Annotated in this window: 53 protein-coding genes (1 of these 53 cut by a window edge); 32 read left to right on the forward strand and 21 right to left on the reverse strand. The window is 64.6% G+C overall.

Features of this window, described 5'->3' with window-relative positions:
* Positions 1-99 (reverse strand): 3-keto-5-aminohexanoate cleavage protein (locus AB4Z43_RS21900; protein WP_441939014.1); only part of this gene is annotated, 99 nt, incomplete at its 3' end.
* 329 nt (positions 100-428) lie between these two features.
* Here AB4Z43_RS21900 and AB4Z43_RS21905 point away from each other — a divergent pair.
* Both AB4Z43_RS21905 and AB4Z43_RS21910 read left to right on the forward strand, forming a co-directional pair.
* Positions 429-1,496: a pyridoxal phosphate-dependent aminotransferase gene (locus tag AB4Z43_RS21905; RefSeq protein ID WP_019856654.1), complete on the forward strand. Its 1,068-nt coding sequence runs from the start codon at positions 429-431 to the stop codon at positions 1,494-1,496.
* A gap of 47 nt (positions 1,497-1,543) precedes the next feature.
* Entirely contained in the window at positions 1,544-2,449 is a 906-nt protein-coding gene (locus AB4Z43_RS21910) for an allantoinase PuuE (protein WP_019856653.1), read from the forward strand.
* Between the two features lie 90 nt (positions 2,450-2,539).
* Here the strand turns inward: AB4Z43_RS21910 and AB4Z43_RS21915 are convergent, their stop codons facing one another.
* The 4 genes from AB4Z43_RS21915 to AB4Z43_RS21930 all read right to left on the reverse strand — a co-directional run bounded on the left by AB4Z43_RS21915 (position 2,540) and on the right by AB4Z43_RS21930 (position 8,840).
* Positions 2,540-3,442 (reverse strand): SMP-30/gluconolactonase/LRE family protein, encoded by a 903-nt coding sequence (locus tag AB4Z43_RS21915; protein WP_019856652.1) that lies wholly within the window; start codon positions 3,440-3,442, stop codon positions 2,540-2,542.
* Positions 3,443-3,557: 115 nt separating this feature from the next.
* Positions 3,558-5,978, reverse strand: a complete 2,421-nt coding sequence (locus tag AB4Z43_RS21920; RefSeq protein ID WP_038645039.1) for a GcvT family protein — start codon at positions 5,976-5,978, stop codon at positions 3,558-3,560.
* A gap of 124 nt (positions 5,979-6,102) precedes the next feature.
* Positions 6,103-7,758, reverse strand: coding sequence for an ABC transporter substrate-binding protein (locus tag AB4Z43_RS21925; protein ID WP_019856650.1), 1,656 nt, complete (start codon positions 7,756-7,758; stop codon positions 6,103-6,105).
* Positions 7,759-7,952: 194 nt separating this feature from the next.
* A complete protein-coding gene (locus AB4Z43_RS21930; protein WP_019856649.1) occupies positions 7,953-8,840 on the reverse strand; it encodes a LysR substrate-binding domain-containing protein in 888 nt (295 codons plus the stop codon).
* A 169-nt stretch (positions 8,841-9,009) separates the two neighbouring features.
* Between AB4Z43_RS21930 and AB4Z43_RS21935 the strand changes: the two genes are divergently transcribed.
* The 9 genes from AB4Z43_RS21935 (at position 9,010) to AB4Z43_RS21975 (ending at position 20,349) form a co-directional block, all read left to right on the forward strand.
* Positions 9,010-10,422 (forward strand): MmgE/PrpD family protein, encoded by a 1,413-nt coding sequence (locus AB4Z43_RS21935; protein ID WP_236952126.1) that lies wholly within the window; start codon positions 9,010-9,012, stop codon positions 10,420-10,422.
* Between the two features lie 5 nt (positions 10,423-10,427).
* Complete coding sequence (locus AB4Z43_RS21940; protein ID WP_441938934.1) at positions 10,428-11,669, forward strand: FAD-dependent oxidoreductase; 1,242 nt, start codon at positions 10,428-10,430, stop codon at positions 11,667-11,669.
* 19 nt (positions 11,670-11,688) lie between these two features.
* The gene (locus AB4Z43_RS21945) at positions 11,689-11,955 is read left to right on the forward strand and encodes a sarcosine oxidase subunit delta (protein WP_019856646.1); all 267 of its coding nucleotides are present in this window, start codon (positions 11,689-11,691) and stop codon (positions 11,953-11,955) included.
* Positions 11,952-14,810 carry a 2Fe-2S iron-sulfur cluster-binding protein gene (locus tag AB4Z43_RS21950; protein WP_441938935.1) on the forward strand — a complete coding sequence of 953 codons (2,859 nt, stop codon included), beginning with the start codon at positions 11,952-11,954 and terminating at the stop codon, positions 14,808-14,810. The genes AB4Z43_RS21945 and AB4Z43_RS21950 overlap by 4 nt, the downstream gene beginning before the upstream one ends.
* 75 nt (positions 14,811-14,885) lie before the next feature.
* On the forward strand, positions 14,886-15,401 hold the full coding sequence (locus AB4Z43_RS21955) for a hypothetical protein (RefSeq protein WP_167626452.1): 516 nt from the start codon (positions 14,886-14,888) through the stop codon (positions 15,399-15,401).
* Positions 15,398-16,306 (forward strand): dihydrodipicolinate synthase family protein, encoded by a 909-nt coding sequence (locus AB4Z43_RS21960; RefSeq protein WP_069091527.1) that lies wholly within the window; start codon positions 15,398-15,400, stop codon positions 16,304-16,306. The genes AB4Z43_RS21955 and AB4Z43_RS21960 overlap by 4 nt, the downstream gene beginning before the upstream one ends.
* A 10-nt stretch (positions 16,307-16,316) precedes the next feature.
* Positions 16,317-17,285, forward strand: a complete 969-nt coding sequence (locus tag AB4Z43_RS21965; protein WP_020628788.1) for a D-2-hydroxyacid dehydrogenase — start codon at positions 16,317-16,319, stop codon at positions 17,283-17,285.
* A gap of 22 nt (positions 17,286-17,307) precedes the next feature.
* The gene (locus AB4Z43_RS21970; protein WP_441938936.1) at positions 17,308-18,849 is read left to right on the forward strand and encodes a trimethylamine methyltransferase family protein; all 1,542 of its coding nucleotides are present in this window, start codon (positions 17,308-17,310) and stop codon (positions 18,847-18,849) included.
* A 12-nt stretch (positions 18,850-18,861) separates the two neighbouring features.
* The gene (locus tag AB4Z43_RS21975; RefSeq protein WP_441938937.1) at positions 18,862-20,349 is read left to right on the forward strand and encodes an N-acyl-D-amino-acid deacylase family protein; all 1,488 of its coding nucleotides are present in this window, start codon (positions 18,862-18,864) and stop codon (positions 20,347-20,349) included.
* On the opposite strand, the gene AB4Z43_RS21980 is transcribed toward AB4Z43_RS21975, so the two are convergent.
* From AB4Z43_RS21980 to AB4Z43_RS22010, 7 genes are read right to left on the reverse strand one after another with little or no spacing between them, the layout of a single operon-like run.
* Positions 20,334-20,999, reverse strand: a complete 666-nt coding sequence (locus tag AB4Z43_RS21980; RefSeq protein ID WP_038645023.1) for a cysteine hydrolase family protein — start codon at positions 20,997-20,999, stop codon at positions 20,334-20,336. The genes AB4Z43_RS21975 and AB4Z43_RS21980 overlap by 16 nt on opposite strands.
* A complete protein-coding gene (locus AB4Z43_RS21985) occupies positions 20,996-22,279 on the reverse strand; it encodes a hydantoinase/carbamoylase family amidase (protein ID WP_069091524.1) in 1,284 nt (427 codons plus the stop codon). Before AB4Z43_RS21985 ends, AB4Z43_RS21980 begins: the two co-directional genes overlap by 4 nt.
* A complete protein-coding gene (locus tag AB4Z43_RS21990; protein ID WP_441938938.1) occupies positions 22,276-23,442 on the reverse strand; it encodes an NAD(P)/FAD-dependent oxidoreductase in 1,167 nt (388 codons plus the stop codon). Before AB4Z43_RS21990 ends, AB4Z43_RS21985 begins: the two co-directional genes overlap by 4 nt.
* 13 nt (positions 23,443-23,455) lie before the next feature.
* Complete coding sequence (locus AB4Z43_RS21995; protein WP_441938939.1) at positions 23,456-24,766, reverse strand: Coenzyme F420 hydrogenase/dehydrogenase, beta subunit C-terminal domain; 1,311 nt, start codon at positions 24,764-24,766, stop codon at positions 23,456-23,458.
* A gap of 11 nt (positions 24,767-24,777) precedes the next feature.
* The gene (locus AB4Z43_RS22000) at positions 24,778-25,692 is read right to left on the reverse strand and encodes a nitrilase-related carbon-nitrogen hydrolase (RefSeq protein WP_441938940.1); all 915 of its coding nucleotides are present in this window, start codon (positions 25,690-25,692) and stop codon (positions 24,778-24,780) included.
* Positions 25,677-27,107, reverse strand: coding sequence for a dihydropyrimidinase (gene hydA, locus AB4Z43_RS22005; RefSeq protein ID WP_441938941.1), 1,431 nt, complete (start codon positions 27,105-27,107; stop codon positions 25,677-25,679). Before hydA ends, AB4Z43_RS22000 begins: the two co-directional genes overlap by 16 nt.
* 24 nt (positions 27,108-27,131) lie before the next feature.
* Positions 27,132-27,482 carry a RidA family protein gene (locus AB4Z43_RS22010; protein WP_019856633.1) on the reverse strand — a complete coding sequence of 117 codons (351 nt, stop codon included), beginning with the start codon at positions 27,480-27,482 and terminating at the stop codon, positions 27,132-27,134.
* Between the two features lie 304 nt (positions 27,483-27,786).
* Here AB4Z43_RS22010 and AB4Z43_RS22015 point away from each other — a divergent pair, with 304 nt between their 5' ends.
* Genes AB4Z43_RS22015 through AB4Z43_RS22040 form a run of 6 tightly spaced genes read left to right on the forward strand, consistent with a single transcriptional unit; the run spans position 27,787 to position 33,940 of the window.
* Positions 27,787-29,040, forward strand: a complete 1,254-nt coding sequence (locus AB4Z43_RS22015; protein ID WP_038645014.1) for an MFS transporter — start codon at positions 27,787-27,789, stop codon at positions 29,038-29,040.
* 10 nt (positions 29,041-29,050) lie between these two features.
* A complete protein-coding gene (locus AB4Z43_RS22020; protein ID WP_038645012.1) occupies positions 29,051-29,800 on the forward strand; it encodes an SDR family NAD(P)-dependent oxidoreductase in 750 nt (249 codons plus the stop codon).
* 30 nt (positions 29,801-29,830) lie between these two features.
* Positions 29,831-30,856, forward strand: a complete 1,026-nt coding sequence (locus AB4Z43_RS22025; RefSeq protein ID WP_441938942.1) for an NAD-dependent epimerase/dehydratase family protein — start codon at positions 29,831-29,833, stop codon at positions 30,854-30,856.
* A 12-nt stretch (positions 30,857-30,868) separates the two neighbouring features.
* Entirely contained in the window at positions 30,869-31,804 is a 936-nt protein-coding gene (locus AB4Z43_RS22030) for a polysaccharide deacetylase family protein (protein ID WP_441938943.1), read from the forward strand.
* Entirely contained in the window at positions 31,779-33,161 is a 1,383-nt protein-coding gene (locus AB4Z43_RS22035; protein WP_441938944.1) for a dihydroorotase, read from the forward strand. The genes AB4Z43_RS22030 and AB4Z43_RS22035 overlap by 26 nt, the downstream gene beginning before the upstream one ends.
* Positions 33,162-33,166: 5 nt before the next feature.
* On the forward strand, positions 33,167-33,940 hold the full coding sequence (locus AB4Z43_RS22040) for an SDR family NAD(P)-dependent oxidoreductase (protein WP_441938945.1): 774 nt from the start codon (positions 33,167-33,169) through the stop codon (positions 33,938-33,940).
* A 276-nt stretch (positions 33,941-34,216) separates the two neighbouring features.
* Here the strand turns inward: AB4Z43_RS22040 and AB4Z43_RS22045 are convergent, their stop codons facing one another.
* Entirely contained in the window at positions 34,217-35,245 is a 1,029-nt protein-coding gene (locus AB4Z43_RS22045) for an aldo/keto reductase (protein ID WP_441938946.1), read from the reverse strand.
* A gap of 183 nt (positions 35,246-35,428) precedes the next feature.
* On the opposite strand from AB4Z43_RS22045, the gene AB4Z43_RS22050 reads away from it, so the two are divergent.
* The 4 genes from AB4Z43_RS22050 (at position 35,429) to kdgD (ending at position 39,579) form a co-directional block, all read left to right on the forward strand.
* Positions 35,429-36,520 carry a sugar ABC transporter substrate-binding protein gene (locus tag AB4Z43_RS22050; RefSeq protein WP_069091517.1) on the forward strand — a complete coding sequence of 364 codons (1,092 nt, stop codon included), beginning with the start codon at positions 35,429-35,431 and terminating at the stop codon, positions 36,518-36,520.
* A gap of 160 nt (positions 36,521-36,680) precedes the next feature.
* Positions 36,681-37,748: an ABC transporter permease gene (locus AB4Z43_RS22055; RefSeq protein ID WP_441938947.1), complete on the forward strand. Its 1,068-nt coding sequence runs from the start codon at positions 36,681-36,683 to the stop codon at positions 37,746-37,748.
* A complete protein-coding gene (locus tag AB4Z43_RS22060) occupies positions 37,745-38,572 on the forward strand; it encodes an ATP-binding cassette domain-containing protein (protein ID WP_019856623.1) in 828 nt (275 codons plus the stop codon). Before AB4Z43_RS22055 ends, AB4Z43_RS22060 begins: the two co-directional genes overlap by 4 nt.
* Before the next feature lie 74 nt (positions 38,573-38,646).
* On the forward strand, positions 38,647-39,579 hold the full coding sequence (gene kdgD / locus AB4Z43_RS22065; protein ID WP_441938948.1) for a 5-dehydro-4-deoxyglucarate dehydratase: 933 nt from the start codon (positions 38,647-38,649) through the stop codon (positions 39,577-39,579).
* A 48-nt stretch (positions 39,580-39,627) separates the two neighbouring features.
* Here kdgD and AB4Z43_RS22070 read toward each other — a convergent pair whose 3' ends face one another.
* The gene (locus tag AB4Z43_RS22070; RefSeq protein WP_019856621.1) at positions 39,628-40,359 is read right to left on the reverse strand and encodes a FadR/GntR family transcriptional regulator; all 732 of its coding nucleotides are present in this window, start codon (positions 40,357-40,359) and stop codon (positions 39,628-39,630) included.
* Between the two features lie 155 nt (positions 40,360-40,514).
* Here AB4Z43_RS22070 and AB4Z43_RS22075 point away from each other — a divergent pair, with 155 nt between their 5' ends.
* Positions 40,515-41,339, forward strand: coding sequence for an NAD-dependent epimerase/dehydratase family protein (locus AB4Z43_RS22075; protein WP_441938949.1), 825 nt, complete (start codon positions 40,515-40,517; stop codon positions 41,337-41,339).
* Here AB4Z43_RS22075 and AB4Z43_RS22080 read toward each other — a convergent pair.
* On the reverse strand, positions 41,336-42,940 hold the full coding sequence (locus AB4Z43_RS22080) for a GMC family oxidoreductase (RefSeq protein ID WP_441938950.1): 1,605 nt from the start codon (positions 42,938-42,940) through the stop codon (positions 41,336-41,338). The two genes, AB4Z43_RS22075 and AB4Z43_RS22080, sit on opposite strands and share 4 nt — an antisense overlap.
* Before the next feature lie 215 nt (positions 42,941-43,155).
* Between AB4Z43_RS22080 and AB4Z43_RS22085 the strand changes: the two genes are divergently transcribed.
* The 4 genes from AB4Z43_RS22085 to AB4Z43_RS22100 all read left to right on the forward strand — a co-directional run bounded on the left by AB4Z43_RS22085 (position 43,156) and on the right by AB4Z43_RS22100 (position 47,815).
* A complete protein-coding gene (locus AB4Z43_RS22085) occupies positions 43,156-44,232 on the forward strand; it encodes a sugar ABC transporter substrate-binding protein (RefSeq protein ID WP_019856618.1) in 1,077 nt (358 codons plus the stop codon).
* A 121-nt stretch (positions 44,233-44,353) separates the two neighbouring features.
* Positions 44,354-45,337, forward strand: coding sequence for an ABC transporter permease (locus tag AB4Z43_RS22090; protein WP_441938951.1), 984 nt, complete (start codon positions 44,354-44,356; stop codon positions 45,335-45,337).
* 5 nt (positions 45,338-45,342) lie between these two features.
* Positions 45,343-46,845, forward strand: coding sequence for a sugar ABC transporter ATP-binding protein (locus AB4Z43_RS22095; protein WP_019856616.1), 1,503 nt, complete (start codon positions 45,343-45,345; stop codon positions 46,843-46,845).
* A gap of 4 nt (positions 46,846-46,849) precedes the next feature.
* Complete coding sequence (locus AB4Z43_RS22100; RefSeq protein ID WP_441938952.1) at positions 46,850-47,815, forward strand: ABC transporter permease; 966 nt, start codon at positions 46,850-46,852, stop codon at positions 47,813-47,815.
* 83 nt (positions 47,816-47,898) lie between these two features.
* Here the strand turns inward: AB4Z43_RS22100 and gloA are convergent, their stop codons facing one another.
* Complete coding sequence (gene gloA / locus AB4Z43_RS22105; RefSeq protein ID WP_019856614.1) at positions 47,899-48,309, reverse strand: lactoylglutathione lyase; 411 nt, start codon at positions 48,307-48,309, stop codon at positions 47,899-47,901.
* A gap of 161 nt (positions 48,310-48,470) precedes the next feature.
* Between gloA and AB4Z43_RS22110 the strand changes: the two genes are divergently transcribed.
* From AB4Z43_RS22110 to AB4Z43_RS22130, 5 genes are all read left to right on the forward strand, one after another.
* Positions 48,471-49,913 carry an FAD-binding oxidoreductase gene (locus AB4Z43_RS22110; protein ID WP_441938953.1) on the forward strand — a complete coding sequence of 481 codons (1,443 nt, stop codon included), beginning with the start codon at positions 48,471-48,473 and terminating at the stop codon, positions 49,911-49,913.
* Between the two features lie 3 nt (positions 49,914-49,916).
* Positions 49,917-50,720, forward strand: coding sequence for a FadR/GntR family transcriptional regulator (locus tag AB4Z43_RS22115; protein WP_441938954.1), 804 nt, complete (start codon positions 49,917-49,919; stop codon positions 50,718-50,720).
* Between the two features lie 74 nt (positions 50,721-50,794).
* On the forward strand, positions 50,795-50,974 hold the full coding sequence (locus AB4Z43_RS22120; RefSeq protein ID WP_441938955.1) for a hypothetical protein: 180 nt from the start codon (positions 50,795-50,797) through the stop codon (positions 50,972-50,974).
* A 54-nt stretch (positions 50,975-51,028) separates the two neighbouring features.
* Positions 51,029-51,208: a hypothetical protein gene (locus AB4Z43_RS22125; protein WP_019856610.1), complete on the forward strand. Its 180-nt coding sequence runs from the start codon at positions 51,029-51,031 to the stop codon at positions 51,206-51,208.
* A gap of 11 nt (positions 51,209-51,219) precedes the next feature.
* Positions 51,220-51,429, forward strand: a complete 210-nt coding sequence (locus AB4Z43_RS22130) for a hypothetical protein (RefSeq protein WP_020628784.1) — start codon at positions 51,220-51,222, stop codon at positions 51,427-51,429.
* Positions 51,430-51,464: 35 nt separating this feature from the next.
* Here the strand turns inward: AB4Z43_RS22130 and AB4Z43_RS22135 are convergent, their stop codons facing one another.
* Positions 51,465-52,370, reverse strand: coding sequence for an NAD(P)-dependent oxidoreductase (locus AB4Z43_RS22135; protein WP_441938956.1), 906 nt, complete (start codon positions 52,368-52,370; stop codon positions 51,465-51,467).
* Positions 52,371-52,492: 122 nt separating this feature from the next.
* Here AB4Z43_RS22135 and AB4Z43_RS22140 point away from each other — a divergent pair, with 122 nt between their 5' ends.
* Entirely contained in the window at positions 52,493-53,233 is a 741-nt protein-coding gene (locus tag AB4Z43_RS22140) for a FadR/GntR family transcriptional regulator (RefSeq protein ID WP_019856607.1), read from the forward strand.
* A gap of 8 nt (positions 53,234-53,241) precedes the next feature.
* Here the strand turns inward: AB4Z43_RS22140 and AB4Z43_RS22145 are convergent, their stop codons facing one another.
* The 4 genes in view from AB4Z43_RS22145 to AB4Z43_RS22160 are tightly spaced (each overlapping or abutting the next) and all read right to left on the reverse strand, a layout consistent with a single transcriptional unit that may run on beyond the window.
* Positions 53,242-53,973, reverse strand: a complete 732-nt coding sequence (locus AB4Z43_RS22145; protein ID WP_083246656.1) for an ABC transporter ATP-binding protein — start codon at positions 53,971-53,973, stop codon at positions 53,242-53,244.
* Entirely contained in the window at positions 53,970-54,692 is a 723-nt protein-coding gene (locus tag AB4Z43_RS22150) for an ABC transporter ATP-binding protein (RefSeq protein ID WP_019856605.1), read from the reverse strand. The genes AB4Z43_RS22145 and AB4Z43_RS22150 overlap by 4 nt, the downstream gene beginning before the upstream one ends.
* The gene (locus tag AB4Z43_RS22155) at positions 54,689-55,693 is read right to left on the reverse strand and encodes a branched-chain amino acid ABC transporter permease (protein WP_064983458.1); all 1,005 of its coding nucleotides are present in this window, start codon (positions 55,691-55,693) and stop codon (positions 54,689-54,691) included. The genes AB4Z43_RS22150 and AB4Z43_RS22155 overlap by 4 nt, the downstream gene beginning before the upstream one ends.
* Positions 55,690-56,278: the 3' portion of a branched-chain amino acid ABC transporter permease gene (locus tag AB4Z43_RS22160; protein ID WP_019856603.1), read on the reverse strand. Its footprint extends 284 nt past the window's final position; the window shows 589 of its 873 coding nt (coding positions 285-873); the start codon falls outside the window, past its right edge; it ends in the stop codon at positions 55,690-55,692. The genes AB4Z43_RS22155 and AB4Z43_RS22160 overlap by 4 nt, the downstream gene beginning before the upstream one ends.

The following is a 56,278-nucleotide window of genomic DNA, read 5'->3' on the forward strand; positions in this document are numbered from 1 at the left end:
GCGGGCAATGTCGTCCGGCGTGAAAGGCAGCGCATCCGACATGGTCGGCGTGTGGATGCCGCCGGTGACGGCACAGGTGATGATGACTTTCTTCGACAGGTCGGCCACGGGCTGGTCCTTTCCTTGCACGGGAAGCGACGATTGTTCTAATGGTCCTGAAAGGCTACGCGCCGGCGTGTGGGCACCAGCGAGAGGCCGGTATTCGACGCGGTGTTTCATCACCTTTGTTCCCGCTTTGGAGAGACACTTCGAGCGAGGAGGTCGCCAGCAGGCCTGGTGACAGCTTGTCTAACAAGGGCCAGAATTTCGAAGCCATTGCACGGATAGTTTTTGCTTGTGCATGCGCAGGCGGATTGTAGCTTGCCCTTGTGTTGTTCGGCAGGGGTAGCTCGCGAGGTGACCGCCAGCATGTTTCCCAAGGACAAATCATGCATCTGAAAGCAGCGGCCCACATCGAGGCCATGTCTGCGTTCGCACTGGCGAATTTCGGCGGCTACGATCGGACGACCCTTGCACAGAACGAAAGCGCCTTTCCGCCCAGCCCCAGAGCGATTGCTGCCGGCAGAGACGCGATGACCCGCAGCCATCTCTATCCTGATCCGGACTGGACGGAATTACGCAAGGCGATTGCGCAGACCTATGGTGCCGAGCCGGATTTGACCTTGTGCGGTGCCGGTTCGATGGATTTGATAAGCTGCACCATCGCAGCCTTTTCGGGACCGGGCAGCCAGGTTCTGGGCACCTCTTACGCTTATAATTTCGTGGCCTCCGCCGTTGCGCGCGTCGATGCGATCTATCTTAAGGCCCCTGAACGGGATTTCGCCGTTTCGGTTGACAACATTCTCACGACCCTCACGCCGGCAACGCGGATCGTCTTCGTCTGCAATCCCGGAAATCCGACCGGCACTGTAATCCCGAACGCCGAACTGCTGCGCTTGCGCGCCGGCTTGCCAAGGGATGTGCTGCTGGTTGTCGACCAAGCCTATGGCGAGTTCGACGATCAGGATCCAACACCTGTCTTTGCGCTTGTCGCGCGTGGCGATACCGTCGTGTTGCGCACGCTTTCCAAGGCCTATGGCCTGGCTGGCGCGCGCGTCGGATGGGGATTGTTTCCGCCTGCGGTCGCGGCGCAAGTGCGCAAAATGCAGAATTCGAACCAGGTCACGACGTCAAGCCTCGCCATGGCCGTGGCGGCCATGGCGGATCAGGCCTATATGCGCGAAACGGTGGCCCGGACGGCCGGAATTCGCGATCAGTTTGCGCACGATCTGCGGTCCGCCGGCTACCATGTTCCCGAAAGCCGAACGAACTTCGTGCTGATTGGCTTCTCCAGCGCAGCCGCCGCGGAGGCAGCAGAGAAGGCATTGCGCGGCGCCGGGATCATCGTCCGCAGCTTGGGCGGTTACGGCCTCAGGGACTGTTTGCGCGCGACGGTCGGTCCGCAAGAGATGATGGACCGGGCCCTGCACATACTCATCGACATGCGCGGTGAATAGATCCAGCGACTGCATGTCTTGCGACTGCATCCTGAGGAGATTTGAGAATGCCGTATTTGCCCGTCCGTGATTTCATCGGCTATGGCGACAAGCCTCCGGCCGCTGAGTGGCCGGGCGGCGCCAAGCTGGCACTCAACATCGTCGTCAACTATGAGGAAGGCGCCGAATACAGCATCGGCGAAGGCGACGGTGTCTCCGAGGCGATCCTGTCGGACCTTGCCGTGTCTCCGGCGGTGCCGGGCCTGCGCAACCGCAACATGGAATCGCTATACGAATACGGCTCACGCGTCGGCGTCTGGCGATTGGCCTCGCTGTTTCGGGAAAAGAACATCATTCCGACCTTCTACGTTGTCGGACGAGCGCTGCAACTCAATCCGGCGGCCGGCAAGGCAATCGCGACCCTTGGCAGCGACATCGTCTGCCATGGCTGGCGCTGGATCGATTACGCGCCGCTGAGCGAAGCCGAGGAGCGCAATCACATCGCGCTGACGGTGGACACCGTCCAGCGCCTGACCGGCATTCGCCCGCTCGGCTGGTACACCGGCCGGCCCAGTCTCAACACGCGGCGGCTGGTGGTGGAGCACGGCGGTTTCCTGTTCGACTGCGACGACTACAATGACGACCTGCCCTATTTTGTCGACGTCGATGCCAAGCGGCATCTGGTCGTGCCGCACAGCTTCGACAACAATGACAGCCGGTTCTCGCGCGGCTCCGGCCTGGAGACAGGCAGCCAGTTCTTCGAATATGTCAGCGATGGGGTGGACTGGCTGCTGGCCGAAGCCGGGCGCACGCCACGCATGATGACCGTCTCGCTGCACTGCAGGCTGGCGGCCCGGCCCGGCCGGATGATCGGGCTCGCCCGCTTCCTCGACAAAGTCAGGGCCAATCCCGACATCTGGATCTGCCGCCGCTCCGACCTTGCCCAACATTGGCTGGATCGATTCGGTGGCTGACACGATGTCCGGCTGCATTGTTTTGACGCAATTCCGGACGGAAAACCGCTTCACAATTTTCCTGGAATTGCTCTGGCCGCCGGCAACACGCTACTTGTTCGGAACCTCGTAGACCTTGCCGTGCCAGGGCGCTGCATCGATCTGGTCGAGCGCCATCACGTAGAGCACCTTCTCATCCGGTCCGAAGGCGAAGTTCGGCATGGATGGTGACGGCACCGAAAGCATGCGAAGCAGCTTCGCGTCCTTGTCGACAACGATGATCTTGCCTGGCGCGTCGAGCGAGCGCGGGCTCTGACCGATATACATCTCGCCGGCCTTGTCCATCTTGATACCGTCAGGCCAGATATGTGGCTGGTTCGGGAACAGATCGTCGAGGCGCAGGAAGACACGGCGGTGCAACAGGCTGTGGTCGGGCTGGACGTCGAACTCGATGATCCTGTTGTCCTCGGTCTCGACCAGGTACAGGTTTTTCCCGTCGCTCGACATGACCAGACCATTGGCATTGTGCAGGTCGCCGGCGACCTTCCTCACGCTGCCGTCCTTGCCGATGTAGTAGGCCGAGGCGTCGATCAGCGGTCCGCCCTTGCCGGACCCAGTGAAGTAGATGCCGCCATCCTTGTCGGGCGCAAAGTCATTCGGTCCGCTGAACGGATTGCCGTCCGTGTCCTTGTCGTAGGCCGGCAGCGTCTTGCCGTCGGCGGAGATGCGGCCGATCGAGTTGCTGTCGTAGCAGGTGACAAGAAACTCGCCGGTGGTCGTCGGCAGTACCGCCGAAGGGCCACAACCGTCCATCTTCCAGAATATTTCGTTCTTCTTGCCGTCCCACACGGTCACAGTGCCGCGGCCATATTCGACGTAGAAGAGCTTGTCCTGATACCAGATCGGACCTTCGGCGAACCATGCGTCTTCATTGATGACCTTGACGTCTCCCGCATGCGCGGAGGATGTGAGGGCCAGGGCAAACATGGTGCCCAGCAGATGCCGTTTGATCATGCGATTCCCCTTTGTTGGCAGGCGGTCGAAATCTTCCTCGTTCAGCTTCGCCGGCGTTTCCGGCCGGCTAACGGTTTCCGCTGTTGGTTCACCGGGCGAACGGATAGCCGAGGCTCTACGAGCGCAGCCGCTTGCCTTCGGGGTCGAATGGCGGATGCGGCAGCAGGATCGCCTCATGCGGCCTTCCCAGTATAGCGACCGAGACCTTGTCGCCGGCCCTGGCGGAGCCTGCCTTGACATAGCCGAGCGCCAGCGACTGCTCGACGAAATAACCGTAGGCGCCTGAAGAAACCTGGCCAATCGGCGTGCCGTCGGCGAGGAAGATCGGCTCGCCTCCGGTCGCGTCGGCATCTCGGGCGTCGATCGACAGCATGATCAGTTCGTCGCGCGCCGGCTTTTCGGCAATGGCGGCATAGGCATCGCGATTGAGGAACGCGCCCTTGTCCATTTTGACAAGGCGATCGAACTTGACCTCCTGCGGCCAATATTCGGGCGAGTATTCGCGGCTCCAGCTGCCATAACCTTTTTCGACGCGCAGCGACATCAGCGCGCGCGATCCGACCGGTCCGGCCCCGACTTCGTTGCCGGCCTTGAGCAGCGCGTCGTAAAGCTCGACCTGGTCGGCGGCCTTGCAATGCAGTTCCCAGCCAAGGTCGCCGGTGAAGGACACCCTGAGCGCCACCACATCGATGCCGGCGACGGTGATCCGGCGCGACTCCATGAAGGGGAATGCCTCGTTCGACAGATCCTCATTGGTCAAGCGCTGCAGCAGGTCACGCGAACTCGGTCCCGCCACGTTGAAGCCGCAAAGGTCCTCGGTGCGCGAGCGGAAGGTCGTGCCCTGCGGCAACGGGACGGCCTTGAAGAACCTTTGATGGAAGCGCTCGGCCATGCCGGAACCGATGACCATGAATTCGTCTTCCGCGAGCCTGGTCACGGTGAAGTCGCCGGCAATGCCGCCGCGCTTGCCGATCAGCGGTGTGAGGCAGGAACGGCCTAACCTTGTCGGCATGCGGTTGGCGAACAGCGCATTGAGCCAGGACTCGGAGCCGGGACCCTTGACCTCGTATTTGGCGAAGTTGGAGATGTCGATGATGCCAGCGCGTTCGCGCAGCATGCGCGCCTCGCGACCCACCGGTCCCCACCAGTTCTGCCGGGTGAAGCCAATCGTCTCCTCGCGCGGCTCGCCCTCGGCGGCGAACCACAGCGGGTGCTCCCAGCCGAAATTGAGGCCGAAAACAGCGTTCATCGTTTTTTGCCTGTCGTAGGCGGGCCGGGTTCGCACGGGCCGTCCGGCGGTGCGTTCCTCGTTGGGGAAATGGATCTTGAAGCGATGGCTATACTGATCCTCGACGCGGGCCTTGGTGAAGGACTTCCCGGCCCACTGACCGAAGCGCGCCATGTCCCAGGCGAACATGTCGAGCGAAGGCTCACCCTCGATCATCCACTCGGCTGCCAGCTTGCCCATGCCGCCCGACTGCGAGAAGCCGGGAATGATGCCGTTGCAGCAGAAATAATTGTTGAGTTCGGGCACCGGTCCGAACAGGACAGCGCTGTCCGGCGACCAAATCATGGGTCCGTTGATCACCTTTTTAACGCCGGCAGTGCCGACCGCCGGGACGCGCGCGATCGCGCGCAGCATGTTCTCTTCGATACGGTCGAGATCGTCGGGAAACAGTTCGTGGCCGAAATCCAGTGGCGTTCCGTCCTCGGCCCAGAACTTCATCTTGCGCTCGTAGGCGCCGATGAGCAGTCCCAGCCCTTCCTGGCGCAGATAGTACTCGCCGTCGCGATCGGCGACCGAAGGCAAGCGGCGGCCCATGGCGGCGATTTCCGGGATGGTCTCGGTGACGAAATACTGGTGCTCTGTCGGGATCAGCGGCAGCTGCAGGCCAGCCATCGCGGCGACCTCCCTGCCCCACAGGCCGGCGGCATTGACCACCCATTGCGTGTGGATGTCGCCCTTCGGCGTGCGTACAATCCAGCTGCCGTCGGGTTGCGCCTCGGTGGCGGTGACCGGCGTGAAGCGATGGATCTCGGCGCCGCGCTGGCGCGCGCCGGCGGCGTATGCAGCGGTGACGCCGGACGGATCGACATTGCCGCCTTCCGGCTCGTACATGATGCAGCGTATGCCGTCGAAATCCACCAGCGGGTGCAGGCGCTCCGCCTCGTCACGCGCGACTTCGTAGAAATTCATCTTGTAGCGCCGCGCCTTGGCTTCCTGCAGCCTTAGCTGGTGCTCGCGCGCTTCGGTCTGGGCGAGATAGAGCGAGCCCGGCTGGAAGATGCCGCAGCCCTGGCCGGTCTCGGCTTCCAGTTCCTTGTAGAGCGCCATGGTGTAGTGCTGGAGGCGGCTGATGTTGGTGGAATCATGCAGGCCGTGAATGTTGGCCGCCGCGTGCCAGGTCGAGCCGGAGGTCAGTTCGCTGCGCTCCAGAAGGACGACATCCGTCCAGCCGAACTTGGCAAGGTGATAGAGGATCGAGCAGCCGATCAGACCACCGCCGATGACGACGGCTTGTGCATGAGTACGCATGTTTCTTCCCTTTGTTCGGCGACTTTATCTTGGCGTTTGATTTAGCTGATGGGTCAATCGCAGTCGCCCGGCGAGGTCAGGGGCGCAAGATGCGCCCCTGAGATATTTGCTGTGACGGCCCGGCCTAGGCCTTGTCGAGCCAGACCTTATCCAGCTGCAGTTCGAATGTCTGATGCATGCCGAGATTTTTCACATAGGTCGCATGGTGCCGGTAGAGCGAACGCCAGAACGCCTGGATGAGGATGCCGGAATCCTGCAGAATTAACTCGACGTCCTTCATCAGTTCCTTGCGCTTGTCGACGTCCGCCACGGCGAGCGCCGCATTGAGCTTCTTGTCGAATTCCGGATTGGCGTAGCCCGACTCGTTCCAGGCCTCACCGCTGCGATAGGCGATCGCCAGCACCTGAACGCCGAGCGGCCGCATGCCCCAGTCGGTGGTCGACCACGGGTATTTCGTCCAGTCGTTCCAGAAGGAGGCTCCCGGAATGACGGTGCGCTTGACCTTGAAACCGGCCTCGCGCATCTGCGCGGCGACGACGTCGGCAGGGTCTTTGACATAGTCCGAATCGTAGGAGATGAGCTCGAATTCATGATCCATCTGACCGGCCTCGGTCATCAGCGCCTTGGCCTTGGCAATGTCGCGCGGCACTTTGGGCAATTCATAATATTCCGGATGGATCGGGCAGACATGGTGGTTTTCCGCGACCTGTCCGAGGCCGCTGTAGCCGAGCTTCAGCACGGTTTCGTTGTCGACCGCGAGCTGGATGGCGTTGCGCACGCGTTTGTCGTCATAGGGCTTGTTGGTCACGTTGGTGCGCAGCACGATGGTGCCGGCGGTGACGACCGCCTCCTTGACCAGGCCCATGCTGTCGTAGAGATCGACGGTGCCGCCGACGGTCTGGTAGTTGCAGTCGATCTCGCCGGCCTCGAAGGCGCTAGCGATGGCGGGGTTGGAGGCGTCCGATCCGTAGTCGGTCCAATCGACGCCGTCGAGATAAGGTTCGCCGCCGAACCAGGTGAAGTCCTTGCGCCGCCGCACCGAGGCCGACTCGCCGACCTTGTACGAGATCAGCTCATAGGGACCGGTGCCGGGCGTCTTGAGCATGTCCGCGCCGTTCTTGTCGAAGTCGCGATGGACGATGACAGCCGGATAGTCGGAAAAGCCTGGAATGATGGTGACGTCGGACTGATGGCATTTCAGTTTCACCGTGTGGTCGTCGACCTTGGTGATGGCGCCCGCGGCGGCTTTCTTGGTGGCGGGATCGATCAGGGAGCCCATGCGGCCGGCCATCGAATTGCCTTCGGCCGCCTTGTCGCACCAGCGCTCGATGTTGTGGACTATGTCGTCGGCGTTGAAGTCGTCGCCGTTCGACCACTTCACGCCCTTGCGCAGATGCAGCGTGTATTCCGTGGCGTCGTCGCTCACCTCCCAGCTCTCGACCAGATGGCCCTCGAAGGTGAAGTCGGTGGTGTAGCGGATCATGTAGTCGTTGCACTGGCGCATGACGTTGGCGATCTCTGACCAGTCCCAGGAGCGCGGATCCTTCATGTCCTTGATGATCATCTGCATCTTGAGGATGCCGCCCTTCTTGCCGGGCACGATCGCCGCGGCCTTGGCCGGGGCGATGCCGGCCATCGAATAGGCGAATGCCGTGGAAGCGCCCATCGCGCTTGCCATGGCCAGGAATTCGCGGCGATCCATCCTGCCGCTTTTGACTTCGGCTGCGTAGCTTTCGATGACCGCCGGGACGCGATCACCGTTGCTCTTGAACATTGTCATCGTTGTTCTCCGGTTCAGGGCTTTCCGCCCGTTACATTCCCCTTGCGACAGCCATGTTAGGGGCGATGCAAAAATCCCGGAAGGGCTCAAGCCCCGAAGAACCGCCAAAACCCGGTTCTAAAGGCCTAAAAAAACGATGCCATTGGCGTGTCAATTTTTTGAGCGCGGGCTTGCCGGCCGCTCGCGGATGGCTTTCAGGCGCCGTCTTCGCGGGCTCGCGAGAGGATCCATTCGCGCACGATGCGCGCGATGTTGCCTTTCGAGAGCTGGCTCTCGGTGAGGTAGTAATTCCAGGGGCTCGGCGGCCGAACCGGAAAGGGTTCGACGAGCAGCCCGCGACGCAGATAGGCGTGGGCAAGCGACCGCTGGGTGGCCACCAGTCCGGCTCCCATGGCGGCGAGTTCGAGCGCGATGTTGGAGGCGTTCGTCGACAGGCCCTTGTCGTGGTCGTCCATGTCGAGGCCAAGCGCCGTGGTGACCACCTGCCAGTATTCCTGGCGGCCGTGCACGAAAATCCAGTCCACCTTGAGAATGTCGCGCGGCGTCTTCAGCGCGTCTTCGCCATCCAGCAGCGCCGGGGCGCACAGCAGCAACAACTCGTCGTTCCAAAGCGGTATGCCCGCGGGCGGGCGGTCGTCGAAACGCCGCGTTGAAATGGTGATGTCGGCGATCTGTTCGCTCATATCCTCCCAGATCGTACCGTGCAGCACGATCTCGATCTCGGGATGCTTCTTGCGAAACGCGGCCATGCAACCCGCCAGCCAGTTCTCCGCCAGGCTCATCGGGCAGGAGACGACCACGGTGCGGTTGCGCGAAGAGGTCACGATCGCCTCCGTCGCCTGATCGATCTGATCGAGGGCCTGGCGCAAGGTCGGCAGGAACGCCTCGCCCATTTCGGTGAGCTTGAGGCTGCGCGGATAGCGGATGAACAATTGCCGTCCGATGTAATGTTCGAGCGCGCGGACATGCGTGCTGACAGCGGCTTGCGTGTATCCGAGTTCGTTGGCGGCGGCGGTGAAGGAGAGATGCCGGGCCGAACTCTCAAAGGACCTGATATAGTTCAACGGGGGTGGCGGCTTCATCGCTAACTCCTGCAAGACGCAAGGGGATAGCTATCCCACAGACGGGCCGGCGTTCAATCGCGCCTGGTCGCAAGACGTGAATTTTTTTGGCCAATGCCGCCGAACTAATTGCGTGAAAGCACGATGAACCCAAATTAATGATGTCGTGACGCAGAGGGGAGTAATGCCAGTGGCTGTGCCGTCGCATCGGCGTGAAGGGCCTGACGCGTGTACCAGCGTTGCCGTTCGCCTGGCCGACTTCGTGTTGCGGCGGCCGGCAGATGTGTTCCCTGTCCTGGAACGGGCGCGATATCTTCTGCTCGACACGCTCGGAATCGCCATTGCGGCTGGTCCTATGGAAGCCGGGCGGATCGCCCGCGACACCGCCACCCTTCTCTACGGCTCGGCCGATCCGCTGCATTCGGCGCGCATGCTTTTCGACGGCCGCCGCGCCAGCATCGCCGGAGCCGCTTATGCGGCCGCAACGCAGATCGACAATCTCGACGGCCACGACGGCTACAGCCCGACCAAGGGGCATATCGGCGTCGCCGTCGTGCCGGCGCTGGCAGCGCTTGCCGAGGCGCTCCCCGACCTCAGCGGCCCGGAAGCGCTGGCCTCCCTGGTCGTCGGCTACGAAGTCGCCGGCCGGGCAGGTATCTCGCTGCATGCAACCGTGTCCGACTACCACACGTCGGGCGCCTGGAACGCGCTGGGCGTGGTTGCGATGGCGGCCAGGTTGCGGCGGCTCGGCGACGATCAGCTGCGCCAGGCGCTTGGCATCGCCGAATATCACGGCCCACGTAGCCAGATGATGCGCGAGATCGCGAACCCGACGATGCTGCATGACGGCTCGGGTGTCGGCACTTTGATCGGCCTGTCCGCGGCCGTGCTCGCCGAACGCGGCTTTACCGGCGCCCCGGCGATCACGATCGAGGAGCCCGAAGTCGCGACGCATTGGCAGGATCTCGGCGCCTTTTGGCAGGTGCTGCACCAGTATGTGAAGCCGTACCCGATCTGCCGTTGGGCGCATGCCGCAATCGACGCGACGCGCGGGCTCTGCCATGCGCATCATCTCGGGCCCTCCGACATCAGCCACGTCGAGGTGAACAGCTTCCACTACGCCGCAACACTGTTCGACGGCATGCCGGACACGACCTCCAAGGCGCAGTACAGCCTGCGCTTCGCCGTCGCGACCTTTATTGTCCATGGCCGCATCGGACTGGAACATATTTCAGGCAGCGGGCTTGAGGATGCCGCCGTCGCCGACATGCTGGATCGTATCAGCGTATCGGAATCTGCGCGCCACAGCGCCCGCTTTCCGGCAGGCCGCTGGGCCGATGTGACGATCACGACCCGCGATGCGCGCGTGCTCGCTTCCGGCGACGTTCACGCGCGCGGTGGACCAGAGGCGCCTCTGACAGAGGCTGAAATCGAGGCCAAGTACATGGACTACGCGACGCCGGTGCTGGGACAGGGCCGCGCCAGCGCGATCCGGGACGCAGTCCTGTCTCTTGCGGATCATGAAAGCCGTTTTTCCGATCTTTCGGTATTGATCTACGATCCGCCATTGATCAGTACGCTTCTCCAGCGGCCAGCGTGGTAGGCTAGATGCCGCTCAGACTTTTGAAATACGGTCTCAGCAGGACCTATCCGGTCAGCGGCGACATCCCCGCGACGCCGGACCTCAAGCCATCCTACGATGTCGTCATCGTCGGCGGCGGCGGCCACGGATTGTCGTGCGCGCATCACCTGTCGAAATATCACGGCATAAGCAGCGTCGCCGTAATCGAGAAGGGTTACCTCGCGGGCGGCAACACCGCGCGCAACACGACCACCATCCGCTCGAACTACATCACGCCCGAGGGCATCGCCTTCTACAAAGAAGCCGTCGAACTTTTCGAGAATCTCTCGCAGGAACTCGACTTCAACGTCATGTTCTCGCAGCGCGGCCAGCTAACCCTTGCGCACACGGAAGCAACTCTTCGCAGCTTCCACGCACGCGCCGAGATGGGCAAGCATCTGGGCACACGGACCGAAGTGATCGACCAGAAGGCGGTTGAGGAACTCGTGCCGTCTCTCAACATGGACTATGGCGGCGCGCTCGAGATCCTTGGCGGACTCTGGCATGCCGACGGCGGCACCGCGCGGCACGACGCGGTGGCATGGGGCTATGCCGCCCAAGCGTCGCGACGCGGTGTCGAGATCCACCAGCGTACCGAAGTGGAAGGCTTCGAGGTTGTCGGCGATCAAGTCCGGGCCGTCAGGACCAACCGCGGCCGCATCGCCTGCGGTCAGGTGCTGATCGCGACCGGGGGGATGAATTACGACGTGGCGATGATGGCCGGCGTGGAGCTTCCGATCCGCTGCTATCCACTGCAGGCGATGGTGACGCAGCCGCTGAAGCCTTGGCTGCACACGCTGGTTTCCTCCGTATCCCTGCACACCTATCTGGTGCAGTCCTCGCGCGGCGAGGTCGTCATCGGGGGCGGCTCCGATCCCTACCAGCTCTATTCCACGCGATCGACGCTCGACATGAAGGAGCACCTCTCCGAAGGCGCCGTCCACCTCTTTCCGTTCCTGCAAGGTGTGGGGCTGCTCCGGCAATGGGCAGGGGTCACCGACATGACGCCTGACTACAGCCCGATCATGGGTGCCAGCCCACTCGAAAATCTATGGCTCGATTGCGGCTGGGGCACATGGGGCTTCAAGGCAACGCCGGTCGCCGGCAAGCGGATGGCGCAGGCCATCGCCACGGGCCGTGTGCCAGACATCCTGAAGCCATTCGCGCTTGAGCGCTTCGAGACATTCCGGCTGCTCAACGAAATGGGCGCTACGGCGGCCAGTCACTGACCATGAAACGCCACTGACCATGAAGATCCTGACCTGCCCGATGAACGGCCCGCGCAACATAGACGAGTTCCAATCTTTCGGACCCGTCCGCGCGGAGCCGGATCCGGATATGACCGCCGATGCCGACTGGTCGCGACACCTGTTCCGCGCCGAGAACCGCAGGGGTATGGTGGTTGAGTGGTGGCGGCATGTGCCGAGCAATTATTTTTTCCTGGCCGAGCGCGACCTCGTCACCAACGAGATCATCCGCACTTTCGACGCTTCCGAACGTCGGGCCCAATCATGAATCGGCTAGCTGAGCCCTGGGGGAGCAGAATCGACCGCAGCCGTCCGATCCCCTTTACTTTCGAGGGCAAGCATTTTGAAGGCTATGCCGGCGATAGCATCGCCAGCGCGCTCGCGGCCTCCGGACAATGGGTGCTGTCGCGTTCCTTCAAATACCACCGGCCGCGCGGCATCCTCTCAATGACCGGCGCGGACGCCAATACGCTGGTGCAACTGCCGTCCGAGCCGAACGTCGCCGCCGACCGCACGCCGATCAGCACGGGGCTGCGGGTCAGCGCCCAAAACGTCAACGGCTCGCTCGAACGCGACCGCGACGCGATCATTGACAGGTTGGGGCGCTTTCTGCCTGTTGGTTTCTACTACCGCACCTTCATGGGACCACGCCGTGACAGCTGGCTCAAATTCTGGGAGCCGATGATCCGCCGCAAGGCCGGGCTGGGCGTGGTCGACACCACGGCCCCGCACCGGCATTTCGACAAGACGCATCTGCATTGCGACATCCTCGTGGTCGGCGCGGGTCCGGCCGGACTGAACGCCGCGATCATCGCCGCCGAGGGTGGCGCGGATGTCGTGCTCTGCGACGAGAACCCGGAGATCGGCGGATCGCTGACCTATGGTCGGTATGATCCGGCCATGCTTGTTGACCTGTCCTCCAGACTTCGGGTGCTGCCAAATCTGCGTCTACTGATCGGGACGGTCTGCAACGGATGGTATGAGGACAACTGGCTGCCGCTGATTCAAGGTGACCGGCTCCATCGCACACGGGCGCGCGCGGTTATCCTGGCCACAGGCTCCATCGAGCAGCCCGCCATCTTTCGTAACAACGACCTGCCGGGAATTATGCTGGGCAGTGCCGCGCAGCGGCTGATCCGGCACTATGGCGTGCGCCCGGGACAAAAGGCTGTGGTGCTGGCCACCAGCGACGAAGGCTACTGCGTCGCGCTCGATCTGGTCGAGGCCGGCGTCTCGGTCATGCTAGTCGCTGATCCGAGATCCAGCAGCGAGACAGGTCCCTTCGAAGCCGAGTTGCACGGCAAGGGCGTGACGATCCAGAAGGCCGCGACGATCGACGCCGCCGAGGGGACGGCGGGAAATCGCCATCTTTCCCGGGTTCGTGTCGGTGGAAGCTGGATCGAATGCGATCTGCTCGCCGTCTCGGCCGGCCAGGTGCCTGCCTGGCAACTGCCTTGCCAGGCCGGAGCAAGGGTCGGCTATGACGCCGATAGCGGATCGATGACACTCACTCTCCCGAAAGCGCCGATCCACCTTGCCGGTGCCGTTTCCAGAGGCAGCGATCTGCAGGGCGCGATTGCCAGCGGTCGTCAGGCGGCGGCCGCCGCGCTTTCGCGGCTCGGCCAAGCGGTCGTAGAAGACAGAATCCCCAACAAGCCGACCATCACCAGCCGGCTCCATGTGGAGCCGATCGTCGCCAATCCAAAGGGGCGCGATTTCGTCGATTTCGACGAGGACTTGCAGGTCAAGGATCTGCTGAACGCGGTCAAGGAGGGCTATCGCGAGATCGAGCTCGTCAAGCGCTTCACCACCGTCGGCATGGGTCCGAGCCAGGGGCGCCATTCCGCGCTGGGAACTGCGAGGATCGTTGCCGAAGCGACCAACCGCACGGTCGCCGAAGTCGGCATCACCACTGCCCGCCCGCCGGTCGGACCGGAGACGCTGGGTGTGCTCGCCGGCCACCACGAGCCGCTCGAACGGCGCACTGCGCTGCATGCAAGACACCTCGCGCTCAACGCCGTGATGAAGCCGGTCGGCGCCTGGTGGCGGCCGTATTTCTATGGTGAGGCAAGCGAGGCGGAAAAGGCGATCCGCGGTGAGATCACGGCGGTGCGCGAAGGCGTGGGCCTGCTCGACGTCTCGACGCTCGGGAAGCTCGAACTGCGTGGGCCGGATGCCGGCGCCTTCCTCGACCGCCTCTACACCATGGCGCATGCCAACCAGCCAGTCGGGCGCGTCCGCTATTGCCTGATGCTCAACGAGATGGGCTCGGTGGTCGATGACGGCGTCGCCTACCGCATGGCGGAAGACCGGTTCTATGTGACGGCCACCACGGGTGCGGTCGCGCGTGTTTACGCCGACATGCTGTTCTGGAATGCGCAATGGCGTTTGCGGGTCGATGTCCTTAACCTCACCGGCGCGTTCTCCGGCTTGAATGTCACCGGACCCAAGGCCAGGTCCGTGCTTGAGGCGCTGGACAGCGATATCGATTTTGGACGCGAAGCATTCCCCTATCTGAGCGGCCGCGAAGGCGTTGTCGCCGGTGTGCCGGTGCGTGTCATGCGGATCGGCTTCACCGGCGAGCTGAGCTACGAACTGCACTGTCCGTCGAGCCTCGCACCCGCCCTTTGGGACGCGGTGATCACTGCCGGCAAACCGTACGGTTTGAAGCCTTACGGTCTCGAAGCCTCGCGCATCCTTCGCCTGGAGAAGGGGCACATCCTGATCGGCCAGGACACCGATGCCATCACCACGCCGGACGAGCTCGGCTTTGGCTGGGCAGTCTCGAAGAAGAAACCGTTCTTCGTCGGCAAGCGGTCGATCGAAATGCGCGCAAGGCTGGGCCAGGCGCGCAAGCTCGTCAGCCTGCGATTTCCGGCCGATGCCAGGGATACTCCCGGCGAAAGCTGCCTCGTGCTTCGCGGCAATGCTCCCGTCGGACAGATCACCTCGGTCGGCTTCTCCCCGACGCTCGGCTGTACCATAGCGCTCGCCTACGTCCATGTTACCGACGCCACGGAAGGGAGCCGAGTGACCGTAAAGTGCCGGAACGGGCAATTGGTCGAAGCACCGGTGGTCGGTCATGCTTTCTTCGATCCCGCGAATGCACGGCAGGAGATGTAAATGCCAGCATCCCCTGTGTTTCCGTTCATGCCGGGTGGCGCCGCGGACGGCGCGAGTCTGCCTTCGGGAGCGGTGATGCTGACCGATCTTACGGGCAGTCTCCGCTTCGGCCTTAAGGGCGGCGGCAGCGCCGGCTGGCTCGCGTCGCGAGGCGTGCCCTTGCCTGCTGTCAATCGCATCGAGAGCTGGCGCGGTGCACGTGTGCTGCGCCTTGGCAACGACGATATCCTGTTGCTGGCCGAAGACGCCGACAACGCGCTCGCCGAGCTTGCAGGCAACTGGCATGGCGCAATCGAGCCAAAGGGCCATTCGTCCTGGCGCGAGGAAGGCTGGGCATGGCTACGCCTCTCGGGCCCGCGGGCGCCGAGCGCCATGGAGCGGCTATGCGCGCTTGATCTCAGAGCGGACAGATTCGGCACAGAGGACATTGCGCAGACGCGCGTTGGCCACATCGAGGCCGTCACGTTCCGTTCCCAGGCGGGCTTCGACGTATTGTTCGACATCACCGCGTCGGCGTACTTCGCCAGGATGGTAACGGCGGCAGCCAGGCACTGCACAGATTTGCTGATCGACACGGAAGGACGCACATGACCCGCCCGCAAGGAACCATCGCACCGATCCTGACGCCGTTCGAAGACGGTGGCCGCATCGCGCGCGACCTCTGGATAGGCCACGCCAAATGGGTGCTGGGCCAGGGGGCACATTTCCTGTCTCCCTTCGGCACCACCGGTGAGGCGCTGTCGCTCTCGCTCGATGAACGCACCCAGGCGCTGGAGTGGCTGATCGAAGCCGGCATTCCGCCAAGCCGGCTGATGCCCGGCACCGGCGTTACAGCGCTGCCCGAAACCGTCGAACTGTCGGCGCACGCGGTCGGGCTCGGCTGCGCCGGGGTGATGGTGCTGCCTTCGTTCTTTTACACCGCCGTCGGCGACGATGGCCAGAAACGCTACTACAGCGAACTGATCGAGCGGATCGCGAATCCTGCGATGAAGATGATCCTCTACCATATCCCGCAGAACTCCGGCGTGGCGGTGAGCCCTGGCTTGACGGCGCTTTTGAGCGAAACCTTTCCTGACACCGTTGTCGCCTACAAGGACAGCGCCGGCGACTGGAACAACACGGCGGCGGTGATTGCAGCGGCGCCCAAGGTTGCGGTGTTCCCCAGCTCTGAAGCGCAATTGACCAAGGGCCTGGCCCACGGCGCGGCAGGCTGCATCTCGGCCACCGTCAACCTCAACGCCGCGGCCATCCGCTCCCTCTATGATCGTACGCTGGCAGGCGAGGACGTCGCCGAGGCGGATGCCGCGATCAAGGCGTTCCGCAAGATCATCCAGGATGCCGGGCTGATCCCGGCGATGAAGGCCGTCCTGGCGGTGCGCTCGGGCGACAGGCGATGGCTGAACCTGCGCGCTCCACATGAGAACGCGACGCTCGAGAGCGGCGAGAAACTGCTCGCAGCGCTCGGTCCTTCGGCCGATCACATTGGCCGGAGCTGAGACCGGCATCATGTCCCCTCGCCCAACCGTCATTTTGCACACCGACAAGCCGGCCGGCGCGTTGGCCGTGCTCGTGGAGACGCACCCGGACCTGCCGGTGCATCCCTGCGAGAGCTACGCGGCGCTTCCCGAGTTGATCGAGCGCGTGGCGGCGGAAGTGGTCTATTCCATCCGCTTCGATGGGACGCCACGCTATCCACGCCAGGCCCTCGTCGAAAGCCCGACCGTAAAATGGGTGTCCATCGGCGGCTCCGGCACGGATCATCTGGGTCGCTGGGATCCGACGCGCGTTACGGTGACCAATTCCGCGGGCGTCGCCGCCGGCATGCTTGCGGAATATGTGTTGGGCGCCATGCTCTCCTTTTCGCTCGACTTGCGCGGCTTCGAACGCCGCCAGCAGGCTCGCCAGTGGGGAGGCGGCCGTGTCGAGCCGATCGAGGGCAAGACCGTACTCATCATTGGCCTCGGCAAGACCGGTGAGGCCGTCGCAAAGCGGGCACAGGCAATGGGCATGCACACGCTCGGCATTCGGGCACGCCCCAAGCCGATGCCTTGCGTCGAAGAGGTGCATGGTCCGGACGCGCTCCTGCCGCTGATTGGCCGCGCCGATTTCATCGTCTGCTGCGTGCCGTTGCTGTCCAGCACGCGCGGCCTGGTCGGTGAGGCGGCGTTCGCCGCGATGAAGCCGTCAGCCGTGCTCATCGACATTTCGCGCGGCGGCGTCGTCGAGGAGGCAGCACTTCTGGCCGCGCTCGACGCCAAACGGATCAAGGGCGCGGCGCTGGATGTCTTTGCGACCGAGCCACTGCCCCCAGAGCATCCGCTTTGGGGTTACGACAACGTCGCCATCACGCCGCATCGCGCGGCGGTCTATGACGGCTGGGACATCAAGTCGGTTCGCATGTTCGCCGACAATCTGAAGCGCTATCGCAACGGCGAGCCGCTGGAGAACGTGGTCAGTCCGGAACGCGGCTATTGACGGCCGGGAAGGAATAAATCCGATGTCACAGGACAGGCGCGGCGGCGGCCGCAGATCGAAGCTGGGACGCAGCGGCGGCGGTATCGCGCAACTGCCCTGGCAGCATGTGGAGAACCCCTACCCGCCGATGCAGTTGCTCGACGAAGAGCGGATGGAGCGGCTTCACGACACCTCGATGCGTATACTGTCTGAACTCGGCATCCGCGTCATGAGCGAGCGGGTGATGGACCTGTTCGCTTCCGCCGGCGCCATCGTCGACCGCGAGGAAAAGACCATCCGCATCGACGAGAGCCTGGTGAACGAGGCGCTGCGGGCGGTGCCGTCCTCCTTCACGCTGACCAGCCGCAATCCTGAGAAGCAGGTGCATCTCGGCGGCAATTCGCTGGTCTTCGGCCTGGTGGCGGGTCCGCCGAATGTGCACGACCGCATCCACGGCCGCCGTCAGGGCAATCTTGCCGACTACCAGAACTTCATCAAGCTGGCGCACCACTTCAATGCCATCCACATCATCGGCAACCAGGTGGTGGCGCCGATGGAGCTGCCGGCCAATTCCCGCCATCTCGACACCTACCATGCCAATCTGACGCTGAGCGATCTCTCCTTCCACTGCACGGCGATCGGTCGCGCGAGGGCGATGGACGGGATCAACATGATGGCGATCGCGCGCGGCATCTCCGTCGAGGAGATGCGCGCCTCGCCCGGCGTGACCACGATCATCTCGATCAACTCACCGCGCCTGTTCGACGATGCGATGGCGGAAGGGTTGATCGCAATGGCCGAACATGGCCAGCCGGTGACCGTCACGCCTTTCACCCTGATGGGGGCAATGACGCCGGTGACGCTTGCCGCAGCGCTTTGCCAGCAGAATGCCGAGGCGCTGTTCGGCGTGGTGCTGACCCAGCTCGTCAATCCCGGCACGCCGGTGATGTACGGCGCCTTCACCTCCAATGTCGACATGAAGTCGGGAGCGCCGGCCTTCGGCACACCGGAGAATGCCAAGGCCAACATCATCGCCGGCCAATTGGCGCGGCGTTATCATCTGCCCTACCGCACCTCCAATGCCAACGCCTCCAACGTGGTCGACCTGCAGGCCGCCTATGAGACGGAAATGGCGACCTGGGGCGCGGTGATCGGCGGCGCCAATCTGATTTATCACGCCGCCGGCTGGCTGGAGGGCGGGCTCACCGCCTCCTATGAAAAGCTCGTGCTCGACGTCGAGATCCTGCAGAACATGATGGAGTTCCTGCGGCCGCTGCCGTTCCAGGAGGACGATCTCGGTTTCGAGGCCATCAAATCGGTGCCGGCCGGCGGCCATTTCTTCGGCGCCGAGCACACAATGTCGCGCTACACCACCGCCTTCTACCAGCCCATGCTCTCCAACTGGCAGAACCATGGCGCCTGGGAGGAAGCCGGCGGCAAGGATGCGCTGGAGCGGGCTACGGAGCTCTGGCAGCAGGCGCTGCACGACTACGAAGAACCGGCGATGGACCCCGCGATCCGCGAGGAGCTCGACGCCTATGTCGCGCGCCGCCGCGAGGAGATCGCCGCCAATCCTGAAGGTTAGGACCTCTGCCCGATGCCCTGTGATCTCGTCATCCGCAACGCGACGCTGATCGCCGGCGACGGCTCGAAACCTTTCAAGGCCGACATCGCCGTCACCGGCGACAGGATCGCCGCCATCGGTCGGCTGGACGACGCGACTGGCATCGAGGAAATCCATGCCAGGGGCAAGGTGGTGGCGCCCGGCTTCATCGACGTGCACACCCATGACGATGGCGCGCTGCTGGCTCCGCGCGGGATGGAACCGAAGATCAGCCAGGGCGTGACGACGGTGATCGCCGGCAATTGCGGCGTCAGCCTGGCGCCGCTGCTTTTCGACAAAACGCCGCCACCGCCCTTCACGCTGGTCGGCGGCCGCGAGAATTTCCGTTTCGACCGTTTTGCCGACTATGTCGCTGAGTTGAAAAAGTGTGGCATCGCCACCAACGCGGCCTTGTTGGTCGGCCACACCACGTTGCGCCAGCGCTGCATGCCGGTGACCGACCGTCCGGCCAACGAAGCCGAGACGGCGGCGATGCAGGAGGCGGTCGCCGAGGCGATGGCCGAAGGTGCGTTCGGGCTCAGCACCGGCCTCGACTATCCGCCGGCGGTCAACTCCTCGACCGAAGAGGTCAAGGCGCTCGCTGCCACGGCGGCAAGCCTCGGCGGCCCTTATGTCACCCACACGCGCAACTATTTCGAGACGATGGACGAGGCCATCGAGGAAGCCATCGACATCGCCGACCATGCCGGTGGCAAGCTCTTCATCTCGCACCATCAATGCACCGGCCGCGCCAATTTCGGCAAAAGCACCCCTTCCCTGAAACGGATCGACCAGGCGCGCCAGGCGATGGCCATCGGCATGGATGTCTACCCCTACGCCGCGAGTTCGACCGTGCTTCGGCTCGAGCGCTGCGACACCGGCCTGAAGATCCTCATCACCTGGTCCGATCCGCATCCCGAGATGGCCCGGCGTGAGATCGCCGACATCGCGCTCGAATGGAATTGCAGCGAACGCGAGGCGGGCCAGCGCCTGCTGCCGGCAGGTGCCGTCTATTTCCAACTCGACGAGACGGATGTGCGCAACATCATCGCGCATCCGCGCACCATGATCGGGTCGGATGGCCTGCCGCACGACATCCATCCGCATCCGCGCCTATGGGGCACGTTTCCGCGTGTGCTCGGTCACTATGCCAGGGATGTCGGCCTGTTCAGCCTGGAGGAGGCTGTGTTCCGCATGACCGGCCTGCCCGCACGGGAATTCGGCATCGCGCAGCGCGGGCTTCTGGCGGAAGGCAATTTCGCCGACCTCGTCATCTTCGATCCGGAAACGATCATCGACACCGCTACCTTCGAGGAGCCGCGCCGGCCCGCTACTGGCATCGAGAATGTCTTCGTCAATGGCATATCCGTCTGGCGCGGCGGCAGGGCGACCGGAGCATTGCCGGGCGCGGTTCTCAAGCCCTCGGCTTCAAAAGTTGTCGGAGGCGCATGCGGTTGCGGCGTCGATCACAGCGCCTCGTAAATCCGGTCGACCGTCTCTAACGTGTAGACGAATTCCACCGGCCGCGTGCAGCGCCAGCCGTCGAAGGGCTGGCCGGCGAGCGCCTTCTGTGCCTCGGGCAGGCGCAATATGCCGCCGCCATAGAGCCGGTTGGCCATGTCGAGCATGCCGGTGCGGTGCATGGCCTCGCTCATGCTGCCGCAGGCATCCTTGACCAGCCAGACCCTGAACCCCTGATAGACCGCGTCGAACACGCTCTCGGTCACGCAGCTGTCGGTCAGGACGCCGGTCACGATCAGGTTCTCGACCTTGAGGTCGGCAAGCCGTCTTGAAAGATCGGTGCGGCGAAAGGCGCTTGGCCAGTGCTTATGGATGACGATGTCGCCGGGCTGCGCGGCCACCTCGGCGCAGATCGCAGCACCTTCGCTGCCGGCCACGGCGGAGCGGAATTCCTCGGTCAGGATTTCTTCCTGCCGCGCATAGCCGTCGCGTTCCTCCGGCTTCACCCAGGCCTGGGCATGGATGACCGGCACGCCCGCCGCACGAGCGGCTTCGATCAGCGTGGCGGTGTTGGCGAGCACCGCGTCATAGCCGATCACCGGCCAGGCGGCACCGGGGCGGTATTCGTTCTGCAGGTCGATGACGAGCAGGGCGGTCGCGGCAAGGTTCATGGCTGTCCCAGGGGATTGTCGAAGTCGGTGACGAAACGAAGAATCAGGCGGATCGCCTGATCGAGATCGGCGATCTCCATCGCTTCATGCGGGTTGTGGCTGCCGTTCTCATTGCGCACGAAGATCATGGCGGTCGCAATGTCGGCGCCGGCAAAGGTGGCCGCGTCATGCCCCGCCCCGCTCGGCACATGCGGCGACCGGATCTGCAGCTCTGTGGCAGCGCGGTCCAACCTCGTAATCAGCGCCCGCGACATGGTCGCTGGCTCCCAGGTGAAGCGTGGCCCGGCCTCGAAGCTGACACCACGCTTCGTGCTGACTTCGGCGAAGATCACGTGCAGCCTCGCCGCGATCCGTTCCAGGACAGCGGCCTCGGCGCTGCGCACATCGAGCGTGAAGCGAAGCTCGCCCAGGACGCGGCTGCCGCCATGCTGGCTCGGATCGGATTCCACCCGGCCGAAGGTGATGGTGGCTTCGTGGCCTTCGCGCTCGAGCGCGTCCCATTCCGCTTCAAGGCCGGCGACCAGATCGGCAAAGCCAAGCACACTGTCATGCCGGGCAAAGCGCGGCTCGGCGCCGGAATGGCCATAGGCGCCGAAGCATTTTGCCTCGACATAGCGGAAGCCGCCGGCAATGCCGGTGACGATACCGACCGGCGCGCCGGACGCGACAAGGCGCGGTCCCTGCTCGATATGCACTTCGATGAAAGCCGCGATCCGGCCGGCATCGATGCCAGGCACGCCGCGCCGCACGGCATCGGGGTCGAAACCCTCTTCCAACATGTGCTCGGCCAGCGTGCGTCCGCTGTCCGACCGCTTTGCGTCTAGCGCGGCCGGCTGCAGCAGGCCAAGTGCGGCCTGGCTGCCGGGATAGGACAGGGGAAACCAGACAGCCTCTTCGGCGCGGGTCGCCAGCACGATCAGGTCGCGCGGCAACTGGATGCCTCGCCCAACCAGTTCGGCCATCACCGCCAGCCCCGCCACGACACCAGCGGCGCCGTCGAAATTGCCGCCATGCGGCACACTGTCGAGATGCGAGCCGATGACAATCGCCGGCAAATCCGGATTGCGGCCCTTCAGCGTCAGATAGAGATTACCGGCGGGATCGACACGCGCCGTGGCACCGAGCTTTTCCGCTTCGTCGCGCACGAGACCATGCGCAAAACGCTCGCCGGCTCCGTAGGCGACGCGCGTGATCCCTGGCGCGTCAGTGGTGGCCTGCGCCAGCCTCTCCAGCAGATGCCCGGCCAACGTGCCGCCGGCTGTGAGGGCGGCGTTGCTCATGAAGCAACCTGCCTGGTTTGAGACTCGCCGCCGCGCAGCCGGTGTGGCGTGAGGTCGTCCAACGACACACCCTGCCTTGCGACGTCGTCTGGAAAGCCCTTGCCCGCGATCAGGCTGGCGCAGACGCGCGACAGCGCCGGCGAGGTCTTGATGCCGTAACCGCCCTGCCCGACCAGCCAGACGAAATCCGGGACCTCGTCATCCGGTCCGACCACCGGCGACCCATCGGCGACGAAGGTCCGCAAGCCCGCCCATGAGCGCGATACGCGCTGCACTTCGATCGTGGTGGCCCGTTCAAGACGCTCGGCGCCGATCGCGACGTCGATGTCCTCCGCATAGGCATCCATCGGTGGAGAAAGCGTCGCATCGGCAGGCGAGACGAACAACTGCCCGGCATCAGGCTTGAAATAGAATTCGGCGCCGACATCGTTGACCAGCGGCCACTCTGATATGTCGACACCCGCGGGTGCTGGAATGTTGAAGGCGGTGCGGCGCTTCGGTTGCAATCCGACCGGACGCACGCCCGCCATCAAAGCGATCTCGTCGCCCCAGGCACCGGCGGCATTGACGAGCGTTGGCGCAAGGAATGTTCCCGCCGGGGTTTCGACCCGCCACTGGCCGCCTCGGCGGTCGATGGCGTTAACGCCGGCATTGGTGACGATGCGCGCGCCACGCGCGCGGGCGCCGCGCAGATAGCCTTGATGCAGGCCGTTGACATCGATGTCCATCGAATGCGGTTCGATATAGGCGCCGGCGAGATAATCCGCGCGCAGCACCGGCACGCGCGCAATCGCCTCGGCCGGTGTCATGACGACGATCGAGGGCACCAGCGCCTGCGCGGCCTCTAGATCCTGCGCCAAGAGGTCGAGCTGATCGGCGCGCGCCACGGTGATCATGCCGCGCTTGCCGAGCAGCGGATAATCGCTGAAGCCGGCCGGCGGCTCGCTCAGGAAAGCCCGGCTTGCCAGCACGATGCGGCGGATGATGCCGTTGCCGTAGTTCTCGGTAAAGCTCGCCGCCGAGCGGCCGGTGGTGTGGTAGCCGCAATGGCTTTCCCGCTCGAGCACGACCACCTTGGAAGTGCGGGAAATCTCGAAGGCGGCGCCTGCGCCGGCAATGCCGCCGCCAATGATGATGACTTCGGTTTCCTCGGCGGCACTCATATCAGCCCATCCTTCAACACGATTGCACGGTCCTGCTTTTGCGCGGCGCGGCAGGAGGCTCACCCAGGCGACCGCGGTGAGCGCGGTCGCGGGCGCCGCGGCCCTCGGCCAGGTTCTCCGCCAGCGAATTCTGCAGGGCGCAATCTCCAAGTGCGAGGTCGGTGACAAACGGCACCGGCTTGCCGGCGATCGCCATGCCTTTCAGCCGCGCCCAGACAGCGCGCCGCTTGCGCACCTGGTGCGACTGCAATTCGCTGATCTCGGCAATGCCGGTCTCGCGCTTGATCTCCAGCGCGCCGGTTTCGACGGCCGCGTCGAACAGTTCAAGGCCGCGCCTGGTGCGCACGATGATGCCGTTGAGCGCCTCGTCCTCGGCCGCCGGCCCACCATTCAGCCAGGCATCCGAAACGGCAATGTCCGCCACCTGGCCGATCGCGTCGGGACAGATCTTGCAGCGCGGCTGGATCATCCATTTGTCCTCGTCTTCCCACAGCTGCCGATAGCTAAGCTCGAAGGCGCGGCCGTCCCAGGTTTCGATCCGGTTGAGGCCGGGATTGCCGTGGCCGCGATAGCGGAACAGCGCGAGCTCGTCCTCGGCGAGGCCGAAACGCTGCAGCACCTGTTCCGATTTCGAAAGGTCCGATGCGCCGCCGCAGACGAAGGCCAAGGCATAGCGCATGTACTCGTCGACGCGCGGATCGAGCCGCGCCAGGTTGCGCACGGCGGTGATGTCGCAAGGCTTGGCAATCAGCGCGAAGGGTTCGCCGCGATCAAGGATATCGCCGAAATCCACCAGGGTCGCAGCCGGGCCATAGCGCGAGCCCGCGCCCTCGAGCATCGAAGCGGCATCGAAACTCAGCCGCGTTTCGCTGCGCATCGGCTGGGAATGTGACGCCGCGACATGCAGCACGAATTTGACACGCCCGGAGCTCAGCAGGAACTGGCCGAGCGCCGTCAGCACCCCGCCGCCGGAACCGATAAACCGCACGCTCGGATCTCCGGCGCGGCCGAGCACAAGCCTCTCGACCGGTCCCCAGACCGTTTCCATCAACGCGGTTTCGCCTGATCGGGCTGGCGGCGGACCTGCGATGCGCGTTCCCGGACAGACGGCATTGATCCGCATCAGCGTCGGCCTGTCCAGCGCCTGTCTCGCCACCGGCCGCTCGCGGCCCTCCGGCGTCATCACCATTTCGATGGCATCGGGCGTGGCTATCGAACGGCAGAGGCCGCAGCCGATACAGAGTCCATTCTCGACGATCTCGCCGAGTGACAGCGGATGGGCCGCGCGCGGCATCGTGTCCTGATTGGCTTCGAGGAGGCCCATCTCGCTCGATCTCAGACCGGTTCCGAAATGCGCCGGTACTGGTCGGGGCGGCGATAGAGCGCGAAGTTGAAATTCACCTTCCGGCAGGTCTCGATCAGATCGAGATCGGCGCGATGGACGATTATCTCGTCGTCGAGCGACATCGCCTGCGCGGCGATCTCTCCGGTCGGCGCGATGATGCAGGATCCGCCGATCAGTGCCTGGCCGTCTTCGAGGCCAGCCTTGGCGGCCGCCGCCACCCACAGCGTGTTCTGGTAGGCGCCGGCCTGCATCGGCAGATGGTTGTGGAACATTCTCAGATGCGCCAGTCCCGGCGCTTCGTCGAGAAGCAGCGGCGTGTTGTAGCCGAGCAGCACGACCTCGGCGCCATTCAGGCACAGCATGCGGTAAGTCTCCGGCCAACGGCGGTCGTTGCAGATCGCCATGCCGACACGGACGCCGCGATAGTCGAAGACGGGAAAGCCGAGATTGCCGGGTTCGAAGTAGCGGCGTTCGAGATGCGTGGTGGTGCCTTGCTCCGGCTCGCTCGACCCCGGCACATGCATCTTGCGGTAGCGCCCGATGAAGCGCCCGTCCGGGCCGACAAGGTCCATCGTGTTGAAATGGCGCGTGTGGCCGTCTTCCCTGGCGATCTCGCAATAGCCGAGCGCGAAGCCGACCTTGAGGCGCGCGGCGGCATCGTAGAGGCGCTGCGTTTCGGGGCCTGGCATCGACTGTTCGAAGAAGGCGTCGATCTCCGCCTGGTCGTCAATGCGCCAGCGCGGAAAAAAGGTGGTCAGCGCCATCTCGGGAAATACAGCAATCTCCGCACCTGCGACTGCGGCCTGTTCCAGCAGATGGACAAGGCGATCGACTGTTTCGGCACGCGAGGCGCTGCGCTGTATGGGTCCGGTCTGGGCAACCGCAATAGTCAGGCATCGAGCCATGGCGTCGTCTCCTCGACTGGTTTTCGCGAAAGAGCCGGATCGGCGGCGGTGCGCGCTACGAATTGTCCGAACCCCGGCCGCACCTGGAGCTTGCCGTCCACGACCACCGGCACGCCGCGCACCAGCACGGTGGTCGGCTTGCCGGTCACGCTCCTGCCCTCGTAGGGCGTGAAGTCGACGCGCGAATGCAGCGTCTGATGCCCGAGCGTCCAGGTCGCGGTCGGATCCCACAGCGCCAGATCGGCATCGAGGCCGACCGCTATCCGCCCCTTGGCATGGGCCAGACCATAGATCGCGGCGGCATTGCGGGAGGTGAGATCGAGATAGCGGTCCAGCGTCAGCCGGCCGGTGAGCAGCCCTTCCGAGAAGAGCAACGGCAGACGAGTCTCGATGCCGGGAATGCCGCTCAGCGTGGTGGTGAAGGCGGGCGTCTGCGACCGCGCGATCTTGTCGGCGAAGAAATAGGGCGAATGGTCGGAGGACCAGAGATCGATGCCGCCATCGATCAGCGCCTGCCACAGATGCCGATGGCTGCGCGGCGAACGCGGCGGCGGCGAAAAGACAAAACGCGCCGCATCGATGGCCGGGCGGTCGAGGTCGGCTGCGCCGATGAACAGATATTGCGGGCAGGTCTCGGCGATAGCGCCGACGCCGCGCGTCCTCGCTCGCGCCACCTCCTCGGCCGACTGCCAGGACGAGACGTGGACGATGGTCATGCGCGCGCCTGTCATCTCGGCGAAGGCCAGCGCACGATGCGTGGCCTCGCGCTCCATCGTCTCGCTGTGGGCAACGGCATGGTAGCGGATATCGGTGCGGCCGAGATCGATCAGCCGCTGGCGTGTGCGCCTTATCGCGGCATCGTTCTCGGCATGGACCATGACGATCCAGCCAAGCCTGTGGGCAGTATCGAGCACCCTGAAGAACAGGTCGTCGTCGACGGCAAAACCCTGATAGGTCATGAACAGCTTGACCGAGGCGATGCCGCGACCGGCAAGTTGCGAAAGCTGTTGTTCTACATCCGGGCCGGTGCCCATGGTCACCACAGCGTGCAGCCCGTAGTCGATCACCGCGCGGCCTGTGGCGCGATCGAGCGCTCGATCAATGGCGCCGACAGTGCTCATCTCCGGACCCGGCATTCCGAACGGGACGATGCATGTCGTGCCGCCGAAAGCCGCCGAGATGGTGCCGGACTCGAAATCGTCCGCATTGCCGGCCCCGCCCCAGACCGGCTGGTCGAGATGGCAATGGGCATCGATGCCGCCGGGCATGACCCAACGACCGCCGGCGCCGATCACGGATTTACCGGCCAGGCTGGTGCCAATAGCGGCGATGCGGCCGTCGTCGACGGCGATCTCGCATTCGGCCCACCCGTCGTCGAGCGCAACGCGTCCGCCTTTGATCACCAGCTCATGCATTCGGTTTTCCCACCCCAAACGGCGTCAGCCGACCGCCGCCGTGACCATGATCTCGACGCGATACTGGTCGCCGGCAAGCCGCGCCTCCACCGTCGCGCGCACCGGCATGGCGCTGCGATCGATCCAGGCATCCCATGCCGCATTCATCATCTCGAAGTCGGCGATGTCGCGCAGCCAGATCTGGGCGCTGAGAAGTTTCGACTTGTCGCTGCCGGCCTTGGCCAGAAGGGTATCGATCTTGCCGAGGATCTGCCTGGTCTGCGCGGTGGTGTCGCCGGAAAGGTCGTCCGCCGTCAGGCCGGCGACATAGACGGTACCGTTATAGCGCAGCACCCGGCAGAAGCGTTGGCCATTCTCAAGGCGTTCAATCGTCATCTCCTGGTCTCCTCTCGATCTTCGGCAGGCGACCTATCGTAGGGAGCGTGCAAAAGGACTGTAAAGGCTGTCGCACGGCACAACCCTGTTTTCCGCAACTGGGATGGCCAAAAAAAATGACGCCATAGCCGTGTCAATCTTCGCTTGTGGCATGCATGGCGAGGTGTAGCTTCCCTCAGGGAGAGCAGCCGCCGGCCAGCGTGACTGCCAAGGGGAGCCGTCGCAATGCGTAAAAGTCCGGCGTCGGTCAGTGATCCTGCTTGCGATCTCCGGCGCCCGTCCTAGCCGGCCGACGGCTGCATTCATGGGATCGATCGCTCAATCCGCGATGCGCTTGTGGCGGAATGCCGAGCGCTCCCGTGCCACGCTGCCGATCATGGCAAGCGTCTGCCTCGCCTGTATCGGCAGCGCCATGCTGACGACCGCTGTCTCGTTCCACCTCGGCAAACCCGGCGTCGACCCCGACATCGTGCAGATCGTGCTGACCGCCTATCCGGTCGGCTTCCTGATCGGATGCCTGATGACGCGTCCATTGGTCGCCCGCTACGGCCATGAGCGGACCTTCCTGCTGATCCTGACGACAGCGCTGCTGTCGGCCCTGGGCTTCGTCTTCACCGACTTCATGCCGGGCTGGTTCTGCTTCCGGCTGCTCGGCGGCATGTCGATGGCGTCGATGTTTGTCGTCTGCGAGAGCTGGATCAATCTCTATGCCGAACAGCACAATCGCGGCGCGATGTTTTCGATCTACATGCTGACGACGGCGATTGCCGTGCTGCTCGGCCAGATCCTGGTCGCGCTGGTCGGTCCACAATCTCCGCATCTGTTTCTGGTCGCGACCGCGACGGTCCTTCTGGCCTTCACGCCCAACTTCGCGGGGCTGCGCTGGCCGACGCTGCCTCCTGTGCCGGCCGAGCCGGCGCCCGCGCCCGGGGCGAAGACGGACAGGCGGCTCGGACCGCTGGCGCTTTTCAGGCTGGCGCCGGTGACCGTCGTCGCCATTTTCCAGGCTGGCATCACCAACATGAACATCTTCGTGCTGACGCCTCTTTACGGCACGCAGATCGGACTGTCGGCGGCGGCCACGGTTTGGCTGGTGACCACGATAAGCATCGCCGGCATGCTGGCGCAGACCCCGGTCGGCTGGCTGTCGGACCGGTTCGACCGCCGCCTGATGCTGCTGGCGCAAGGGCTGGTGTCGGTGACGGCCTGCGCCGCGATCGCATGGGTCGGCACCCTGTCGGTGCCGCTGCTGTTCGTGCTGTTCTTCCTCTATGGCGCCACGGCGCTGACGATCTATCCGGTGGCGATGGCCTTCGGCGCGTCTCAGCTTCATAGCCGGCACATGGTCGCCGCCTCCGGCACGCTGCTTCTGCTCTACTCGATCGGCAATGTGGCAACGCCGGGTGTCGCCGCGGGGTTGATGGCGCATCTTGGGCCTCCCGCCATGTTCCTGCTGCTCGGCGGCGGCGCTGCCCTGGTCACGCTCGCGGCCTGCTACAATCTTCTGCGCCGGCCGGTCACGGCACCGGTCATGCAAAGCGCCGAGGAACGGGTTTGAGGTCGCCGCGATGAACCGACTGCAAGGCAGCGTTGTCCTGATAGCGGGCGCCGCAAGCGGCATTGGCGCCGCCATTGCCCGACGCTGTGTTTCGGAAGGCGCCAGCGTGGTCTGCGCCGACTATGATCTTCTGCCGGCGACACAGCTTGCCGGTATACTTGGTCCTTCGGCTGCCGCCTGCCAATGTGACGTGACCGACATCGGTTCCGCCCGGGACGCCGTCGAATTCGCGAGACAAAAATTCGGCCGGCTCGACGGGTTGGTGCACAACGCTGCCGCGCCGTCGACGAACGCCACCGTCGTCGATCTCGACGAACAGTCCTGGCGCCGCGAACTCGACGCCAGCCTGACCGGCGCGTTCCTGATAAGCAAGTACGCGGTGCCGTTGATCGCCGCGGGTGGCGGCGGGTCGGTGGTGTTCATCGGATCGCAGTTCGGACGGGTCGCGACGACCAGGGCCGTCGCCTATTGCGCCGCCAAGGCGGGGCTGATCCATCTTGCCAAGGCGATGGCGGTCGACCATGCGCCGGATAAGGTGCGCGTCAACAGCCTGTCGCCGGGCGCGGTGGCGACGACGCGCCTGTTGCGCAGATTTCCGGACTTCGAGGCGGCCAATGCAGGTCTCGGACCCGCGCATCTGCTCGGCCGCATCGCGGAGCCGGATGAGATCGCCGCGGCGGCTGCCTTCCTTTTGTCATCGGATGCATCCTTCGTCACCGGATCCGACATGCTCGTGGACGGCGGCTATGCGACGCGCTGACCCTCATCGTTCAACCACCAAGGAGTTCGCATGACGCTACTCGTCACTGGAGGCACCGGCTTTGTCATGAGCGTGGTCGCGCGCGCCTGGCTCGACCGCGATCCGCAAGCCCGGGCCGTGATCCTCGACCGGTCCGGCCTCGACACGGCGGCCGAAAAGCATTTCGCCCCGGTACGCGACCGGCTCACGGTGATCGCTGCCGATGTGCTCGACCCGAAGGCCTGGTCCGCGACACTCGACAAGCATGGCATCACGGCAATCGTGCATGGCGCGACGATCACGCCGATCTCGCGCGGCAGCGCCTCCGAGGCAAAACGCCAGCCAGAGGCGGAAGACCCTGCCCGCATCGTCGACGTCAATCTGATGGGCACCGTGCGAGTGCTGGACTGGGCGCGCACGAGGCCGGAGGTAAAGCGCTTCGTCTATGTCAGTTCCGGCTCCGTCTACCGTCACAATGGACCCGACTGGGGCGGCGAGCCGCTGCCGGAAGACGGCTATGTCGCGCCGCTGACGCTCTACGGCATCTCGAAATTCGCCTCCGAGATGGTGACCAACCGCTATGCCGACCTGTTCGGCCTGTCGGCTGTCTCGGTGCGGCTTGCTTCGGTCTACGGCCCGATGGACCGCGCGACCGAGAGCCGCAACTTTCGCCATGTTCCCAACCGCGTCGCGCATATGGCTCTGGCCGGCGAGACGATCAGGCCGAACAGCCTGGAGCCTGTCGGCGACTATGTCGCCTCGACCGACGTTGCCGACGCGATCCTCGCGCTGATCGATGCGCCGCGCCTCAACTACCGCCACTACAACATCGGCTCCGGCTCGAGCCAGAGCATCGGCGAGATCATCGGCTGGGCAAGGGAACGCGTGCCCGGACTGAAGGCCGAAGTGACATCGGGAGAAAACGCCAACATCGTCCAGGATGTGAGACTGAAAGGCGGCATGTGGGGCGCGTATGACATCGCCCGCATCCTACGCGACACCACATGGCGGCCGCGCCCCGGCAAGGAAGCCTTCCACGCCTACATGGAYTGGATAGAAGCCAACGAAACGAGCTGAGAGGAACTTGCCATGACGCCGAGCGCTGCCTCGCAACCGACCCAGCCGAGGGATTTCGTCGGCTATGGTCCGCGCCCGCCCTTCATGACCTGGCCCGGCGGCGTCAAGCTCGCCATCAACCTCGTGCTCAATTACGAGGAAGGCTCGGAGTACTCCTGGCTGGAGGACGGCCGAAACGACAATTGGGGCGAATACAATCTCACCTCCAGCCCGCCGGTGCGCGACCTCGGCACCGAGACGCATTTCGAATATGGCAGCCGCGCCGGTGTCTGGCGGCTGGCACGGCTCTTCGATCGCTACGACATCCCGATCACCATCTCCGCTTGCGCGGTAGCGCTGGACCGGAACCCGCCCTTCGTCGAATGGATGAAGACGCGGCGGCACGATCTGCTCGGCCACGGCCTGCGCTGGATCGACTACACGACCATGGAGCGCAGCGAGGAAAACCGCCACCTGCATGAAGCGATCGCGCTTTACCAGAAGCTGCTGGGCAGGCGCCCCCTCGGCTGGAACTGCCGCTCGCTGCCCAGCATCAACACGCGCGATTTGCTCGTCGAGGAAGGCGGCTTCCTCTACCACTCCGATCCCTGCAACGACGACCTGCCCTATTTCCTCGATCATCGGGGGACCGAGATCCTGGTCGTGCCCTATTCCAAGACGCTCAACGACAGCCGCTATCTGGTGGCGCCCGGCTACAGCAATCCGCGCGACTTCGCCGAGGATTGCCGCTCGGCGATCGATTACATGCTCGACGAGGCGGACGAAACCGGCGGCCGCATGCTGACGATCGGGATCCACGCGCGCTGGATGGGCCAGCCCAACCGGGCGTCCGGGCTGCGCGAGGTGATCGAGCATGTGAAGCAGAACCCGGCCGCTGCCTTTATGCGGCGCGAAGACATTGCCCGGTTCTGGCTGGACAATCATGCCGGCTTCGAGCGGCGCGGCTGACAAGAGCAACGAGAACGGCGACATGTTCGAAACGCTGATCCGGGGAGCCACCATCGTCAACGCCGAAGGGTTCGAGCGGCGCGACGTGGGCATCACCGACGGCCGCATCGTGGCAATGATAGCGCCCGGCGAGACGGCTTCGGCCAGGACCGTTGTCGATGCGGCCGGTGCCTATCTGCTACCCGGCTTGGTCGACGCGCATGCGCATCTGCGCGAGCCCGGACTGACGCACAAGGAGGACTTTTCCTCCGGCACGCATGCCGCGGCCCTTGGCGGTGTGACGACGGTGCTCGACATGCCGACCGACGAGCCGTGGACGGCCACGGCCGAACAGCTTGCCGACAAGATGGCGATGACCGATGGCCGCATCCATGTCGATGTCGGCTTCCAGGCCGTGGTCAGCAGCGACCTGTCGCACGTCTCAGGCCTGCTCGATCTCGCGCCGGTCTCATTCGAACTGTTCACAGCCGATGTGCCCGATGACTTCCTGTGCGCGACGCTCGACGCCGTGGCCGAAGCGTTGAGAGCTTTCGTCGGCAGCGACACTTTGATCGGCATCTCGCCGGGCGATCAATCGATCCTGACCGGCAGCACACTGCGTGACCGCTCCGGCACCATCGCCGCCTTTCAGGCCAGCCGGCCGCCGCTGGCGGAGGCAAGCGGCATCGCCCGCGCGCTTGCCGCCGCCGCCTCGGCCGAGACCAGAATTCACGTCCGCCAGGTCAATTCCGAACTCGGCGTCGAGGCGTGGAGCCGGCTGCGCGGCATGGCCGACGCCAGCGTCGAAACCACGCCGCAGAACCTGTTCTTCACGGCGCAGGATTACGAAACACAAGGGGCCAATCTGAAGGCCTCTCCGCCCCTGCGTTCGCCGCATGATGTCGACGCGCTGCGCGCGGCGCTGAGCGCCGGCCTGATCGACATCATCGCCACCGACCACGCGCCGCATGCACCGGCCGAAAAGGCCGCGCGCTATGCTGCTTTCGCCGACATTCCGGGCGGCATGCCTGGGCTGCAGACGCTGCTTCCAACCGTGCTGAGGTTGGTCGAGGAAGGGCTGATAGCGCTGCCGGATGTGGTACGCATGTGTGCCAGCAATCCAGCCGAGCGCTTCGGCCTCGGCCGGCGCAAGGGACGGATCGCCACCGGCTACGATGCCGATATCCTCATCCTCGATCCCCGCCAGTCGAGCACGATCGCCAATGCCGATCAGGTGTCGCGAGCGGGCTATACGCCATTCGACGGCTGGACCGTCCAGGCACGGCTGGCAAGCGTCTTCCTGCGCGGTCGTGAGATCGTGCGCGAGGGAAAACTGATTGGCCCGAGCGTTGGAAATATTGTCACCCGGGAAAGCTGAGGACCATGCCCCTGCTCACAGACAAGACCGCCATCGTCACCGGAGGCAGTTCCGGCATCGGCCGCGCGATCGCGCTGAAATTCGCGGCCGAGGGCGCGAACGTCGTCATCGCCGACACGGTCGAGCAGCCGATCGAGGGCGGTGAGAGCACCGTGGAGTTGATCCGCTCGGCCGGCGGAGCTGCCGTTTACATCCGGACCGACATCTCCGACTGGAGCGCCGTCGATGGACTGGTCGGTGCGACGGTCACGCAGTTCGGACGGCTCGACGTGATGGTCAACAACGCCGCGATCTACACCAGCACCAATCTGATCGACACCACGCCGGAACAATGGCAGCGCGTCATCGGCGTCAACCTGACCGGATTCTTCTACTGCTCGAAACGGGCGGTGCTACAGATGCTCGCCCAGGCGCCGGTCAACGACGTGCGCGGCCGTATCATCAACATCTCCTCGCAGCATGGCATGGTGGCCTGCCCGGGCGACTTCCCCTATTCGGTGAGCAAGGGCGGCATCGTGCAGATGACACGGCAGATCGCCGTTGACCACGCCGACGACCTGATCGTCTGCAATGCCATCGCACCCGGCAAGATCATCACCGGCAAGCCAGGCGTTGCCAACGACCCTGGCGCGCTCGACTATTCACACCGCCGCACGCCTTGGCCGCGGCTCGGGCATCCGAATGACGTGGCAGGTGCCGCACTGTTCCTTGCCAGCGACATGGCAAGCTACGTCACCGGCATCAACCTGATGGTCGACGGCGGCTGGATGGCGGGCTGACCGAGGAGAACCACATCCGCCCGTGCCATAAGACGCGTTCGCTGTGCTTTCCCCAGGACTGGTTCCACAGTGCCGTCCGCCCGCCGAGGCTTGTGCATCGCTAGCTATTCCCCGCGACAGAAACGGTGGATGCGGTTTATCGAGATGCCTCCTCGCGGCCTCGCTTCAGCGCTACCCCTCCGCTACCAGAGCAAAACAAAAGACTTAGAGGAGTTCGCCTTTTCCGTGAGACGGTGAACTGATCCAGCGTCCATTCTTCAGGTCATCGGCGGGCGCTCAAGAGGTCGGTGCAGCGGCCGCAACCAATCCGGCTTGCTTGAGATCAGCCCATAGCTCCGACGGAATATCCTCCCGCAGATAGGCCAGATTCTGCCTCAATTCCTCGGCAGAGCGGGCGCCCGGGATGACACTCGACACCAGGGGATGGCCGAGCGGGAACTGCAGCGCCGCCGCCGGCAGGGAAACCTTGTGGCTGGCGCACACCGCCTCGATGCGGCGGACGCGTTCGAGCACCGGCTCGGGAGCCGGCCTGGTGTTGAAGGTCGCGCCCTTGACCGCGCCCGTCGCCAGGATGCCGGAATTGTAGGGGCCGCCGATAATGATCCTCGTGCCGCGCTGTTCACAGAGCGGCAGCAGGGTCGCCAGTGGCTCCTGTTCGAGCAACGTGTAGCGGCCGGCGAGCAGGAAATAATCGAAGGCGCCGGCAACGACGAAATCGGACAGCATCTGCCATTGGTTGATGCCGACGCCGACCGCCTTGATGACGCCTTGCGAGCGAAGTTCGTCGAGCGCTGGATAGGCGCCGTCCATGGCTTCCCGGAAGCGGCTCCGGGCATAGGGATCCTCGCCGGGGCCGAAATGAATGGCCTCGTCGGGATCGTGGATCGAAACCATGTCGACATAGTCGGTGTCCAGCCGCTTCAGCGTGCCCTCGAGCGAACGCATCACCGCATCGCGCGAATAGTCGAACTCGGCGCGGAAGGAGCCGGGCTGGTCCCACAGCGCCGGCTTCAATTCTTCGGGCGGGATCGGCACGAGGTCGTAGCCGATCTTCGACGAGATGACGATGTCCGCGCGGGGCAGCGACTTGATGGCAAGGCCCAGACGCGTCTCGCTGACGCCAAAGCCATAGACAGGTGCGGTGTCGAAATAGCGGATGCCATTGTCATAGGCCGCCTGCACAGTCTTCACCGCCGCATCGGTGTCGACGGCGCGGTACATGTTGCCGAGCCCCGTGCCACCGAGCCCGATCGTCGTCACCTTCAGGCCGCCCTTGCTAACAGCCCTGAATTCGATTTCAGCCATTTTCTCTTCCTGTAATCCCTGATCGTCCATTTGTGCCGCCCAGAAGGCCGCCTTCGCGCCATGAGGCCGCAGAGGGCCGTCCTGAACTCGGCGGCGAAAAAGCATTGACACAAAAGTTGTCATATAACAATGTAACCAGATGACAAATGTAGCGATGCCTACAAAGCGACAAGGGAGGAACGCATGGACGACGAGACGAAAAATCTGATGGAGATGGTGAATGCCGGCATCAGCCGGCGCAGTGCCTTCGCACTGGCCGGGAAGCTCGGCCTCGGTGCCGCAGGCCTCGCCAGCGGACTGGCAGGTGCAGGTCTGGCCGGCGGCATCAGTGCCGCACGAGCAGCCGATTCATCGCCCGGCCTGCCGAAGAAGCCCTACAAATTCCACTTCGTCTGCCACGTGACGCTCGACCAGTTCTTCACGCCAACGGTCTACGGCATCCAGGATGCCTGCGCGGCTTTCGGCTGCAGCTATCAGTGGACAGGTTCGCAGAAGAACGTCGTCTCCGAAATGGTCAGCGCCATGCAGACGGCGATCGCGCAGAAATCGGACGGCATCGCGGTGTGCCTGGTCGATCCGACGGCCTTCGACGCCGCCACCGACATGGCCGCGCAGGCGGGTATCCCGGTCGTCGCCTTCAACGCCGACGTGCCGGTCGGCAGCCCCAACAAGCGGCTCTCCTATGTCGGCCAGCCGCTCTATCAGTCCGGCTACAACTCGGCGCTGAAGTGGCTGAAGCTGATCCCCAAGGGCGGCCATGTCATGCTGTCGATCGGCGTGCCCGGCTCGCTGAACACGCAGCCGCGTCTCGACGGCTACATCCAGGCGATCAAGGACAGTAACAGCGGCGTCACCTACGATGTCGTCAACACCGGTCCGGATCCGGCAACCGAAATCTCGCGCGTCGAGAGCTATTATCTCAGCCACAAAAACGTCAACGGCCTGTTCGGCACCGGCGGTTCCGACACCTATGCCTGCGGTTTCGTGTCCAACAAATACGGCCTGGTGAAGGGAGGCGGCGCGGTGGCCGGCTTCGACCTGTTCCCGCAGACGCTGGACTTCATCAAGGCCGGCGACGTCAACTTCACCACCGACCAGCAGGCCTATCTGCAGGGCTTCCTGCCGGTGCAGCAGATGTATCTCTACAAGCTCTCCGGCGGTCTCGTCGGCCCGGCCAACAGCGACACCAGCCAGGCCTATGTGACGAAGGACAATGTCGACGCCTATGTCGGCAAATCGCGCTTCGAGGGCCGCAGCGACGTCGAGCCGACCTGACACGGTCAACCCTGTGAAACGCCTGCCCTCGCCGCGTCATTTCGCATGATGTGGCGGGGGCGGCGCCGGCTGCCGACCTGGCTGCTTTCGCCTCATCGCAAATCCTCTTCTTCGCCCAAAGTTCGAAATCAAGAAGAAGTTCGAAATCAGGAAGACAAGAGTGCCGCCCACAGAAACCAAGCCCGCGAAGAAGACCGGCGTCAAGGTCCCGCACACGATGACGGAGAGGCTGCTGATCCTGCTTTCGCGCTATCGCGAGGCCAGCATCGCCGTCGTCGCCATCGTGCTGGTCATCTATTTCCAGTTCGGCAGCGATGGCGGCTTCCTGTCGCCGCAATTCATGAGCGTGGTGCTGCGCGACACCGGCCGGCTCGGCCTGATCGCCGCGGCGGAAGTCATGCTGATGATCACCGGCGAGATCGACCTGTCGCTCAGCGCCATCTTCTCGATCGCCCCCTATGTCATGGCTCTGCTGTCGGTCACCTATGGTGTGCCGCTCGCCGTGGGTGCGCTGATCGGCGTGCTGATCGGCATATTGGTCGGCGCCATCAACGGCATCATCACCGTGCGCTTCAAGGTGCCGTCGCTGATCACCACCGTCGGCATGCTGTTCTTCCTGCAAGGCATCGTCGTCTCAATCTACAACAGCCAGCCGATCGTGGCGCCGATCGAGCAACCCTTCAACGCCATCTTCGGACAGAGCCTCTACCAGCCATCGGATGCGCTCTTGTCCTGGCATGGCATCACCGCCTTCACGCCCTTCCTGTGGGCGGCGGTGCTGGTGCTGGTGCTGGCGCTGGTTCTGAACCGCACCACCTTCGGTCTGCACACCATCGCGACGGGCTCCAACATCATCGGCGCGCGTGAGATCGGCGTGCGCACCGACCGCATGAAGATCTACAATTTCATGATCGCCGGCGGCTTCGCCGCCTTCGCCGGCATCATCAACACCGCGCAGTTCACCTCGGCTGATCCGCAGGCCGGCAGCCCGTTCCTCACCTTGCAGGCGATCGCCGCGGCGGTCATCGGCGGCACCTCGCTGCTGGGCGGCTCCGGCACGGTCATCGGTGCGCTGATCGGCGCCTTTGTCGTCGCCTCGCTCAACAACGGCCTGGTGATGATCGGCGCGCAGGCCACCGTATCCGACATCTATCTCGGCGCCGCCATCATCGCCGCCATGATCCTCTCAATCCAGGTCGACCGCCTGCGCACACGGAGGCGCGTATGAACACGCAAGATATTCCACCCCTCAGCAAGGATTCGCCCGTCGTGCTGGAGATGTCCAACATCTCCAAGAGTTTCGGCGCGGTCACCGCCCTCGTCGACGTCTCGATAAAATTGCGCCAGGGTGAAGTCCTGGCGCTGGTCGGCGACAATGGCGCCGGTAAATCGACGCTGATCAAGATCCTGTCCGGCTTCCACCAGCCCGATACCGGCACGATCGTCTCGCAAGGTAAGGAGGTGCGTTTCGCCTCGCCGCGCGATGCGCGCGCCCAAGGCATCGAAACCGTCTATCAGGACCTGGCTCTGATCGGCGACCTCAGCGTCTTCCACAATATGTTTCTGGGCCGCGAGTACCACAAGCGCTTCCTTGGCCTGAACCTGCTAGACAACAGGAAGATGCGCGAACAGGCGCAGCTCTATCTCGATACGCTCGGCATCTCGATCCCCAGCGTCAACAGCACAGTCGATCTCCTGTCGGGCGGGCAGCGCCAGTGCATCGCGGTCGCCCGCTCGATCTATTCGTCACCGAAGATCCTGGTGCTTGACGAACCGCTGGCGGCACTGGGCGTGCGCGAGAGCGCGCATGTGCTGGGCCTGATCCAGAATTTGCGCCAGCAGCGCCAGGTCTCGGTGATCCTGATCGTCCATAACTACAACCAGATCTTCGAAGTCTGCGACCGCATCAACTTCCTGCATTCGGGCGAGGTCGCGCTGGACGCGTCCACCGCCGACACCAGCGAGGAGGAGCTGATCCGCATCGTCAAATCGGGCCTCGGCCGCAAGGCGATCGACGCCGCCGCGGCTGAAGTGCGGCCGGGCCTCGTATGAACCTGCCTCGCGGCTGAACCAATCCCCGCCGGCCCGACCACCATCGGCCCGGCCCCTCGCACGGAGTATTCGTTTTGACGTTCTCACCCACCGAACTGACCAGATCCCTTGGCCGCGGGCTGCTGTCCTTTCCGCTGACCTTCTTCGATGATGACGGCGGCTTCAACGAAGGCGGCTACCGCGCCCATGTCGCCAGCCAAGGCGCTGCCGGCGCCAGCGGGCTGTTCGCCGCCGGCGGCACGGGCGAATTCTTTTCGCTGACGCTCGAGGAATACAAGCGCGTCGTGCGGGCGGCGTCTGACGAGGTGCCTGATCATTTGCCGCTGCTGGCCGGCGTCGGCTACGGCACGCATATGGCGGTCGAGTTCGCCAAGGCCGCCGAGGCCAATGGCGCCGACGGGTTGCTGGTGCTGCCCCCCTATCTGGTCAAGTCGGAGCAGGAGGGCCTGCGCCGGCACCTGACCGCCATCTGCCGCTCGGTCGGCATCGGCGTGATCGCTTACAGCAGGGACAATGCCATTCTGACACCCGAGACGCTCGAGCGTGTGGCTCAGGATTGCCCTAATTTGATCGGCTTCAAGGACGGCGTCGGCGACATCGAGTTACTCACCGCCACGCGCTACCGAATGGGCGACCGGCTGGTCTTCATCGGCGGCATGCCGACGGCCGAGGTCCATGCGAGTGCGGCGGCCGCCATCGGCATGACGACCTATTCGTCGGCCATCTACAATTTCGCGCCCGCGATTGCGCTGCGCTTCTTCAATGCGCTGCGCGCCGGCCACAAGACGGAAGTCGACGACCTCATCCGCTCGTTCTTCCTGCCCTACCTCGCCATCCGCAACCGACGCGCCGGCTATGCCGTGTCGATCGTCAAGGCCGGTGCGCGCATCGCCGGCATCGATTGCGGCCCGGTCAGGTCGCCGCTTCTCGACCTGACTGATGATGAGGAGCGGCAGCTCGCTGATCTCATGCAGTCCTGCGAGATGCCGGTCGCGGAGCTGGCGTAGGACGGGATGATTTGCTGGAGTGGATCGAAGACCCGAGTTGACGGCGCGCTACGATCGGGCCGAACCGTCGACCATGCGGCGATAGCGTTCCCGGCCAGCCTCCAGATGCTCGCGCAAGGTGAAGCGGGCGGCTTCGACATTCTGCCGCTCGATGGCCTGATAGATGCGGCGGTGCTCCATCTGGACCTGTTCCAGATAGTGCCGCCGCTGCTCCGGCGTTTCGTCGCGCGGACGCATCAGCTGGCGTGGAATGACGACAGGGCCGAGAAAATGCATGAAGCGTTCGAAATAGGGATTGCCGGTGGCCGAGGCGATCGCCCGATGGAAGGCAAAATCCGGCTCGATGGCGCTCTCTCCCGCCGCGATCGAGGCATCGATGGCGTCGAGGCAGTCGCGCATGCGGGCAAGGTCGTCGTCGCTGCGTTTCTCGGCGGCGATGCCGGCGGCTTCCTGTTCCACCGCCAGCCGGAGCTGCAGCACGTTCTGGACTTCGGTCAGCGAGTGCAGCTCGTCGGAGACGATGCGAAACGTGGTGTTGGCCTGATGGTCGGCGACGAACACGCCAGAACCCTGGCGGCTGACGACGAGCCCTTCCGATCGAAGAGAAGCCATGGCTTCGCGGATCACCGTGCGGCTGACACCGAATTGCGCGATCAGTTCCTGCTCGGTCGGCAGTTTCTCACCGCTCGTCATATGGCCGGCACGTATTTCGCGCGCAAACCAGTCGGCAACCTGCGCCGTGCGGCTGATCTGCGGGGGAAGGCCAAAGGAACGTTTCATCGCCACCAAGCAATAAACGAACCGCCGTCCTTGGCAACCGATTATTTATACGGTGATATGATGAAATTTGCGGAATGCTCGCTACGACCAGTCTTCATTCGCCTTGCCATATCAGCGCGAACATGTCCGCGGTCTCAGCGAAAGGACTGGATGTGATGCTGACCGACAAACCGGTCCTGTTGACCGGAGCCTCCGGCACGATCGGGCGCCTGCTCTCAGTCCGGCTGGCGGCGCTGGGCTGGACCTTGCGGCTCACCGATGTCGTGCCGTTACCGATCTCGCTGCCGCCAAACGCAAGCTTCACCATCGCCGATCTCGAGGATCAGCAGGCGGTGAACGATCTGGCGGAGGGTTGCGGCCTGATCCTGCATTTCGGCGGCATCTCCACCGAGCAATCCTTCGAGACCGTGCTTGGCCCCAATTTTCGCGGCAGCTTCCACATCTACGAGGCGGCACGCAGCCAGAAGGCGCGCGTGGTCTTCCCGTCTTCGGTCCATGCGGTCGGCCTCTACGAGCGGACGCAGATCCTCGATCAGGACTGCCTGCTCAGGCCCGACGGCTATTACGGCCTGTCGAAGGCCTATGGCGAGATGCTGGCGCGGCTCTACTTCGACAAGCATGCGGTGGAAAGCGTGCTGATCCGCATCGGCTCGGTGCTGCCCGAGGTGCCGGACGAACGCATCCTGTCGACCTGGATTTCGCATGACGATTTCGTGCGGCTGATCGAGCGTTGCGCAGCGGCGGAGCGGGTCGATTGCTCCGTCATCTGGGGCCAGTCCAATAACAGCCGCGGTTTCTGGCGGCATGATGCCAGGGACAAGATCGGCTGGACCCCGCTCGACAGTTCAGACGACCAGGCCGAACGCGTGCGCGGCAAGGTGACGGACAATCCCGTGGTCGAGCGCTACCAGGGTGGCAAGTTCATCGTGGCGGACTACAGCCGCACCGACTTTCCGCCACGTGAGATGTTTGACGACTAGGCCGTCGCCGCAGACAGCGGGCCGCGCCCGGCGATTAGATCCGCCGCCTTCTCGGCAATCATGATGACCGCGGCGTTGGTGTTGGACGACACAATGCTTGGCATCACCGAGCTGTCGCAGACACGCAGGCCTTGCAACCCGCGCACACGAAGCTCGGGATCGACGACGCTCCCGGCATCGCCGCCCATACGGCACGAGCCGACCGGATGATAGGCGCTGCGCCCATGTTCGCGGGCGAAGGCTTCGAGTGCGGCACGTCCCTGCATGGCCGCGCCTGGAAGATGCTCGCGGCTGATGTATTTTGAAAAAGCTGGCTGCGACAGGATCTCGCGGCTGATCTCGATGCCGTCGATGGCGCGCTCGAGATCGTAGCGCTCGGCGAAGGGGTTGGGGTCGATGACCGGCGCATGGCGCAGGTCCGCCGAGCGCAGCGTGACGCTACCGCGCGAGCGGGGGCGCACATGGTAGGAATTCAGTGTGCAGCCATTGCCGCCGGGAACCGAGCCGATGCCTTCCTCGACGCCGGCGCCGGGCAGGAAATGGAACTGGATGTCGGGCGTTTTCTGCGCGCGGTCGCCCCACCAGAAACCGCCGGCTTCGACGATGTTGGAGGCCACCGGCCCCTTGCCGAACAGCGCATATTCGAGGCCCGCGACGGCCTGCCAGCGCTTCGTCTTGTAGCGATCGATGCCATGCGGTCCGTTGAGCTCGGCGACGACGTCGACATCCATGTGATCGTGCAGGTTCTGGCCAACGCCGGCGAGATCGCGGACCACCTTGATACCGTGCGCGCCGAGATGCGCGGCCGGGCCGATGCCGGACAGCATCAGCAGTTTCGGCGAGCCGATGGCGCCGGCGGTGACGATCACCTCACGCTCGGCGCGCAAGAGTTCGGTGCGGTCCTTGACGATGACCTCGACGCCGATGGCGCGGCCGTTCTCGACGACGATGCGGCTGACCGTGGCGTCGGTGCGCAGCGTCAAATTCCGACGGCCAAGTGCGGGCTTGAGATAGGCGACGGCGGTGCTTGAGCGTTTCCCCTGACGCGTCGTCGTCTGATAGAAGCCGGTGCCTGCCTGCTCGCCAGCATTGAAATCGGCCCTGAACGGAAGACCCGCCTGCTGCGCCGCCTTGACGAACACCCGGGTCAGCGGATGCGGGGCGCCGCTGGAAACGCCGAGCGGGCCATCGATGCCGTGCTCACGACCCGCGAAGGTGTCGTTGCCCTCGGAGCGGATGAAGTAGGGCAGCACCTCGGCGTAGCTCCATCCCGTACAGTCATCATCAGCCGCCCAGCCGTCGTAATCCTGCGGGCAACCGCGCGTGAACACCTGGGCATTGATCGAGGAGCCGCCCCCCAGCACGCGCGCCTGCGGATAGACCATGGTGCGGCCGTCGATCGCCTTGCCGGGGGCGGTATCATAGCCCCAGATCAGCGGCCCCGACGTCATCTTGAAGAAACCGACCGGCAGATGGATGTAGCGATCGGTGTCAGGCGGGCCGGCTTCGAGCAAGGTGACGGAAACGTCCGGATCCTCGCTCAGCCTGGCGGCCAGAATGCAGCCGGCCGAGCCGCCGCCGACGATGATGTAGTCAGACATTCTCACTCCCTTGGCAGCGCGAAATCATCGCCCTGCTCTGCTCTGCGCAACGATCTCAAGTCGCTTGTGCCGCGTCAAGAGAAAGGGTATGGTTATCGTGTTGAAGGGTTGTCGTACAAGTGGAGGAGCTTGGCAACCCATCGATCGGAGGCCCGGCCGCGCTCCCCGCGCATGCCGCCGGGCGGGAAACAGATTTTCAATCGGGAGGTTTGAATATGAAGGACAGGACAGATCTTACGCTTTCGGTCAGCCGCCGGACGCTGATGATGGGCGCCACCGCCGGCGTGGCGGCGCTCGCCATGCCGAGGGTCTTACGCGCCCAGGAAAAGCCGACGCTGGTGACGTCGATCCGCTCGCTCTCAAACCCCTATCACGCAGTGTGGAAGACCGGGGCCGAGGCCTACGCCAAATGGGCCGGGCTCGAACATGTCACGCTGGTCTCGGAAGGCAACAGCGAGAAAGGCATCGCCGACATCAAGGCGATGCTGGCAAAGACTGGCGGCAACATGGTGCTCAATTCCGATCCCAACGACACGCCGGATGCGCGCCCTATCGTCGAAGCCTGCGCCAAGGCCGGCGCCTATGTCGTGACGCAGTGGAACAAGCCGGCGGATCTGCATCCGAAGGACTTCAACCCGAACTATGTCTCGCACATCGAGTTCGACGGCATCGCAAGCGGCAAGACCATTGCCGAGATCCTGTTCAAGACCATTGGCGGCAAGGGCGGCATCGTCGCGCTCGGCGGCCTGATCTCGACCACGGCGGCGATCGAACGCAAGAAGGGCCTCGACGCGGCGCTGGCCGCCAATCCTGACATCAAGCTGCTCGACTTCCAGGTCGCCAACTGGAAATCGACCGAGGCCTTCGACCTGATGGGCAACCTGCTCACCCGCTTCGGCGACGACATCAAGGGCATCTGGGCCGCCAATGACGACATGGGCTCCGGCGCGCTCGAAGCGCTGCGCGCCGAAAACCTCGCTGGCAAGGTGCCGATCGTCGGCGTCGACGGCATCAAGACGGCGGTTGATGCGGTGCGCACCGGCGAATTCGCCTGCACCGTCACCTCCGATCCGTTCTGGCAAGGCGGCATGGGTCTCGCCATCGGCTACAACGCAAAGATCGGCAAGTTCGATCCGACCAAGGAACCGCCGGAACACCGTGAATTCTACGGCAAGGCGGTGCTGATCTCGCACGACAATGTCGAGGAATATTACAAGACCAATGTCGACGCCAAACCGGAGATCGACTGGAACGATCTGTGGGGCCGGGTGACCGGAGCCATCCGCACCTGACCGCCGGGCGGGCCGCTGCTCCCTGGCGGCCCGCTCCCCTTTTCAGCAGACGGGAAGCGGTTTCTTGACAATCCATACAGAACCCCTGAAGTCCGTTTCGGACATCGAGCGGACAACGCTTATGACATTGATCCCCGGCCGTATCGCCGCTGTGTTCGGTGGCAGGCGCTGGCGCAGCCTGGCGCCGCTGGCGGTACTGATCGTGCTCTGCCTACTGATCGCCATCGCCAATCCCAACTTCATCGAGCTGCGCAATCTGGTGCGGCTTGCCAACTCGGCCGCCGTGCCGCTGACGCTGGCGATGGGGCTGACCTTCATCATCCTGATGGGCAGCATCGACCTCTCGGTCGAGGGCACCCTGTCGGTGTCGGCCATGGTTGTGGTGCTGCTCGCCGCCAATGATGCGAACGGCAACGATTATGGCTGGTGGGCGGTGCTCGCCGCCGTGGTCGCCGGCACCGCAATGGGTTTCGTCAGCGGGCTCATCCAGACCATGCTGCGCATCCCCTCCTTCATGGCGACGCTCGGTATGTGGTTCATCGGCCTTGGCCTGTCGGTCTATATGCTGGGCGGCTCGGCGATCCGGCTCAACGACGCCTCGATCCGCGACCTGGCATTGCACCGTTTCCTTGGCTTGCCAGTGGCGGTCTGGGTCGCGTTCGGGGCTTTCCTGCTCGCCGCAATCATCCAGTATCACACCAAGCTCGGCCGCCACATATTGGCGATCGGCGGTGACGAGGATGTGGCCAAGCTCTCCGGAGTGAACGTGACCCGCGTGCGCATCACCGCCTTTGCGCTCGCCGGTTTCTTCTTCGGCGTATCAGGCGTACTTGCCGCCGCGCAGCTTGGCCAATCGCATGCGGTCATCGGCGACGGCAGGCTGTTTGCTGCGGTCACCGCCGTCGTCGTCGGCGGTACGGCGCTGACCGGCGGCGAAGGCGGCGTCGTCAACACGCTGATCGGCGTCTTGATCGTCACCGTGCTTGCCAACGGCATGATCCTGCTCGGCATCTCGCCCTATATCCAGCAGACGGTGCAGGGGCTGATGATCATCGCCGCGGTAGCGCTGTCGCTCGACCGTGTGCGCCTCAGGATCGTCAAGTGAGCGCCATGCTGAACGCGTCCGGCATCATCAAGAACTTTCCCGGCGTCCAGGCGCTGCGCGATGTCTCGATCGAAGTGCGGCCCAACGAAGTGGTCGGCCTGATCGGCGAGAACGGCGCCGGCAAATCGACGCTGATGCGCGTGCTGGCCGGCAGCTACCGGCCTGACGGCGGCAGCCTGACGCTGGACGGCGAACAGCTTCGCATGCGCAGCCCACGCGACGCGGCCAGGCATGGCATCGGCATGGTGTTCCAGGAACAGTCGCTGGTGCTCAATCTGACGGTCGCCGAAAACATCTATCTCGGCGAGGAAGACCGCTTCACTCGCTTCGGCCTCGTCAACTGGCGCGCCATGAACGCGGCGGCGCGCCGCCAGTTGGCCAAGATCGGCATCGACATCGATGTCACGGCGCGCACCTCCGAACTCACCTTCGCGGCGCGCCAGATGGTCGAGCTCGCCAAGGCGCTAACCTTGGAGGAAGTGGTCGAACGGCAGTTGCTCATCCTGCTCGACGAACCGACCTCGGTGCTCAACGCCGCCGACATCGAGGTGCTGTTCGCGCGCGTGCGTTCGCTCAAATCGCGCGCCAGCTTCGTCTTCGTCTCGCACCGTCTTGACGAGGTGCTGGCGATTTCCGACCGCGTCTACACGATGAAGGACGGCGCGGTCGTTGCCAAACACCGCGCGGCCGAGGTCACGGCGCCGGAGCTGCACGAGATCATGGTCGGGCGCGGCCTGCAGGCGGAATATTACCGCGAGGCCCGCCAGCTTGCGCCGCGCGACACGGTCATGGTCGAGGCCAAGGGATTGGGCGCCAACGGCGCCTATCACGGCGTCGACCTCAATATCAGGGCCGGCGAGATCGTCGGCATTGCCGGCGTCGTCGGCTCCGGCCGCGAGGAGGTCACGCGCACCATAGGCGGCTTCCTGCAGCATGATGCCGGCGAGATGAAGATCGCCGGCGACACGGTGCGCTTCGCCTCACCGGAACCGGCGGTGCGCAAGGGTATCGGCTATGTGCCGCGCGAGCGCAGGCTCGAAGGGCTGGTGATGTTCTTGTCGATCGCGGAAAACATCTCGCTCGCCGATCTCTCCAGCGTCATGCGCCATGGCGCCATCGACTATGGCAAGGAGCGTCGGCTGGCCGCCGACTGGATCAAACGGCTGCGCATCAAGGCGCCCGGCCCCGATGCAGCCTGCCGCAAGCTCAGCGGCGGCAACCAGCAGAAGGTGGTGCTGGCGCGCTGGATGACGGCCGGCTCGCGCATCCTGGTGCTCGACCACCCGACGCGCGGCCTCGATGTCGGCGCCAAGGAGGAAGTCTACGAACTGGTGCGCGATCTCTCCGCGCAAGGCGTGGCGATCCTTTTGATCTCCGACACGCTGGAAGAGACGATCGGCCTGTCGCACCAGGTGCTGGTGATGCGCGACGGCGAGATCACCGCGCGCTTCGACGCCAGCCCGGGCAAGAAGCCGAACCAGGTCGATTTGCTGCGAGCAATGGTGTGAGCCGATGAACGAAACGTCCATCCGACAGATGTTCGAAGGCAAATGGACGCAAGGCGCCATTCCGCTGGTCCTGCTTGTCGCGCTTCTGCTGATCATCGAGATCGCCGCGCCCGGCTTCCTGACCGGCGAAACCGTGTCGCTGCTGTTTGCCAACACCGCCGTACTGTTCATCCTGGCGACCGGCGTCACCTTCGCCATCCTGCTCGGCGGCATCGACCTGTCGATCCAGGCCGTGGCCTCGCTGGCCAGCGTCATCCTGGCGCAATTGCTGCCCTCGCTCGGCCTTGCCGCCTTCTCGGTGGCGATCCTGTCGGGCCTTGCCTTCGGCACGCTGAGCGGCATCGTCCATGTCAAGCTGCGCGTCCCGTCCTTCGTGGCGACGCTCGCCACCGGCGGCGTGGTGACCGGCCTGGCGCTCTGGGTCTCCAACGGCCGCGCCATCACCATTGAGGAAGGTGGCCGAGAAAACACCGCCTGGATCAACGCCGCGGTTGCCGGCGTGCCCGTGGTGGTGCTGATTTCGGCGGTCATCGGCATCGCCGCCTTTCTGGCGCTCCGCTACACGCGTTTTGGCCGCCAGGCGATCGCGGTCGGCGCCGGCGAGCCGGCCGCATGGGCGGCAGGCATCAATGTCGACCGCACCAAGATCATCGCTTTCGCCGCTTCCGGCATGCTGGCCGCTGTCGCCGGCGTGGTGCTGGCAGCACGGCTGTCGAGCGGCTCGCCGGTGCTTGCCAACCAGCTTTTGCTGCCGGCCATCGCCGCCGTCATCGTCGGCGGCACCGCGATCACCGGCGGGCTGGGCGGTGTTGCCCGCACGGCAGTCGGCGCGCTGATCATCTCGATCGTGCGCATCGGCATGACCTTTGTCGGCGTCAACATCTTCCTGGAAAACATGGTGTTCGGCGCGGTGCTCATCGCCGCCGTCGCCATCACCATCGACCGCAGCAAGATCGCGGTCATCAAGTGACAGATCGATCCGCACCGCCTCCCAAGCCAGCGCGGACAGGACGGGGTCGCATCACAAGCCCGATGCGACCCCGCTTGCTCGGGTCACATCGTGTCGAGGCCGATCAACTCGATCTTGTAGCCGTCCGGGTCTTCGACGAAGGCGATGTGCGTGGTGCCGTGCTGCATCGGCCCGGGCTTGCGCGGGATCTTGGCGCCGCGCTTTTCGAGCTCGGCGCAGACGGCGTAGATGTCGTTGACGCCGAGCGCCAGGTGGCCGAAGCCGGTGCCGATCTCATAGGGCTCTTCCCTGCCCCAGTTCAAAGTCAGCTCGACGACGGCCTCCTTGTCTTCCGGCCCATAGCCGACAAAGGCGTTGGTGAACTTGCCGCCGGGATAGTCGTCACGGCGCAGCAAGGTCATGCCGAGAACCTCAGTGTAGAAGGCGATCGACTTGTCGAGGTCGAGCACCCTGATCATGGTGTGCATATAGCGAAAGCCCGGGGCGTCGCTCATTGGGAAAGTCCTCCGAATTCAGGGATTTGCTGGTCTGACCATCCACATCAAACAGCTGGTTGGAACATGACCTCGCTTGATGTTCTAAATCAGGGTTGTATGATAACACGACAAGAACGGTGGTTGTCCAGTCGTTTTCCCCAGGGGTGCAGAGTCAATTCATGAATGCCGTGCCGCCCTCCTCCGCATCGCTGATCGCAGCCCTTGCCGGCGTGCTGCCTGATGGCGGGCTGCTGACGGCGGACGAGGACCTGGCGCGCTACAGCCGCGACTGGTCCGGCGACCATTTCGGCCGGCCGCTGGCGGTGGCGCGGCCGTCCACGGTCGAGGAGATGTCGGCGCTGATGCGGTTCTGCCATGCCGAGCGCATTGCGGTCGTGCCGCAAGGCGGCCTGACCGGCCTCGTCGGTGCCGCAGTAGCTGCCGATGGCGGTGAGATCGTCATCTCATTGGAGCGCATGAACCGGATCCGCTCGATCAGCCCGATCGACTTCGCCATGGTGGTCGAGGCCGGCTGCATCCTCGAGGACGCCAAGCGCGCGGCGGAAGAGAACGACTGCCTGCTGCCGATCACCTTCGGCGCGCAGGGCAGCTGCCGCATCGGCGGCAACGTCGCCACCAATGCCGGCGGCTTCAACGTGCTGCGCTACGGCATGACGCGGGACCTTGTGCTCGGGCTCGAAGTGGTGCTGGCCGACGGCCGCATCTGGAACGGGCTGAAGGTGCTGCGCAAGGACAATCGCGGCTACGACCTCAAGCAGATCTTCATCGGCTCGGAAGGCACGCTCGGCATCGTCACCGCGGCCGCGCTGAAGCTGTTTCCCAAGCCGACGCAGATCGAGACCGCACTGGTCGGCCTGCGCTCCGTCGAGGACGCGATGGCGCTCTATGCCCGCGCCCGGCGCGATTGCAGCGACCTTCTTACCGCCTTCGAGCTGATCCTGCGCGGCGGCATCGAGATCACCATGCGCGAGGGCAAGGATTTTGCCGACCCGCTCGACAAGCCCTACCCGGCCTATGTGCTGATCGAGGTTTCCTCCGGCGGGCTGATCGACCTGTCCGCCATGCTGCTGGGGTTCCTCGGCGGCGCCGCCGATATCGTCGAGGACGGCCTCGTCGCATCGACGCGGGCGCAAGGCGAGCGCCTGTGGCTCTACCGCGAGATCATGGTCGAGCGGCAGGGCCGCGGCGGCCGCTATCTGCGCACCGACGTTTCGGTCCCGATCTCGAAGCTCGCCGATTTCGTCACCGACGCGCTCTTCGAATTGCAGCGGGCGCGCCCGGACGCGCTGGCCGTCACCTACGGCCATGTCGGCGACGGCAACATCCATCTCAATGTGGTGCCACCGGAAGGCATGGGCGCGGACGCGATCGAGCATCTGTTCGAGGAGGCGGAAGGCGAGATCTTCGCCGTCGTCGACCGCTATGGCGGCTCGATCAGCGCCGAGCACGGCATCGGCCGGGTCAAGCAGAAGGCGTTCCTCGAACGCATCGACCCGGTGACGCTGGACCTCGCCGCGGGCATCAAGGACGCGTTCGATCCCAGCCATATCCTGAGCAATGGCCGCATTCTGGCGTCCACATCCGCCGTCGACTATAGGTGAGCGATGACGCTGAAACTCGACAAGGTCAATCGTGGTCCACACCTCTCCACTCTGGTGGCGAGTTCCATCTCGCGCGAGATCGCGCAGGGGCGGCTGAAGCCAGGCGACCAGTTGCCGACCGAGCAGGCGCTGGCGACCACCTTCGGGGTGAGCCGCAACGTGGTGCGCGAGGCGATCGCGCGGCTGCGCTCGGAGGGCCGCATCTGGTCGCAGCAGGGACGCGGCGCCTTCGTGGTGGAGAGCACCAACCCGACGGTGCTGACCATCGACTATGAGGCGCTGCAGCGCGCCGATTCCTTCCGCAACCTGTTCGAGCTGCGCGGCATCCTCGAAGTGCAGGCGGCGGCCCTTGCCGCCAAGCGGCGCTCGGAGGCCGATCTCGCCGCGATGGGCGCCGCACTCGCCGGCATGCGCGCCGCCCCCTATGGCAGCGTCGCCTGGCTGCGCAGCGACCTCGAATTCCACCGCACTGTCGCCGAAGCGACGCGCAACAGCTATATGGGCCAGTTCCTGGTCTTCGTTTCCGAGCGCGTGCGCGAAAGCATCCTCGCCGCCGGCAACCAGCAGAAATCCGACGATATGGCCCGCATCACGCTCGGCGAACACGAGCGCATCCTGTCCGCCATCCGTGCCGGCGACGCCGAAGGCGCGCAAGCGGCCATGCGCGACCATCTGGCAGGCGCGGCGCTGCGGGTGGGATTGCATGATGCGGAGGCGGCGGAGCCGGTAGCGCCGGCGCAGGAGGTGCCGTCTCCGGTGCGGCATTCACGATTGAGGAAGGCTGTGCGCGGGCGGGCTGGGGGATAGCGGTTCGTCCTAGGCGCCATTTCGTCCGAATTTTTCGGCTAGTCGCCGGTTCGCTCTCACGGCAGAGTGTGGCCATGTGCAACCTCTATAACATCACCACATCTCAAGAGGCCATCCGCCAATGGACCCGGACTCTGCGGGACATCCTGGGCAACCTTGAGCCGTCCATCGACATCTGTCCCAACCAGCCCGGCCCGGTGGTGCGCCATGAGCAAAATAGGAATGAGTTCCTCGCCAAGTCAATTCGCCCTTGACATTTATGTTCCCTTTTTGTTCACTGTGGCCATGAAGCGTTTGGAGTACTAGCCATGGACCGCATCGTGACACTGAACAGTCGCCAGGAGGCCGCTCTCCAGGCTCACGCCGAGGATTTCATCGCCGTCCACAAGGGCGATGTGATGAAGGCGCTCAAGGAAATGATCGTGCTCAACGGGCATCTTCAGGAACGGCTTGATGCACTCACCACCCCTCGCCGCGCGACACGCTAGGAGGGACCGCTATGGGCACGATGCACTTTGACGACGAAGCGAAAGCCGAGCTCCATTCGGAAGCCGTGAAGCTCATCGCGCGCTACGACAGTCCGCTTGAGACCGTGAAGGCGCTCATGGCCTATAATTGCGAGCTAGAGACCCAGATACTCGCCATCGCCCACCGGCATCCGGGGATAGTGTCAATCGGCTACGATCCTACTCCGCCCGTGCTGGGGTGATCGCTGGTAATTGGCTGCAATAATCGGCCCTGCCGTCATTCCGCCGGTGGCTCCACCAGCGACACCCCATTCAGCCCCGCGACAATATCCGACAGCGCCGGCACGAACTTTTCGCCGTGGCCGGTGGCGACCGCCGTCGCAAAACCGTTGCGCACCACGGCGCCCACCGGGTTCGCAACGCCCGCCGCCTGGGCGAACGACGCGAGATAGGTCATGTCCTTCAGCGCGTTGGCGATGGCGAAGCGTTGGGCGTTTTCGTTGCGGTTAAGGACGAAATCGAAGAAGGCCTGGTAGAAGCCGCAATCCATGCGGCTGCCTGATATGACGCTGTTGAATATCTGTGGCGTCAGGCCAGCCTTGGCGCCCAGCGTCAGCGCTTCCGAATAGATCGCGGAATAGCCCATCGAGACGAAATTGTTGAGCAGCTTCATGGTGTGGCCGCTGCCGGTCGGGCCGGTGTGGATGATGCGCGCGGCCAAGGCTTCGAGCACCGGGCGGGCACGGGCGACGGCTTCGGCCGCGCCGCCGACCATGACGTCGAGCTTGCCTTCCGCCGCTTCCTTGGGCGTGCGCGCCAGCGGCGCGTCGATCAGCGTCACGCCAAGTGCTGCGAGTTCGGCGGCAAGTGCTGTCGTGGATGAGGGATTGGAGGTCGAGCAGTCGATGATGAGCAACGGTGTGCCGGCCGCGGCAAGGCCATTGGGGCCTTTGACCAGCATTTCCACCTCGCGCGAGCCGGTGACGCACAGAATGACGATGTCGCAGGCGGCGGCAAGGTCGCGCGGGCTTACCGCCTCGGTGGCGCCGGCAGCGATCAAGCGTTCGGCGGCGGTGCGGCTGCGGTGCACGCAAACGGTCAGCGGCCAGCCCTTGCGCAGCAGATTGTCGGCCATGCCGGCGCCCATCGCGCCCAGGCCGATGAAGCCAATGCGTTCTTTCATGCGAAACCTCCTGTACCCGTGCCGGCGGGCTCAACTTTCGTCACCTTGCGGCGGGCACCTGTCGATGCAATCTTCCGAAGCAGAATCGGCCTTTGCCGAAGAACCGGACCGGAGCCCGCGCGATGGCGGAGACCACGCTTTTCGATGCCATACCGCAGGCGCCCAACCTGCGGACCGGGCTCGTCAACACGCTGATCGCACAGATCGAGTCCGGCGACCTGGCGCCCGGCCAGAGGCTGCCGACCGAGCAGGAGATCGTCGCCGCCACCGGCGTCAGCCGCACCGTGGTGCGCGAAGCTCTCGCAGCGTTGCGCGCCCGGGGGCTGATCACCACGCGTCAGGGCCTCGGCGCCTTCGTCGCCAAGGATCCGCTGCCACGGACCTTTTCCATCCTGCCCGACGATCTCGAATCGATCGACGAGGTGCTGCGCGTGCTGGAATTGCGCATGGGCATCGAGGTCGAGGCGACCGGCCTTGCCGCCGAGCGGCGCAGCGAGGCGGCGCTGGCGCAGATGGGCTCGCGGCTGGACGCGCTGGAGGCGGCGGTGCGTGCCGGCGGATCGGGCTCGGAAGAGGATTTCGGCTTCCACCGCGCCATTCTGGCGGCGACCCAGAACCCCAATTTCACCCGGCTGTTCGACACGTTCGGCAGCGCCATGATCCCGCGCCAGTGGACGCGGCTCGACCGGATGACGGAGGCCGACCGGGAAAAATATCTCGAGCGCATGCAGCGCGAGCATCGCGCCATCCTCGCGGCGATCGAAGCCCGGGACGTCAACGCGGCGCGGCGCGCCATGCGCAGCCATCTGGCCAAGAGCTACGCCCGGTTCGAGGATCTGCGCGACAAGGCCCGCCACGACTGAGTGCTCGCTCATGCGGGTGCCCCAGCCACACCGCCGAGATAGAGTTCGCGCATCAGCGACATGTCGCTGAGTTCCTCGATCGGTCCTGAAACGACGATACGGCCGTTCTGCATGAGATAGCCGCGCGAGGCGACGGCGAGCGCCAGGCCGGCGTTCTGCTCGACCAGCAGCACCGAGGCGCCGAAGCGCGCGCCGATATCCAGAATGATCGCCTTGATCTCCTTGACCAGCAGCGGCGACAGGCCGAGCGACGGTTCATCGAGCAGCAGCACGCGCGGCCGCGTCATCAGCCCCCGTGCGATCGCCAGCATCTGCTGCTGGCCGCCGCTCAGCGAGCCGCCCCGGTCGCGGCGCTTGGTGGCGAGGATCGGAAAGAAGGCGAGCATGGTCTGGAAGTCGGCCTCGACGGCCGCCTCGTCGCGGCGCGCATAGGCGCCGAGGCGCAAATTCTCCTCGACCGTCATATCGACGAAGATTTTTCTGCCCTCCGGCACCAGCACGACGCCGCGTCTCGCCATCACATCGGCGGCGGACCCGGTGACGTCGGCGCCGTCGAAAGCGATGTTGCCCGCGCGGGGTTTGATCAGCCCGGCGATGGCCTTGAGCAAGGTCGATTTGCCGGCGCCGTTGGGCCCGAGAATGGTGACGATTTCGCCTTCGGCCAATGTCAGCGAGACGCCGCGGTTGACGATGGTCGGCCCATAGCCGGTGACGACATCGGAGACGGCGAGCAGGTTCACAGATCGCCTCCGAGGTAGACGTCCAGCACCTTGGGATCGGCAAGCACCTTTTCGGTCGGCCCGTCGGCGATCTTGGAGCCGAAGTCGAGCACGGCAAGGCGCCGGCACAGCATCTGCATCAGCTTCATGTCGTGGTCGATGACGCAGACCGTGATGCCATGGCCCGGCAACTGGCGAACAAGGCCGACAAGGGCAGAGGTTTCGCGGTCGTTGAGGCCGGCGGCCGGCTCATCGAGCAGAAGCAACGACGGCCGCGTGGCCAGCGCCAGCGCGAGGCCAAGCAGGCGCAGGCTGCCGAAGGGCAGAACGCCGGCCTTTTCGCCGCCGAGCGCGCTCAAGCCGACGAAATCGAGCAGCGCCTGCGGCGTCGGCCAGGGATTGGCGGCGCCCCCTGCCCGCCTGTGCTCGCCGGCGATCTGCACATTCTCCAGCACGCCAAGCCCGGCAAAGGCCATGGCCTGCTGGAAGGTGTAGCCGATGCCCGCCCGCGATATGGCGTGCGGCGCCAGACCGGTGATGTCGCGCCCGCGAAACAGCACCGTGCCGCCGCTTGGCTTGTGGACGCCGGTGACGACGTTGAACAGTGTGGTCTTGCCGGATCCGTTCGGGCCGACGACACCGAGGATTTCGCCCTCCTCGACGGCGAGGTCGACGCCGGCAAGAGCCGTGACGCCGCCGAACTGCTTGCCGAGGCCGCTGATCGCCAGGATCGGGCTCATTGCCGCGCCTCCGAGGGGGCGGCATCGCGCTCCGCCTCCTGTTTCGGCTTGCCCGAAAATGCCACGCGGAGTGCTCGGACGATGCCACCGATCAACCCGTCGGGCAAAAGCATGATGACCGCGATCAGGCAGACGCCGTAGACGATGCGCGACTGCACCGGATCGAGGTTGAGCACTTCCGGCAGGAAGGCGACGAGGATGCCGCCGGCCAGCGGGCCCTCGATCAGCCTTGCCCCGCCGATCATCACCATCAGCGCCAGGTAGATGCTGGGGAAAGACGAGAATTGCGAGGGCGAGATGTGGCCGAGGAAATAGGCCAACAGCACGCCGGAGATGCCGGCAAAGACGCCGCTGACGACGAAGGCGCCGATCTTGTGGCGGCCGACATTGATGCCGAGCGAGGCGGCCAGCTTTTCGTTTTCGCGGATGGCGCGCAGCGTGCGGCCATAGGAGGAATGGATGATCGCCCAGCTCGCCACCGCCGCTGCCGTGACGAAAGCCACCACCATCAAATAGTAGCGCGTCAGATCGCTCATGTCGGCGCCGAACAGGGTGACCGGACCGGCGATGTCGAGCCCCGTGGCCGCACCGGTATAGTCGCCGCCATTGGTGAGCACGATGGCGAGCAGCTGGCCGAAGGCGAAGGTCATGATGACGAAGTGATGGCCGCCGACACGCAGCGAGGGAATGCCGACGATCATGGCGAAGACGGCACTTGCCAAGGCGGCCACCGGCAGTGCCGTCCAGAAGCCGACGCCGAAGTCCCGCGCGAGGATCGCCGCCGCGTAGGCACCGACACCGACCAGCGCCGCATGCCCCATCGACAGGATGCCGGTCTGGCCGAACAGGACCGACAGGCCGTAAAGCGCGATGACGTTGGTGCCGGCCGAAATCGCCAGCGACAGGAAGCGGTTCGAGGGCGAAAACAGCGGCACCGCCGCGATCAGCGCCAGGATGACCAGCACCGGCAGCAGCGACCGCAACGCATTGCCCGTCTTCATGACGCCATCCGGGGTCCGCTGGTGCCGCCGAACAGGCCGTGCGGCCGCACGATCAGCACCAGGATCATCAGCACGAAGGAATAGGCGTCGGTCCATTGCGAGAAGCCGTAGCCGGCGCTGAAGCCTTCGACGATGCCAAGGATGAGGCCAGCGGCGACGGCGCCATAGATGTTGCCAAGCCCGCCGATCAGGGCCACGGCGAAGCCTTTCATCACCATTGTGCCGCCGGTGAACGGCGTGATGGGGAAGAGAGCGATCAGCAGCGCGCCGCCGAGCCCGGCCAGCGCACTGCCGAGCACGAAGACGCCAGTGATGTAGCGGCGCACCGGAATGCCCATCAGGGCGGCGGTGTCGCGGTCCTCGACGCTGGCGCGCAGCGCGCGGCCATAGCGGCTGGCGGTGATCATGCGGAAGCTCAGCGCCACCACGGCAATGGTGATCAGAATGACCATGACGCGGACCGATGCGATGCGCACGCCGCCGACCTCCCACACCGTGGTCAGCGGCCGCGGAATGCTCTTCTGGTTGGGATTCCAGAACAGCACGACCACATGCTGCAGCACGACGATGAGGCCGAGCGAAACG

Source organism: Mesorhizobium sp. 2RAF45, from assembly GCF_052115225.1.
GTDB lineage: Bacteria > Pseudomonadota > Alphaproteobacteria > Rhizobiales > Rhizobiaceae > Mesorhizobium > Mesorhizobium jarvisii.

Coding starts and splice junctions, on each gene's coding strand:
- AB4Z43_RS21930 (WP_019856649.1), bottom strand. CDS start 8,840: ATGAAGCCGCCACCCCCGTTGAACTATATCAGGTCCTTTGAGAGTTCG.
- AB4Z43_RS21975 (WP_441938937.1), top strand. CDS start 18,862: ATGCCCTGTGATCTCGTCATCCGCAACGCGACGCTGATCGCCGGCGAC.
- AB4Z43_RS22045 (WP_441938946.1), bottom strand. CDS start 35,245: ATGGCTGAAATCGAATTCAGGGCTGTTAGCAAGGGCGGCCTGAAGGTG.
- AB4Z43_RS22015 (WP_038645014.1), top strand. CDS start 27,787: ATGGGATCGATCGCTCAATCCGCGATGCGCTTGTGGCGGAATGCCGAG.
- AB4Z43_RS22110 (WP_441938953.1), top strand. CDS start 48,471: ATGAATGCCGTGCCGCCCTCCTCCGCATCGCTGATCGCAGCCCTTGCC.
- AB4Z43_RS21955 (WP_167626452.1), top strand. CDS start 14,886: ATGCTGACCGATCTTACGGGCAGTCTCCGCTTCGGCCTTAAGGGCGGC.
- AB4Z43_RS21980 (WP_038645023.1), bottom strand. CDS start 20,999: ATGAACCTTGCCGCGACCGCCCTGCTCGTCATCGACCTGCAGAACGAA.
- AB4Z43_RS21905 (WP_019856654.1), top strand. CDS start 429: ATGCATCTGAAAGCAGCGGCCCACATCGAGGCCATGTCTGCGTTCGCA.
- hydA (WP_441938941.1), bottom strand. CDS start 27,107: ATGCATGAGCTGGTGATCAAAGGCGGACGCGTTGCGCTCGACGACGGG.
- AB4Z43_RS22030 (WP_441938943.1), top strand. CDS start 30,869: ATGACGCCGAGCGCTGCCTCGCAACCGACCCAGCCGAGGGATTTCGTC.
- AB4Z43_RS21945 (WP_019856646.1), top strand. CDS start 11,689: ATGAAGATCCTGACCTGCCCGATGAACGGCCCGCGCAACATAGACGAG.
- AB4Z43_RS22095 (WP_019856616.1), top strand. CDS start 45,343: ATGCTGAACGCGTCCGGCATCATCAAGAACTTTCCCGGCGTCCAGGCG.
- AB4Z43_RS22140 (WP_019856607.1), top strand. CDS start 52,493: ATGGCGGAGACCACGCTTTTCGATGCCATACCGCAGGCGCCCAACCTG.
- AB4Z43_RS22135 (WP_441938956.1), bottom strand. CDS start 52,370: ATGAAAGAACGCATTGGCTTCATCGGCCTGGGCGCGATGGGCGCCGGC.
- AB4Z43_RS22075 (WP_441938949.1), top strand. CDS start 40,515: ATGCTGACCGACAAACCGGTCCTGTTGACCGGAGCCTCCGGCACGATC.
- AB4Z43_RS22090 (WP_441938951.1), top strand. CDS start 44,354: ATGACATTGATCCCCGGCCGTATCGCCGCTGTGTTCGGTGGCAGGCGC.
- AB4Z43_RS22085 (WP_019856618.1), top strand. CDS start 43,156: ATGAAGGACAGGACAGATCTTACGCTTTCGGTCAGCCGCCGGACGCTG.
- gloA (WP_019856614.1), bottom strand. CDS start 48,309: ATGAGCGACGCCCCGGGCTTTCGCTATATGCACACCATGATCAGGGTG.
- AB4Z43_RS21960 (WP_069091527.1), top strand. CDS start 15,398: ATGACCCGCCCGCAAGGAACCATCGCACCGATCCTGACGCCGTTCGAA.
- AB4Z43_RS22115 (WP_441938954.1), top strand. CDS start 49,917: ATGACGCTGAAACTCGACAAGGTCAATCGTGGTCCACACCTCTCCACT.
- AB4Z43_RS22155 (WP_064983458.1), bottom strand. CDS start 55,693: ATGAAGACGGGCAATGCGTTGCGGTCGCTGCTGCCGGTGCTGGTCATC.
- AB4Z43_RS21995 (WP_441938939.1), bottom strand. CDS start 24,766: ATGGGCCTCCTCGAAGCCAATCAGGACACGATGCCGCGCGCGGCCCAT.
- AB4Z43_RS21950 (WP_441938935.1), top strand. CDS start 11,952: ATGAATCGGCTAGCTGAGCCCTGGGGGAGCAGAATCGACCGCAGCCGT.
- AB4Z43_RS22020 (WP_038645012.1), top strand. CDS start 29,051: ATGAACCGACTGCAAGGCAGCGTTGTCCTGATAGCGGGCGCCGCAAGC.
- AB4Z43_RS22070 (WP_019856621.1), bottom strand. CDS start 40,359: ATGAAACGTTCCTTTGGCCTTCCCCCGCAGATCAGCCGCACGGCGCAG.
- AB4Z43_RS22150 (WP_019856605.1), bottom strand. CDS start 54,692: ATGAGCCCGATCCTGGCGATCAGCGGCCTCGGCAAGCAGTTCGGCGGC.
- AB4Z43_RS21940 (WP_441938934.1), top strand. CDS start 10,428: ATGCCGCTCAGACTTTTGAAATACGGTCTCAGCAGGACCTATCCGGTC.
- AB4Z43_RS21965 (WP_020628788.1), top strand. CDS start 16,317: ATGTCCCCTCGCCCAACCGTCATTTTGCACACCGACAAGCCGGCCGGC.
- AB4Z43_RS22000 (WP_441938940.1), bottom strand. CDS start 25,692: ATGGCTCGATGCCTGACTATTGCGGTTGCCCAGACCGGACCCATACAG.
- AB4Z43_RS21915 (WP_019856652.1), bottom strand. CDS start 3,442: ATGATCAAACGGCATCTGCTGGGCACCATGTTTGCCCTGGCCCTCACA.
- AB4Z43_RS22040 (WP_441938945.1), top strand. CDS start 33,167: ATGCCCCTGCTCACAGACAAGACCGCCATCGTCACCGGAGGCAGTTCC.
- AB4Z43_RS21970 (WP_441938936.1), top strand. CDS start 17,308: ATGTCACAGGACAGGCGCGGCGGCGGCCGCAGATCGAAGCTGGGACGC.
- AB4Z43_RS21910 (WP_019856653.1), top strand. CDS start 1,544: ATGCCGTATTTGCCCGTCCGTGATTTCATCGGCTATGGCGACAAGCCT.
- AB4Z43_RS22100 (WP_441938952.1), top strand. CDS start 46,850: ATGAACGAAACGTCCATCCGACAGATGTTCGAAGGCAAATGGACGCAA.
- AB4Z43_RS22060 (WP_019856623.1), top strand. CDS start 37,745: ATGAACACGCAAGATATTCCACCCCTCAGCAAGGATTCGCCCGTCGTG.
- AB4Z43_RS22035 (WP_441938944.1), top strand. CDS start 31,779: ATGCCGGCTTCGAGCGGCGCGGCTGACAAGAGCAACGAGAACGGCGAC.
- AB4Z43_RS22120 (WP_441938955.1), top strand. CDS start 50,795: ATGTGCAACCTCTATAACATCACCACATCTCAAGAGGCCATCCGCCAA.
- AB4Z43_RS22080 (WP_441938950.1), bottom strand. CDS start 42,940: ATGTCTGACTACATCATCGTCGGCGGCGGCTCGGCCGGCTGCATTCTG.
- AB4Z43_RS21985 (WP_069091524.1), bottom strand. CDS start 22,279: ATGAGCAACGCCGCCCTCACAGCCGGCGGCACGTTGGCCGGGCATCTG.
- AB4Z43_RS21990 (WP_441938938.1), bottom strand. CDS start 23,442: ATGAGTGCCGCCGAGGAAACCGAAGTCATCATCATTGGCGGCGGCATT.
- AB4Z43_RS22050 (WP_069091517.1), top strand. CDS start 35,429: ATGGACGACGAGACGAAAAATCTGATGGAGATGGTGAATGCCGGCATC.
- AB4Z43_RS22125 (WP_019856610.1), top strand. CDS start 51,029: ATGGACCGCATCGTGACACTGAACAGTCGCCAGGAGGCCGCTCTCCAG.
- AB4Z43_RS21920 (WP_038645039.1), bottom strand. CDS start 5,978: ATGCGTACTCATGCACAAGCCGTCGTCATCGGCGGTGGTCTGATCGGC.
- AB4Z43_RS22010 (WP_019856633.1), bottom strand. CDS start 27,482: ATGACGATTGAACGCCTTGAGAATGGCCAACGCTTCTGCCGGGTGCTG.
- AB4Z43_RS21925 (WP_019856650.1), bottom strand. CDS start 7,758: ATGACAATGTTCAAGAGCAACGGTGATCGCGTCCCGGCGGTCATCGAA.
- AB4Z43_RS22130 (WP_020628784.1), top strand. CDS start 51,220: ATGGGCACGATGCACTTTGACGACGAAGCGAAAGCCGAGCTCCATTCG.